Raw genomic sequence first — 57,671 nt, 5'->3', positions numbered from 1 at the left:
ACTTGGGAGAAACTGTGGAATCGAGGCAGTCCAGAGCGGTAACACAACGAGAGAAAGATCTGTTGATGTCACTGGAGATTTTATATGGGAATACTCCTGAAAGTGAAGATGTCTCAAAAGAGGAGAGGGATGACTTGTACATGGCATACATGGCTGAGCTTCACGAAAAGTACCCCGGGGATCATGAAATTACGGCGTTCTATGGTTTATCGATCTTGGGCAGTGCCCATGAAGGCCGAGACTTTTCCATTTATATGAGAGCTGCTGCCGAACTTTTTGATGTTTGGAATGAGAACCCGGAGCATCCCGGTGCCGCACATTATTTGATCCACTCTTTTGATGATCCTGTCCACGCTCCGCTTGGACTACCAATGGCCAAAGCATATTCTAAAATTGCTCCAGCGGCAGCTCATGCTCAACATATGACTTCCCATATTTTTCTTGCCCTTGGGATGTGGGATGGAGTCATTGACGCAAACATTGTGGCACGTGATGTACAAACAACTCGACAGAAGGAATTGAACGAAGAACCTACGGTCTGCGGTCATTATACATGGTGGCTTCAATACGGATATTTACAGGCTGGAGAAGTAGAAAATGCGACGAAGGTATTGAAAACATGTACTGAACGTATTAAAGCTGAGCCAAGCTCCAGTGAAAAATGGCATTTTGCCATTATGCGGGGGCACCAAATCGTGGATACCGAAAATTGGAAAAGAGCTTTGGAATGGACTTCCGATTTTGAAGCAGGCACAAGAGGAGCTGTAAATTATTTTTTCACAACTGCACTGGCAAATATTAAAACAGGAAATATACAAGCAGCACAAGAAAGTTTGGATCAACTGATGAAAACACCTGTGAGTGTTGAGCGAGATATTCAGGTGGATCAAATACAGAGTTTGTTAATGATCGAAGAAGGGAATACAAGGGAAGCTGTTGAATTACTGAATCAAGCGGTGGTGTCTGAATCTGAATTGCCGTTGGATTTTGGCCCTCCGGTCATTATAAAACCTTCCTATGAATTACTTGGAGATGTTATGATGGAAATGGGTAATTATGAGGAAGCGCTCGACGCTTACCAAAACCAACTTGAAAGAACTCCGGATAGAATGCGCTCCTTAGTAGGCAAAGAACAGGCATTGGCAATGATATCAAAGCAGTGATTAAACCTAAATGTATTCCCAAAGCAGGTTATTGGCCAAAGCGTAGCTCATTATCTTAAGAAGATGACAGATTCAGAAAAGAAAAAGCTTATCAAGATCATAGCGAAGAGGATCGAGTATACTAAAGAAGAGATCGAAGAGCTCAAAGAATTGGTAAAACCCATTCCACTGGATGCCTCCATAGGCCGTGTTTCACGGATGGATGCGATCAATAACAAAACGATCAATGAATCTTCTCTGAGAGAGAAAAAGCAAGAGCTTAAGAAATTGGAACGTGCGTTTGAAAATTCCGAATCCGAAAAATTTGGAATCTGTACAAAGTGCGGTGATGCAATTCCTTTTGGCCGTTTGGAATATATGCCCCATACCACCCGCTGTGTCAAATGTGTTGGGTGATTAGCAGTAATAAACCGGTCAGATCTAATCTAAATCGGCAAAACATAAAATACGTTTGAACATTGATGTTTAGACATTATATTCAGTGCAATTAATTTCATCTACAGAACATGCACTATGGAAACTTCTACAGCAAAGCAAAGTGAGAAAGGAGTATGGAAACAACTACGAGAAAATATCCTTGAAACCGAAGTTTGGCTCCGCACTACACTTAAAGAATTTCTGGATGAATTCAACATAACCCAGCAGCAACTTTCCATTCTAAGGATTTTGAAGGATGCGAATAACGAGCCAATGTCAACAAAACAGATACAGGCATTAATGCGCGACAAAAGTTCGGATACGTCCAGATTGGTGGATAGGTTGATCGATAAAGAGTTGGTGAGAAAACGCAAAGACCCTAATGACGGACGATTGGTTCAGGTCTTCATTAAGTATGAGGGACTTCGATTACTTGCCAGGATTGAGGACCGGCTTGAGGAACTTGACCTTAAGTTCGAATTACTATCGGAAGAAGAGGCTGCTCAGCTCATTTTTCTGTTGGAGAAAGCTCGTTCTTGAAATTTACTTTCCTTTAACCTACTATCGGTCAGTTAATTAAAAAATTAGCCAAGAAGAAAATATGAAAAATGCGATAAACTGGTTCGAGATTCCTGCGACTGATATAGAACGTGCCAAGAAGTTTTATGAGAATATATTCAGTTTTGAAATGCATGAATTGGATATTGGAGACGGGCTTAGAATGGCGTTATTTCCTGCAGAAAGTGGTACCGTAGGAGGAACGATCATTCAAAATGAAGATTGGTATAAGCCAAGTGATTCGAAAGGCCCGCTATTATATTTGAATGCCAACCCTGATCTGCAAACTGTATTAGATCGTTTGGAAGCGGCCGGAGGAACAGTCAATATTCCCAAACGGTTGATCACTGAAGAAAATGGCTATATGGCCGTGATCATAGACAGTGAGGGGAACAGAGTGGCGTTACACTCTAATGAATGAAACTGACTATCTGTAAAACTCTTTATTCTTCATCTGTACTGAAGCGGCATAATAAGCTGCTCCCACAATACTGGCATTGTTCAAAAGACTGGCGGCTTTGAATTTGGTTTTGATCTTGATATAGGGAAAGGTCTTGTCGGCTTTTTTGGAAAGCTGCCCGCCAAGAATAAAAAGGTCAGGATGAAATAATCGCTCGTACTGTTCAAAGACGAGTTGAAGACGTTTTCCCCAGGTCTTTTTTCTGATTCCTTCTTCTTTACGAACCCGGTTGGACGCACGCTCTTCAATACTGATTCCCTTTATTTCAATTTGACCAAGTTCAGTATTGGGAACCAGAATTCCGTCAATAAAAAGAGAAGATCCAATTCCGGTGCCCACTGTTAAAACGATCACGGTTCCCCTTTGCCCTTTACCGACTCCAAATTTCATTTCGGCCAGCCCAACGGCATCGGTGTCGTTGATCACACTGACATTACAGCCTGTTATTTCTGTGAAGAGATGGTCGGCGTCGGCATCTACCCAGCCTTGGTCCATGCGTGTAGTAGAAAGTACAATTCCTTTACTGGTAGCGGCGGGGAATGCACAGCCAATAGGACCATCCCAGTCAAACTTCTTAACGACCTTGTGTAATTTGGAGATCAACTTATGAGGACGCGTGTCATCTATTTTATCAGTGGTTTTTTTCTTGGATACGATCTCACCTTTTTCTGTATCCACAATGGCACCTTTAATGCCATAACTCCCAATATCGATCCCTAAAACTTCCACGTATATTTGGTTGGTTTAATTCGCCCATAAACATAGCGAAAAAATTAATAGGTACATAGCAGGGAAGCAAAATCTTGCGTCCCTGCTATGTTAACTTGGCAGTTATTTTTCAACCAAGATCCAGCCTTCTTCTTCGACCATGCGTTTGGCGTACTTCCATTTTACTTCTTTGTTCTCACCGGTATTCATATTCTGAACAGTAACGTAGTCATTACGACCGGGTTCATCGGCAACTTCCACAGGCTGTCTTTTAGAATTACCGCCCTGTGGTTTTTGCCCGCCTTGTTGTGGGGCCGGCGCTTTGAGTCCCATTCCGGTAGAATCGGCATGTTGTGTTTCCATAGAAGAAGTATCAAACCTGGACTTTTGCTTTTGAGCTTTCTCCAGTTTGGAATCTTCAGCTTGTACTTCGGGAACTGCTTTCCAGATCAAGGAGATGGCTTCCTGATTGATATCATCCAATAGCATTTTGAACATGTCAAAAGCTTCGCGCTTGTATTCAAGCAGCGGGTCTTTCTGGGCAAAAGACCTAAGCCCTATACCTTCTTTCACGGAATCTAATTCCCGCAAGTGTTCCATCCATTTTTGGTCAATAATGGATAGTATGGCACTTTTCTCAAGTGAACGAGCCACTTCACGTCCTTCATTTTCAAGTGCACTTTCAACATCTACCACAATTCTCATACGGCGTATTCCATCGGTGAATATCACCTGAACTTTATCCGGACGATTATCAGGGTTTGCTTCATTGATACGCTTCATTACCTGATAAAGCGGTTTTGCCATGCGATCTTCTTTCTTGCGATAGGCATCCAGCGCATTGTCAATAATATGGTCAGTAAGGTCACGCTCATTCATGTTGAACCAGGATTCCTTATCAAAATCGACATCCACAGCGAGATGACGAAGGAGGTTTTCGTGTAGCCCCTCATAATCTCCGGCGGCAACATGCTCTTCCACCAAAGACTCGATCAAGTCATCCAACATATCCATGATGTCTGTTCTAAGCTGGTCACCGGATAGGGCATGCTTTCTGCGGGCATAAATTACATTACGCTGGTTGTTGAGCACATCATCATATTCCAGCTGTCGTTTACGAATGCTGAAATTGTTTTGCTCAACCTTAGACTGTGCTCGTTCCAGGGATTTGGTGATCCATGGATGGGTGATGACTTCCCCTTCCTCAAAACTGAGTTTATCCATGACGTTGGCAACACGATCGGACATAAACATTGCCATCAGGTCATCTTCCAGTGACACATAAAATTGTGTTTCACCGGGGTCACCCTGACGTCCGGCACGACCTCGCAACTGAAGGTCAATACGACGAGATTCGTGGCGCTCGGTACCTAAAATGGCCAATCCGCCTTTTTCTTTCACCCCTTTTGCCAGCTTGATATCCGTACCACGACCGGCCATGTTGGTAGCTACAGTCACTGCCCCGGGTTCACCGGCTTGTTTAACAATTTCACTTTCACGGGCGTGTTGTTTCGCATTCAACACGTTATGAGGAATGCCGGCACGCTGCAACATACGGCTCATGGTCTCAGAAACATCTACACTGGTAGTACCAACCAATACGGGTTGACCTTTTTCATGGTATTCCTGGATCTTCTCGATTGCCGCATTGAATTTTTCGCGTTTGGTTTTGAATACGAGATCTTCTTTGTCATCCCTGGCAATCGGTTTATTAGTTGGAATTACAACTACATCCAATTCATAGATCTCATTGAATTCACCCTCTTCCGTTTCAGCTGTACCGGTCATACCGGCAAGCTTATGATACATTCGAAAATAATTCTGCAAGGTTATAGTGGCGTATGTCTGTGTAGAGGCCTCTACCTTCACTTCTTCTTTAGCCTCGATTGCCTGATGCAATCCGTCCGAATATCGACGGCCTGAAAGTACACGTCCGGTGTGTTCATCAACAATGTTTACTTTTCCATCCTGAACGATGTATTCTTCTTCACGTTCAAAATTTGTATATGCTTTCAACAGCTGATTTACGGTGTGAATACGATCGCCACGTTCTGCAAATTTACGGTGTAGCTCATTGAATTTACGTTCACGCTCCTGGCGGATTTCCTGCTTGGTCTCTTCAATTTTTCTCTCTTTATACTCTTCACTGAACTCGTCATTGTCTTTGATCTCTTGGATCTTTTCTTTCTCAAGTTCTTCCATCTCCTTTTCAATTACGGCAGTTTCTTCTCCGAGATCAGGAATTACAAAAAAGTCAGGGTCTTCTCCTTTCTTGGTAACGAATTCTCGTCCTTGCTCAGTCATCTCAATGGAGTTCATCTTGGGATCCACTGCGTAATACAAGTACTCATCAACAACCGGCATATTCTTGGCATTATCCTGCAGGTAGAAGGATTCGGTGCGCTGTATAAGTTTCTGAATTTTTGGGTCTTGTTGAAGTTTTCTCAGCTGTGAATTCTTTGGGAAACCTCGGACGGCACGGAAAAGTGCAAGTCCGGCTTTTTCCTCATCACCTTGATCAAGCAATTGTTTCCCTTCTTTGACAAGATTGGCAACCAATTTCTTTTGAGCAAGAACCAATGATTCTATCCGTGGCTTCATCTCAACATAGCGATCCGATTTATTTCCTTGCGGAACGGGACCTGAAATAATAAGCGGAGTACGAGCCTCATCAATAAGAATGGAATCCACCTCATCAATAATGGTGTAATGATGTTCGCGCTGAACCAGTTGTTCCTGCTCGACCACCATATTGTCTCGAAGATAATCGAAGCCAAACTCGTTGTTAGTACCGTAGGTGATATCAGCTTTATAAGCCTTTCGTCTCTGCTCGGTACTTGGCTGGTAACGGTCAACACAATCCACATTTAATCCGTGGAAATTAAAGATCGGCTCATTCCACTCGGCATCACGCATGGCCAGATAATTATTAACGGTAACCACGTGTACTCCTTTTCCTGCCAAAGCATTCAGGTATGCTGGAAAAATAGCCACAAGCGTTTTACCCTCACCCGTCTTCATCTCTGCAATGCGTCCCTGATGCAGCACAATAGCACCAATAAGCTGTACATCATATGGAATCATTTCCCAGGTGGTCTCATTACCGCCCACTTTCCAGGATTTCCCGATAAATCGACGGCAGGTATCTTTCAGAACGGCAAATGCTTCAGGCAAAATGTCATCTAAAACATCTTCAATAATATCCAGTTCTTGTTGTTCAAGCTCATCCAGGTACTCGGCCATTTCACGATGCTCGCCGGGCGAAAGATTTTCGAGATCATCCAGCTTCTCCTTGATCTCCTTAATTTCAGCCACAGTATCAGCGGTAGCATCTTGTATTTTCTGCTTAAATCCTTCGGTTTTAGCTTTCAGTTCATCGTCAGACAGCTTCTTAATAGCCTCTTCGTAGCTTTTGATCTCATCTACTATAGGCTGGATCTTCTTAATGTCCTTTTCACTTTTAGAACCAAAAACTTTAGTGATGGTCCTGCCGATCGTGTCTAATATATCTATCATAGTATAATACTGGTGCTCTGAAAATTATCTCTAAAATATGAGTATTAAGTTAACCTTATAAACAGGGCGGTTCAACTGTTAGAACGTTAATGCTTACAAATATCTTGCCATAATACATGTTGGCAGGATTAATAAGAGAAAAGTGTTGGTATTTAATCCCGGTAATGGGGCAGGTTGGGAGAATTGAGTAAGAATTCACAGAAAAAGTAGTTTAGGTAGTCGGAATTATTTCAAGGAACATTGATAAGATTATTATACTTTTAATGACGTCTGAAACTGACAGTAACAACGCAATCACATATTTTGTTTGATAAAGAGCTTTTTGAAAAGCATTTGGCTACATCCTGGCTAGGACGTAGCTTTTATTTTTTTGAGGAATTGCCATCAACTAATTCTTATGCTAAGAAAATAAAAGACATGGGATCTTTGCATGGTGCTGTGGTCTTAACGGACCATCAGACCGGAGGTCGTGGTCAATATGACCGGAAATGGCACACTTCAGCAGGTGAGAACCTGACGTTCAGTTTGATCTTTGAGCCTCAAAAAGCTGAACGCTTTAGTTTGCTGACCCTGGCGTGTGCACTTTCGATCACGGAAGTGATCAATGAAATGTGCGGCATCCCTGCAGTTCTGAAATGGCCAAATGACATTCTGCATGATGGTAAAAAACTGAGCGGCATCCTCACAGAGACCTTATTTCTGGGGAATCATCTTGAACGCGTGGTGGTGGGTATTGGATTGAATGTTTATCAGACAGAATTTGAAGGGAATCTTTCTGACCAAGCGTCTTCATTAAAACTTGAAGCCAAGGCCGATTGTCCAAGAGAAGAATTGTTGGCTAACATCCTCCAAAAAATTGAATATAGATATCGCCTTTGGAATCAGCATAATGCTAAGTTGGTAAAAGAGATAAATAAAGTAATGATCGGGTTTGGAGAATGGAAGAGCCTAAAAGTAAACGGGGAGAATCTTCAGGGGAAGTATAAATTTCTGGGTGTGAACGAAGCCGGCGAACTCTTGGCTTTAAACAAGGATCTGGATTTAAAGACTTTCGCTTACGAACAAGTAAGAGTTGTATGATCGTATTAGAAACATAAAAAAGCCCGTCTGGTTTTAATCAAACGGGCTTTTAAAAATCTAACTAAGCGTTTGTTTATGCACTTAGTTTCTCGGCTGCCTCGAAAACGTAATCTTTGATCGCTTCGAAGGCCTTTAATGTTTTTTCGATGTGAGCATCTTTATGAGCTGCAGTTGGAATCAGGCGAATCAAAACAGTGCCTTTTGGTACTACCGGGTAGGCAACACCACTCACAAATACACCGTGCTCTTCACGTAGTTTGCGCATGATATCCTGGCAAAGATCTGTGCTTCCCTTTGTTAAAACCGGAGTTACAGGACTTTCTGATGGAAGAACGGTATAACCGATTTCACGCAATCCTTCACGAAGTTTTAGTGTGTTATTCCAAAGTTGCTCACGCCATTCAGGGTGCTCACTGATCATCTTCAATCGCTTGCGGGCTGTAACAACCATAGGAAGCGGAAGTGATTTTGCAAAAACCTGACTTCTGGAGTTGGCTTTCAAAAATTCAATTACACGCGGTTCAGAAGCAATAAAAGCTCCAATAAGAGCAAATGATTTTGCAAAAGTACCAAAGTAAATATCAATGCCATCCTGAACACCAAGATGAGTTCCGGTTCCGGATCCGTCTTTACCCATGGTTCCGATTCCGTGAGCATCATCAACCAATAAACGGAAAGGAACTTCTTTTTTCAGTTCGATGATCTCCTTAAGAATACCAAGGTCGCCGGTCATTCCGAAAACACCTTCAGTTACAACAAGAATGGAAGAATTATCTTTTTTCTTCTTAGCTGCACGATACAGCTGCTTCTTGAAACTTTCGATATCATTGTGCTTGAATACGGATTTATCGGCCATGGAAAGCTGTTTTCCATCTACAATACAAGCATGGCTGAGTTCATCATAGATCAGGAAATCATTACGGTCAACTAAGGCATGAATGGTACTCATGATTCCCTGATATCCGTAATTCAGCAATTGTGCAGATTCCTTATGAACAAAAGCTGCCAGTTCTTCTTCCAGTTTCTCATGTTCGGTAGAGTTACCTGTCATCAGACGGGCACCCATTGGGGCACTTAAGCTGTATTGTGCTGTGGCAGCAGTATCTGTTTTTTTAATTTCTTCGTTACTGCCTATGCCGAGATAATCATTGATACTCCAAACGACCATGTCTTTGCCGTTGAATTTCATTTCCGGCCCTAAAGGTCCTTCTAATTTTGGGAAGGTATAGTACCCATACCCTTCAGATGTGAATGGGCCGAGCGGACTTGGGCGGCCTTCAAGCTTGTCAAATAAATCCATAAACTTGTGCTGAGATTTCGCTTAATTTTAGATTGGAAAAGGGTGAAAAAGCCCTTCGTAAAACGTGTCAAAGGTACACAAATATGCTCTCAACTCAAAAGTTCGACTGTTAATGTTTAAGGGATTAACGATTCGGTAATATTGAAACGGAATTAGTAGAAGGTCTTATTCCAGTTCAGGCTTAACTATGAATAATCCGGATTCAATATCACTTAATATAACAAGGCCGCTTTTGAAAAATGGATAGTTACTCCATGTTCCGTTAAAGTTTGCAGCATCTGTATTAGGCTGGGTATCAAAATAAGCTACCCGTTCGATGCTTGCAGCAGCTACGTCTGTAATGTCCAAAATCTGTAGCCCTGCATTGTAATTGGACTGATAAACATAATTACCCTTAATGAACAAATTGTGGTCGATGGAAGATGTTGAATGCTCATAGTATCCAAGAAACTCAGGAGCTTCCAGGTCTTGCACATCCCAGATGTACGTTTTGGTACCACGCCCCAGGTTGCGTTCATCCAACTCATCGTTCATCAAAAAATAGGATTGGTCTTCAGTCAGCCAACCCTGATGGGAGTATTGCATATCAGCTTGTCTGTTAAAGCCTATTGTGGTTGGGTTTTGCTTATCAGAGACATCTGTAATTACTATATTTCCTTCAGCAGAATTGAAGCAAACCTCTTTTCCCTGGTGCTCACTGTCAGGACCGTTATAGTTCACACATTGGGCATCATGGATATATCCCGGTGCGATACGATAGTATCCGGGGGTGTCATCGATATAACACCCCGCAAATTCCGGGTTTCGGGGGTTGGTGAGATCGATCATGTGAAGTCCTGACTCACTATTGCTGCCACACATATCAGCCTGAGTCACACCGGTAGCAAATGCAAAGCCTGACTCTTCATTGATAACAATATTGTGAGCCGAAGCCAGGCGGTCATAAAGAAAGTCATGCTGGAGATTGAGTATCTCACCTGAGTAATTTCTGAGTTTAGTTAAGTCTAACACCTGCATGCCATGTGGCTGATTATCGCTTACTATATAGGCGTGATCCTCATAAACTTTTACGTCTCTCCAGGAAGAACCTTCAGTAATCGATTTTGAGCGCTGGGTTTGCCCTAATCCCAAATTACAGGCAGGATATTGACCTTTAGCTATTGTTTTATATTTGGCAATAAGATTGGATTCGGGAAGCCTGCCAACTACTACAGGGTTAATAGGGTCAGAAATATCTACAAATGACATCCCATTTGTAAGCCCAACTAATGCGTATTCTTTTTCAGTTTCTGGATCGGTCCAGCCCCAAATATCGTTTAAGAAAACACCTGATGATTGGCCGCTTAACTGGGGTATGGAAACCTGAGCATAAAAATTCACATTTTCACATGGAAAGCCGTTTGCAAAACCATCATCACATAAAAAAGGTGCTTCCTGAAGTGTGGATCCGAGATCAACGGGTTGCCTTGAATCATCCTCGGAGTTATTCAAATTACAGGATACTGCGCCTCCTAAAAACAGGACAAAAATAATTCCAAAAATGAGTTTGTTACGCATTATAAGCATGAGGTGAAGATTGTATCAGCCAATATAGCATAAAGAACAGATTTTTAAAACTGAAAGTATACGGAAGTAATATAGATCTGACTTTCATTCCTTGTAATGACAGGAAATTGGAGTTAATTTGAGTTAAATTATTTATGAATTGATCACTAAAGGAGAGAATATATGTTCTTGATTATGAAGTATTTTGCCAAACTGCTCAAGGCGTTGGCATCAGAAGCTTCACCCGGACAAATAGCCGGAGGTATTATTTTGGGAATGATCATCGGACTTACCCCTGTGTTTTCACTGCACAACCTTTTTATTGTGATATTGATATTGGTACTGAAGGTACACATTGGTATGGCGTTACTCTCCTTTATGGTTTTCAGTGGGGTTGCTTACCTGGCTGATCCGATTTTTCACAGTTTTGGGGTTTGGTTGCTGGAACTTGAAAGCATGCAGCAAACGTGGACAAATATGTACAATAACGATTGGTGGGCACTTACAAAATTCTTCAATACCGTAGTGATCGGAAGCTTTGTGACTGCAATAATTCTATGCTTTCCGGCCTTTCCATTGGTGAAGTATGGGGTTGTTCAGTATAGAAGACACATTCATGCAAAAGTACAAAAGTGGAAGCTCGTACAGGCTTTTAAATCCACGAAATTTTATTCGATCTATCAAACTGTAAGCAGAGTAAGAGGGTAAGGCTATGAGAATTGGAGGAATTATAACGGTTTTAGTATTGATAGGAATTGGGTTTGCAGCCGCTTTCTTAATTACGGATGAATGGGTTGAGAGTAAGATCGAGTATCAAGCCAGTGTATTAAATGAAGCCAAAGTTGAACTCGATGGATTTGAATTTAGTCTTCTTAATCTGCATCTGAAATGGGATCGGCTTCAGGTTGCTAATAGAAATAACACTATGGAAAACACTTTTGAAACAGGAGAAACAGAGTTCAGTATGCAATTCTGGCCTTTGATCTTAGGTAACAAAGTGATCGTCGACAATGTACGGCTTACCGGTTTTGAACTTGAGACGGAACGTGAAACGGACGGTTATTTTGAGGTCCCTGAAGAGGAGGAAGATACAGAGCCGGGATTCCTGTACTCTGTGGTAAATCAAGTTAGTAATGAAGCTCAAAAAAATGCTGAGGTAAAATTTACAGATGTTCGTGACGATCTGAATGTTGACAGCCTGATGGCTAAGGTGAACATCCAAACACCTGAGAAAGTAGATTCTCTTAGAAACGGTATTCAGCGCACTTATACCAAATGGGACAGTACCTTCAATAATACCCCCATCGAAAAAGAAATTACGATCGCCAGAAATACGGTGGAAGCAATTAAGATAAATGAGATCAAAGACCCCAAAAAAGCTATTGAAGCTATTGAGAATGTACAAAAACTCAGAAAGCAAGTAGATTCTCTTAAGACCAAAGCTGAAAATCTGAAAAATGATTTTGAGCAGGATTATGGAAGTACCCGTTATAATATCGGCCAGATAGATAACTGGATCAGGGAAGACTATCAACGGGCATTGAATGTTGCCAAACTTCCGGATCTTGATGTTCAGAACATCGGTACGGCATTATTTGGGCAGAATTTATTAGGTGATTACGCGGCTTATTTGGAATATGTAGCATTGGCAAGAGAGTATGGAAGCCGCCTTGCTGGTGATGAAGAAGGGAAAGAGAACATCCCAAGATATGAAGGACTTGACTACGAATTTTCCGATAAATATGAATGGCCGGGTTTCTGGTTCAAGAATATAGAACTATCAGGGCGAACAAAATCGGATATAGGGATTCAAGGATCAGTTACAAATATTAGCGGTAGTCAGATTAAGACCGGAGAACCTGTGATCTTTAGCCTTTCGGGAGAAGACGAGAATCAGGTTTCCTTAAGCCTCAGTGGTGAATTCAATTATTTGGAAGAGGCACCAAGAGAAAGTTTTAATTTTAACTATGCAGGCTTTACTCTTTCTGAAGCACGACTTTCAGGTTCCGATTTGCTGCCTTATGAATTGAAATCAGGTAAAGGCGAGTTAAACCTCAATTTAAATATTGTGGACAGAAGGATTGACAGCCGCATTGATTATTTAGCTAAGGGTATCAGTTTTGATTTTGAGGCTGCAGGTGCACCAAAAAATCGTGTTGAATCACTGATCAGGAATGCGATAGCTGGTGCTGATAATATTGATGTTACGGCATTGGTTGATAATACCGAAGGCCCGCTTCGGGTTCGTGTACGCTCTAATGTAGATGATCTTTTTATGAATGCACTACGCCAGACAGTAAGCCAGGAAGTGGAAAATGCCAAGCGAAAGATCGAGGCTGAAGTTCAGAAGCAAGTGGAAGGAAGAAAAGAGCTGCTGGCTGAATTTAAGCAGGAGAAAGAGGCTGAAATCCGAGAGCGCTACAAAGAGCTTCAGGCAAAAGTAGATGAACAGGTGAAACGCATAGAAGAGAAACGCAAAGAGCTTGAAAAGAAAAAGAAAGAGCTTGAAGAAGAACTAAAGAATAAGATCAAAGACCGAATTGGGATCGATTTTCAATAACAATTAAGCTATTTCGTCAATACCATTTTGCGAGCATAGGTTTGCGTATCAATCTGTAACTGATATACGTAAATGCCACTAGAAAGTCCGCTACCTTCAAAAGTAACATTGTAGCTGCCGGCTCTTTGTAATTTACTGTCTACCAAAGAAGCCACTTCCCGCCCAAGAATATCAAACACCTTCAACCGGACGTCACTGTTTTCAGCAAGCTGATATTTGATGACAGTAGTTGGATTGAAAGGATTTGGATAATTTTGTTCAAGGGTAAAACGATCGGCTATTTCCGGATTCTCTTCATTGGAGGAAGCCAGATCAATAGACTGATTGGTATTCACTTCTCCCTTGGTATGGGATTCCACAAGTTCCCAGCTAAAATCAAGGTATGATCTTCCATTACCCATTAGAGAAAGAGAGCTTCCGGCAGGGGTGCTGCTGTTACTTTGTGTAATGCCGATATCCGTACTGTTGAGATTTTGAGCGGGGCCTTTCACTGCTGTGAATGTCCCTCCATATGATAAGAACTGAACGATCTCGCCACTAATGTCCAGGCTCATTCCATCAGGATCCCCATTCTGGATCCCATTTACTGGCAGATCAACATAATAGAAGGAAATGCCTTGTGTAGTACTTCCCCTTTTAAAATCATTACCAGAATATGAACTATAAACTGTTCCTCCATTTCCATTATACAATGACAGTGTAACAGCGTTGAGGTCCGGGAATTCAGCATCCACTCCGATCTCAATAAACTCTCCCTGATCGGTGCCTGTATTTTCATAATGAAATTCATTCACCCACACATCATCAGGGCGGTCACCGTCGTCATCCTGCAGAGTTACAGTTAAGGTTTCAGGACTTCCGATGCCCGCATTTTCAGGGCCTTGAACATTTTGAAGATCGAACACGATCGATTCTTCCGTTTCTTGTATATCGTCATCAAGAGTAGTGAGTGTGAAATATTGACGTTCAAGAGAACCTGCCGGGAAAGTTATGGTCTTGGTAGAAAAGGACTGATAGTCTTCGTTTGCTGTGGCTGATTCCCCTGAAATTACGACATCTACAAAAGTTTCGAGGTCAGGGTCAGGATTTGATATTGAAACCTGAATTTCAAGTTCTCCATGTGCTTCTCCAATGGTAAGAGCAGAAGCTGTAAACTGAACATTGGTCTGCCCTATTTGACCTTCAAAATATGCTCTTTCCACAAGGGTAGGGTCAATAACAAACGGATTTACTTTGCCATCCTGAAACTCAGCAATGGCACAAGTTCGCTCATATTCACGTTGAGAGACTACATCGAGCCCATTCCAGGAGCGGAGGAATTCTTTCTGGACTTCGAAGAAAAAGGGATCGGCTTCATCCGCCTGTGTTTTATACATGGTATAGAAATAGAACATACTTCGGGCAATGTCCCCTTCTACACTTTCACGCGGCTCCCAGCTTCCGGAATAGCTTGAATTTGGATGGCTGTTTCGCTTTTCACTGTATTGGTCAATGGAGTCAGCAACGGGTGTTGAAAACTGTGTCTGGTATCGCCACCATCCATCTGTTTGTTGATCAGGAATTTCATAGTAGGGGTGATTGCTTCGAGAGCTGTTAGCACTTTCATAGGCCGGGTAGAGGTGGTGCATATCGGAATGAGCATTGGTTCCCTCGACGGCGCCTTTGCTTTGTGGCCAGCTGTGTTCAGCATTGATGCCTACATCAACGGCCTGTAAGCGCGGGTTATCACCTGAGGGGTCAATTGCTGCTTTATATCCTGTGTAGATACCTTCTACAATTCCATTCTTGTTATCAATGGTACCATATAACTGTTCTCTTGCCGAATTATAATTTAATACAGTTACAGATTTATATTCTGCTACCAAAGTGTCGATAAGTTCTTGTCCCGATAGTTCGGGAAAGATCTCGGTGCCTTGTGCAGGACAACTTTGCGCAGAGACTGCTGCCGGGTAAAAAAGAACGAGCACAAAAAAAGTGAGCACTGTTCGTTCTAACAGTGTGGAAGAAATTGCCATGCCTTCTAAAATTCAATGATTTTTTTGAGAAGTGGTCGGCTCAATTTACGGTTGTGCCGGCGGAGGCTTCCCTATCCTTATTGCTGGGAATTAAACTATAATTACCTCCAAATATACTGCTTTTTAAATGTTAAGATGTAAGGATTTGAAAAGGTAAGATTCTGGATAAACACACTGACCAATATTGGTATTAAATAATACTTCTTTATAACAGCTTTTAATAAGTTAGAATGAATGATCGTCTGCCTTTAAAAAACACATAATGAAGAATAGAAATGTTGAACAACTAAACAAACATGCGATCAGTATATCGGTATCAGTGATTCTGTTGATCGGATGTCTTTCCTCCTGGCCAGTTTTGGGACAAAGTGATCCAAAAGTATACAGTGTCTCGGAAGCACTGGCTGATGCTGATGGCGATGGCAGCATAGACTTATTAGGCCAAAAGGTGAAAATTAGTGGCAGAGCCACAGTAGATAATTTGGTATTTAACGAACAGCGGTTGTCGGTATACATTCAGGATGAGGTAGCCGGTATTCAGGTTTTTAGCGGAACTTTGGAAGCTGATATTCAGGAGGGAGACAGTTTGATCGTGGAAGGAACTATTCAACTGTATTATGACAAACCGGAGATCATCACAGATACTGTTGTTGTAGTTGATAGCCCCGCCTTGGTACCTGCTCCCAAATCATTGAATACGGTTATTAACGATCCGGAAAAATATTTGGGTATGCTTACGAAGGGTATTGGAGTAGTCTCTCAAAAGAACGCAAGTTCGGGTTATAGAGGATTGAAGATCTCGGTAGGGGATTCGGCAGAGCAAATCATAGAAGTGTACATCTCTCAATCGCATGCTTATAAAGATGAATTTAACCTGGAATTATTAAGCATTGGGGATGAGATTGAAATAACCGGGGTAGTCGGAAAGTTTGTATTTCAAACGCGCGATATGATTATAAATCATATTATGCCCAGAACACCTGACGATATAAAAACAAAGGGATTTCCTGGTAAGTATTTTAAGTATCTGATTTGGGGAGGAGTGCTATCTCTGTTTTTCGTAGTGGGCTGGATATTTGTTTTAAGGAAAGAAGTGAGATCTCGAACCAAAGAACTATCGCAGGCACTGGAAGAAAAAGAAATTCTGATGCAGGAAATTCATCACCGTGTTAAAAATAATCTCGCAAAGATATCAGCACTTCTGGATCTGCAGATAGCTGCGGCCGATCATCCTGCTGTAGAAGAAAGCCTGGCGAATAGTAAAAGCCGTATCAATTCCATGGCACTAATACACGATAAGTTATATCAAACACAAAAGTATCGTTATGTACGGCTGGATACGTATCTGAAAGACCTGGTAACCACTATCTATGATACGTTCTTACATGAATCGGAACACGTTGAAGTAAATTTCGACTTGGAACCCGTAGAATTCTCTGTGGATAAAACGGTGGTTTGTGGACTAATGATAAATGAACTGATCGTGAATGCGTATAAGTACGCTTTTGGTGAAAACGAATTCGGAAAACTTACGATCGGGCTAAAAAAGAAAGCTGGAAGTATAATTCTCACAGTTTCAGATAATGGTCCGGGATTGCCGCAAGATTTTGAAATTCTTGTTGGTAAAGGCTTGGGTTCTGTATTGATAAAGAGCTTTGCTGAACAACTTGAGGCGGAAATGAAGGTAGATTCTTCTGAAAAAGGAACAACGTTCACATTTGTATTAAAAGAGTAAAAGGTGAATTAAATGATAACTGCTAAATGTTAAATGGAGGGTATTCAACATTTGGCATTAAGAATTTAGCATTTCCCGAATATGCTTGATCTCGTCTTCGTTCACAAGATGCCCCATACCCGGGTAGAGTTTCTTGGTGACATCTGCATTTAGCTTCATAAAAACTTCTTCAGATTCGTTTACCCGCTCTTTGGGAATATGAGGATCAACATCACTGCAACCCATAAAGATGGGGGTCTTTAGCAGGTCGCCTTCATAATCATCCGGATGAACGGCATCTCCAACACCGATCATGCCACCACTTAAAGCGATCAAGCCTCCATATTTTGCAGGGTGGCGCGCAACAAATTCAGAGGCTAAACAAGCTCCTTGCGAAAACCCGAGAAAATAGATGTTCTCTTCTGAGAACCCATTTTTCTTAAGATCCTGGACGATATCGTAGATCTTTTGGAGCCCGGATGAAAGTCCCGGCTGGTTTTGTTCGGAAGGTGCCATGAAAGAATTAGGATACCATGTGTTTCCACTGGCTTGTGGAGCTCTTAACGTGAGTTTCCTGTCAGTGTTGAATTCACCGGCAAGTTGAATGATACTTGGTGCTGTTGCTCCACGACCGTGTATCATGACCATTGCAGCATCAGCTTCGGATACCGATGCACCACTCTCAGCTATTGGTGTGGATTGATGAGGGCCGTTGAAATTAGTGTCGTCAGTTACTCGAAATAAACTCATTGGATTCGTTTTGTTACTCTTTTTCAATTTATGATAACCGGCAGGTACGTATTGCAATGCGTGCCTGCCGATTCAGGTTTGTTCAGGCTTTGGTAGCTACGCTAATTTCAGGCAGCATCTGTTCAATTCGATCTCGTTTGGACTCCAGCCATGGTGGCAGGATCAGCTTCTCACCAAGGTGCTCGAATTCCTCGTCTACGGTATACCCGGGATCATCTGAAGCCATTTCAAAAAGCACGCCTGCAGGTATTCTGTAATACACGGAGTTAAACCAGTGCCGGTCAATAATTTGGGTTGGGCCCAATCCCTTTTTACCTACTTTCTGACGGAGCTGATCCAGCTCCTCTTTATTCTCAGCCCGGTAAGCAATATGGTGAACGATGCCGCGACCGTTTTTGCCGTATTCGGATGTTTCAGCCTTCTCGATAATTACATAACGTCCTATTGGAGCATCGGTTTGATAAAGTGTCTTATTACTATTAGAGTCAGCTTCTTCAAACCCAAATAATTCACCGAGCAACATCTCTGTATGTTCTTTTTCGGTGAGTAACATTCGTGCTCCCCAGAATCCTTGAATGGTATGCTCTGCAGGGACGATATAGTTCACATTATCAACTTCAGGCTTAGCTTTGCCTTCAAACACGATATCAAGTTCCAGTCCGTCAGGATCTTCGAAACGCAAAGCTTTTCGTCCAAACACGTCGACAACCTCATAGCTGATATCATTTTCGCTGAGTCGGATCTCCCAGTAATCTTCAGAACCTTTCGGCACCTGAAGGCCCACATTCACAACTTCTCCAACACCCGCTTCACCTTTTTGGGCATTCGGCCATGGAAAGAATGTCAGGCTGGAACCGGGTTCGGCTGCTTGATTTCCATAAAACAGATGATATGTTCCGGGATCATCCTGATTTACCGACTTCTTGACCAGCCGCATTCCTAATTTTTCGGTATAAAATTCTGCATTTCGTTGGGCATCACCGGCTAAAACCGTGATGTGATGAATTCCTTTATGATGTTTCATGATCTTAGGATTTATTTGCTTTGATTATATAGCCCTAATATACGATTTATAATTTAATAGTTTAACATTAAACTAATTTGTTTCATTTATAAGGCTGATAGGCAGAAAGGAGGGATTCGAACTTTTTAAAAAAGTAAGACTTAGGAGAAAAGATTGTTCATAATGTGAAAGCCGGAATACCCCAATTTGATCGCAAACTTTGTACCTTTGTATCTAAAAATAAAGCCATTCATAAAATAGAAGCATGAACATCTACGCCATCATTATACTGGCAACCATTGCCATTGATTTTATACTTGATCTTACCTCCAATTTCCTGAACCTGAAATCTCTTTCTAAAAAACTGCCTGATGAATTCGAAGAGGTGTATGATGAAGAAACATACGCCAAATCTCAGGAATACACGAAAGTACGCACTAAGTTTGGGTTTCTGACCGGTGGTTTTGATCTGGCCGTGGTGCTTGGTTTCTGGTTTTCAGGAGGATTTAACTGGCTGGATGAAATTGTGAGAGCCTGGGGATACGGTGAATTGGTAACCGGGTTACTTTATATAGGAATTTTGATTATCGCGAAGACGATTGTCAACCTTCCGTTCAGTATTTATTCCACTTTTGTGATCGAAGAGCGGTTTGGATTCAATAAAACCACTGCAAAGACTTTTGTGCTGGATCTAGTAAAAGGTTTGGGGCTGAGTCTTCTTATCGGAACTCCTTTGTTGGCAGGAATCCTGTGGTTTTTCATGTATGCCGGAGATCTCGCCTGGCTATATGCCTGGGGGGCTGTCACAGCTTTTACACTAATTATGCAGTATGTGGCTCCAACCTGGATCATGCCATTGTTCAATAAATTCACCCCGTTGGAAGAAGGAGAGCTGCGAACTGCTATCGAGGATTATACCGAGAAAGTGGACTTTCCTCTTCAGGGATTATTTGTGATCGACGGTTCCAAGCGATCCAGTAAATCGAATGCATTCTTTACGGGCTTTGGCAAGAATAAACGAGTGGCACTTTATGATACTTTGATCGAAAATCATACCAATGATGAACTGGTGGCAGTATTGGCACATGAGATCGGTCACTACAAGAAAAAGCATATCATAAAAGGGATGGTGATGAGTATTTTGCAGACCGGGGTTATGTTCTTTTTACTTTCCATTTTTTTGAATGCGGAAGGATTGTTCGAGGCTTTTTATATGGAGAATATGTCGGTGTATGCCGGACTCATTTTCTTTGGGATGTTGTATGCCCCTATCGATATGATACTTTCGGTTTTCATGCAAATTCTATCCCGAAAACATGAATTTGAAGCGGATACTTTTGCAGCCGAAACAACAGGTGAGCCGGAAGACATGGTCTCCACACTGAAAAAACTTTCTAAAGATAACCTCTCGAATTTAACGCCACATTGGTTTTATGTATGGCTGAATTATTCACACCCGCCGGTATTGGAGAGAATTCGTTCTATCAGATGCGAAGGTTAGCCTCCACTGCTTCCCGGTGAATCCGACATTTCAAACTCGATCTCAAATATTGCACCGGAATTTGACACTCTTGACTCATATTTATAATTAGCATCAAGCTGTAAAGCAAGGGTTCTTATCAATTCCATCCCAAGAGAGTTTTCATTCTTATTATCATAGTCTTCCGGAAATCCAGGACCATTGTCTATAACCTGAAGGCGAAGGTTACCGTCCCCGCTTTCAAGATTTAGACTAATAACGCCTTCATCACCTTGTTCAAAGGCATGTTTGATAGAATTTGTAAGAACTTCATTTACGATCAAGGAACAAGGGATAGCCTGATTAATATTGAGTAAAATAGGCTCAAGATTAAATTCTGTAACGATATTTCTCCCATCGTCAAGGGTCTCTAATATAGTATTAACGAGGTTCTTAAGTCCTGTATCAAAAGCCATATTTGAAAAACTATGGGATTGATACAGCTGCTCGTGAATACCGGCCATCGATTTTATACGCAGTGTACTGTCCATTAATTTCTTACGAATCTGATCATTCGTTTCTTTGTAGGATTGCAGTTGGAGCATCCCCGATACTACGGCAAGATTATTCTTCACCCTATGATGGATCTCAGCTAAAAGGGTTTCTTTTTCACTCAAAGAGCTTTCCAGCTCGTTTTGGTGTAATAGTAATTTACTTTCCAGTTCGCGTTGTTCAATGATCGTATTCTGAAGGCCGCTAAAAAGCATTGGCATGAAAATTACAGCCATGGTACTGAGAAGGATGGAATTTCCGGAGATCAAAAACCAGGAAATTACTTGAAAGCTGTCTCTAAGAGGATAGTCGACGAATCCATTAAAGATCAGTATTGCATGAATGCAGCATAGTCCAAAGTTAATTACTACGGTGATGATGCCGGCATTTACTGGAAGTATAAGTAACGCAAAAACCGTAACTCCAAAAAGGTAGGTGAGCCCGGCTCCATGCTTCCCCATAAAGAAAATGAGTGAAATGGCAACGAGATATAGTAACGCCAGGAAAAAGTATTTCCTGAATTTTATAAGCATTCTCCTGTAAAGAGCAATAAAAAGAATAGTTACAGCAAAAATAGCGTAAGCGACCGCTAACCCTAACAGGTTCATGAAATAGGTCATGATAATAGAAGGAATCAATAATATCATGGCCAGGAGCGGCAGATATAAAATGATGGTATAAAAAAGTTTATTGCGCCAAAAGTCGAGCCCGTCTGACTGAGAAAATTCCCCAATACAATTTTTATAGACTCTCGATTTGTACAGTTTCCAGAGTTTTGTCATTTCTATCAGAAATAAATGCTTAAAGGGTGAAGAGTAATGTTCACCTAAATAAAACTACAAAGAGCGATAAGCAAACTTTAAAATTTATATAGCTTATCGGCAAGGATTGTAATTACCAAAGGATCGGTGATACTTGTAATAACAAATAAGCAAGTATAGTTCAAAATTTCCTTATTTTAGGCGAAATCAATGTGGACATATTATGAAAAGAAAAAATATAGAAACGATCGCCATACACGGAAGTATGAAAACCAGCTCCATGGAAAACGACACTATTGTTCCGGGGATAGAAGTGTCTACTATTTATGAACATCGTAATGGGGGGCATAAGGAAGGGGATGACAAGTATATTCGTCTTTCAAATCCTAATCGAGACCAGCTTGAAAATGTGATCAAGGAATTAGAAGGAGGTGACTCCTGTGCTGTTTTTTCTTCAGGAATGGCAGCTATTTCATCCGTATTTCAGACTTTGGAATCGGGTGCTCATGTATTGGTGGCTGATGATGTGTATTTTGGAACACGGAAGCTGATGTGGGAATTTGGTGACAAATGGAATCTGGAAGTAGATTTCATAGATATGACCGACCTTGATAAGGTAGACTCATCCATGAAAGAGAATACCAAACTTGTTTGGCTTGAAACACCCTCTAATCCCAGATTGTTAATTACTGATGTAAAAGCAGTAAGCAAGCTGGCTAAAGGAAAGGGAGCTCTGGTAGCTGTAGATAACACCTGGCCCACTCCATATAATATGAGACCCCTGGAAATGGGAGCAGATGTCTCAGTGCATTCCACTACTAAGTACCTCGGTGGTCATAGTGATATTTTGGGTGGAGCTGTTATTACTAAAGAAGATGGGGAGCTGTTTGAAAAGATCAGGCTTATACAACGTGTACAAGGAGCTGTTCCATCCCCAAGAGATTGTTGGTTGCTGAGCAGAAGCATTCGTTCTTTCCCATATCGTATGCGGGCTCATAACGAGAATGCACGAAAAGTGGCTAATTTTTTAAGTAAGCATCCTAAAGTTCAAGTCATCTATTATCCGGGATTGGACTCTCACCCCGGTCATGAAATTGCAAAAGAGCAAATGGATGATTTTGGCGGGATGATCTCTTTCTTAATCGAAGGCGGATCGAAAGAAGCCATTGAAATTGTTTCGAGATCAAAGATGATAAAAGCAGCCACAAGTTTGGGCGGTATCGAGAGTATCTGGGAACATCGGAAATCATCGGAAGGAGATGAATCTCCCACCCCTGATAATTTGATCCGCTTAAGTGTTGGACTTGAACATCCGGATGACATCATCGAAGATCTTGAACAAGCATTAGGCAATTAGCTTTTGGGAAGTATTGATAATAATACTTTGACCTCTTGAGTTAGTAATCAGAATAAGTAATCAATCATTTAAAACTTAGCATGCAATTTTTATCGAAAATAGGTGCGGGAATCCTACTCCTTACATTAAGTATTTCATTTACCGGCTTTGCACAGAATTCTAATAATACAGCAAAGGATAAAATTCCATTCAACTGGAAATCAATGGAGGAGGCCCGGGAGCTGGCGCAGCAAGATGGGAAAAAGGTACTCATCTATGCGAATGCAGTTTGGTGTACCTATTGCAAGAAGCAGGAAAAGGAAGTTTTTAGTCAACAAAATGTACAGGAGCTTACCAATGAGCACTTTTATACGGTATGGCTCGATATTGAATCGGAAGAAAAATTGATCTTTCGTGGAGAAGAAGTCTCCCAAAGGGATTTTGCCCGGGCGATGAGAATAACAGGAACCCCTACTTTTATCTTTCTGGATTCGGAAGGAGAGATCATTGCAGGACAACCCGGATTTATTCCTGAAGACCTATACCTGCAGATACTTCGGTTTGTAGGAACGAATGCGTATTTAGATCAGTCTTTTGAAGAGTTTGCTGAGTTGTAAAGGGAAAAGACGATCAAGCCTTTTTCCATGAGTTTATGGAACAACTTGCTTGATTAGTTCGTCTGAATGTTATCAGAATTTGATGGCTCTCAAAATTTAGTGCCGCTTATAAGTTGCTGACAAGCGTGAACCATAACGTCTTGTGATATCCCAATCCAAAACATGGTAAAAATGATCAGGTTGATCAAGTTCACTTTCAGATAACTGTTTTCTTCATACTTTCGGGGAGACGATCACATCTTTGGGCAAAATTTTAAATGCCCCTCGTTCTCTAAGCCGACGTATCATGTCAAAATCTTCCATGATGGCGTAATTCTTAAATCCGCCCAGCTCCTCAAAAACGGTCTTTTTAATAAATAAGGTTTGATCACCACCTCTGCACATTAATCGGTCGAAGCGGGTAAACCAGGCGTTGATCTTTAAAAGAGGATGGTCCGAGTTGAAAGTGAAGCGATAACAACCTGATTCCGTACCGTCTTGAATGGAGTTTACAATATCCGAAGCATAGGTTTCCGGAGGGATGGAATCGGCATGAACAAAATACAGGATCTCCCCTTTGGCTATTTGTGCTCCAAAATTCATTTGAGTTGCCCTCCCTTTCTGTGGGGAGATGAAGCAGTTGAACCCGGCTTCTTTTACTTTTAGAACCGTATCATCAGAACTTTGGCCATCTACTACTAAAATATCAGCCACAGAATCATTTGCATACTTCTTGAGATATCGCAGCAAACCTAAAATACCATCCGCTTCATTGTAGGTAGGAATAATGATACTGATATTCATACGTGATTTATTTATTCCTTAGAAAGGGTGATCGCGCCAAACCAGGCCTTAGTAGATTCTTCAGTATTATCAGAGTCGGTCATGATAGTGATCCCGGTAATTTGCCGTGGGTCTTCTCCAAATGCTTCCCGGTAGTCTTCTACAATATTTCGTTTTAGGGAAGTCCATTCTTCGGCTTCTTCATTTCCGGAGTTCACTACAATATATTGCACCCAATTTGTAAAAGGACTCTCCGTGATCGTTCCAATATCTTCCTTGCTGGCCCATACATAATTTAAGGAACGAAGGGGAATATCAAAGGAAGTGAAAGCTTTATACGCCCGATATTTCAACTTTTGTCCAAAAGGAAGTTCGCTTACCGGGTAGTCGAAAGTAACGTAGATACGGGCAACAAAGTCATCACCGCTTTTCTTAGTCAGATCTCCCGATTCAAGTACTTTCTCGATCTTCCATTCCCACTCAAGATAGCTGAATTCAAATGGATCGGCTCTTAGAGGTGTTGTCACACTTGATATAGCCTGATCACTTGTTGCTTTTATGACCGGCGTTCCATCTTTCTTTCGCGTTCATAAACAGCTTCTTTTTTCCTGCCAAAAGGTTCATGGCGAAGAATTCGGGCATTTTCATCATTAGGATCAAAATCAGCAGGATCCAGCACAAACTGATCGGTGCTGTCAGCATTCAGAAGTATCGGTTCCTGCGATAAACATGTATCCGGAATAAGCTGAAAGAACAGTAGCAATAAAAGTAGTTTTAGTAATTGCGCTGATAAATATTTCATGAGAATCCATCCTATTTCATGTTTACTACGTATATACCTTATGATTGGATGGTTGGAGATGAAAAAACTTACGAATCAGCATGTAAGATACACCGGCTTTGTCCCGTCCAACTATAAATTCGATACATTACTAACATGATATTAATAATTTTATTTGGATTGATAATACATTTTGGAGTCCCAAATTCAGATGTACAGGTGAAACAGGATTCTTTTGATAAAGTGAGCTACACTGAACTTTCTATGGAGTTGGTAAGAGCAGTTCGGGATGGGGATGAGGTTGAACCCATTACTCAAAGACTGGCTTCTGTTTCAGAGGATGAGCTATATAACGACCTGGAAACAGAAGCTGAGAAAAAAGCATTCAGGCTGAATATTTACAACGCTTATGTGCAAATTCTGCTGCTGGAAGATCCCGAGCTTTTTGAAGACCGTAACAGTTGGTTTGGGTACAATTTCTTTACCTCACCTCAAGTGGTGATTGCAGGGAAAGAGTTGAGCTTTGATGATATCGAACACGGAATTATGCGTCGTTCCAAGATCAAACTTTCTCTGGGGTACCTGGATCAATGGTTTGTGGATGATTTTGTAAAACGCTTTTGGTGGAATGAAGTTGATCCCCGGATCCACTTTGCACTCAATTGTGGAGCGGCAAGTTGTCCCTTCATCGCCGTTTTTGATCCGGATAGGGTGGATGAACAGCTTGATATCACTACTAAGAATTATCTTGAACAGACTACGGATTACTATCCGGAAGAAAATGAAGTGGAAGTAAATAAGCTCATGAGCTGGTTCAGGGCCGATTTTGGAGGACCTTCAGGTGCTATTCAAATGCTCAAGGAGTACGATATTATCCCTGAAAATGTAGATCCATCCATTTCATATAAGGAATATGACTGGACATTGGAACTTGGAAATTATCAGGATATCTGATCCTAAATTAAACTGTTAATAAACCATATCAGCCTGGAAGTTGTATGCTAAGAATAAGCATGGGCTGCATCATTTAACTGAAATGAAATAACGGGCCAGAGCAAGTTAACCATGAATCAGCTTCTTTTTGAGTAATAAGAGTGGGATCGTCAATGGACGGAATCCCATCTTTTGGCGGTCCACCGGATTTAAATTCATTAAGATGAATACTCTTTTCTGTGAAATTAGTATCCCATCCCCTAAATTGTTGTCTGGCTGTAGAGGAAGTGCTTCAAACCATAAATAGCAGTAAAGAATTAACGGAAGCATGGTGTGTTTCAAAATACAAGTTCCCATGGTATTTATTATTAAGTAAAATTTAACCTGAAACTATTTTTAAATGCTTAACTGGTTTAAAAGACGTGGTAAGAGCTCGCGGTCTTACTCAAATGAAGAATGGATCGAAAGTTTGAGCCCACCCCCCGATGAAGTTGCTATCGAGGCTCTCAGAAATCATTTGGTAATTGGATTACGAAGCTCGCTATATAAATATGTGAAGAGAGACCTTAATGATTTTGTAGAAGACATTACACAGGATTCTGTTCTCAAGATCCTGGATAAGCTTGAAACCTTCAGGGGAGAGAGTAAGTTCACAACATGGGCTATGAAGGTGGCCGTGAGGGAGGGGTATTCTGAACTGCGCAAAAAACGGTATAAAGATATTTCTCTGGAACAGTACAGTAGTTACGATCCGGATGAAAAACAAGCAGTGGAAATTGAACATGAACAGGCGGGGCCGGATCAGGTTACTCACGAGTCGATGCTCGTGCAAAAGGTCATGAAGATCATGGAAGAGGAACTTACCGATAATCAGCAAAAGGTGTTACAGCATCTTATGATCGATCAGATCCCAATGACCGTAGTTGCCGAAATGATGGACAGTAATCGGAATGCGATCTATAAGTTAGTGCATGATGCGCGACTGAAATTGAAAAATCGACTAGAGATCGAAGGAATAGATCCGGAGGAAATTTTACTGGAAATGTAAGAAGTATAAAACTTGAAGCATCTAACCAGAGATTGAATAACAATATGATGAAATTGAACACAGACGTATTGAAAATGTTGATCAGTAAATTGCCAGCAACTCACGAAGGAGAGATCGGTTGCGATGAATGTTTTGATGAATTGCATGAATTTGCTGAGATGGAATTGAAAGGAAAATCCCCGGAGCAAGCTATGCCACTGGTAAAGGAGCATCTTGATAATTGCGGTGAATGCCGGCAAGAATATCAGGCTTTACTTGAAGCTTTGAAGGCACTGAATTTCCCTAATAATTAAGAGAGTAATGAACAGCAGAAAAATTGAATTTCCGGGTAGTCAAGGTGCGAAACTATCCGCCCGAATTGATGAACCCGATAATGGAGTTACAAAAGGAGCAGTCCTTTTTGCTCACTGTTTTACCTGCAGTAAGAACTTAAAGGCACTAGGTGAGATCAGTCGGACACTTTCGGAGGAGGGGATGGGCGTTTTTCGATTTGATTTTACAGGTCTTGGTGAAAGTGAAGGCGATTTTTCAGATACCAATTTCTCATCCAATATTGAAGATCTTATAGCTGCTGCAAACTATATGGAAAAAGAATGGGAAAGCCCGCGAATGCTCATCGGTCATTCATTGGGCGGGGCTGCTGTACTTCAAGCTGCTCATAAAATTACATCTGTTGAAGCTGTCACAACCATAGCGGCACCGTGCAGTCCCGATCATGTAACCCACTTATTACTTGATAAGAAAGAAGAAATCGAAGCAAATGGTAAAGCAAGAGTGCGGCTTGCCGGTCGTGACTTTACCATAAAGAAACAGTTTCTGGATGATCTGAAAGAGCAGAATATGAATCGTATCATCGAGGGTTTGGATAAACCCCTTCTGATCTTTCACTCCCCGATTGACCAAACTGTTGGAATTGAAAATGCAGCTCACATCTATAAATTAGCCAGGCACCCCAAAAGCTTTATATCTCTGGATGATGCAGATCACCTGCTGTCTAATCTCGACGATGCCGCCTATGTAGGTTCCGTTGCCGCTGCCTGGGTGAAGAGGTACTTCTAGTCTATCAGCGAAACACCGCGCCTAACTCTGCGAAACTCTGCGTTAAACTAAAACTCTAGATCCGCTCCTTTCCCTGTACATGCCTCTTTCTTTCTCGCAGAGGTACGGGGATGTATCGCTGAGTTGCGCAGAGTTTAAGTTCGTTGAGAGATAGGAAAACTCTATATAGTCAATAAGTCTTATATGTGGAGGAATCAAGTAATACATCCTTGTTACGCTGCATCAATATGGTGTAGTATTTAAAACTAAGTTGAACAATTATTATTAAAACAAAGACTAACGATATGGACTTTACTATTTATAACGCTGAAAACGCACCGGAAAAAGCAAAACCATTTTTAAAAGGAGCAAAAGAAAAATTCGGTTTCGTGCCAAATTTATTAGGTGAATTCGCTGAAGCACCTGCCGTGCTTGAGGGCTATTTGAAACTGGATGAGATCGTGGGGCAAACAAGTTTTTCGCCAAAAGAACAACAATTGGCAATATTGGCAGTGAGTATTGAAAACCAGTGCCATTACTGCTCAGCTATTCACTCAACAATTCTCAAAAACCAGTTGGATACAGATGAAGCTGTTGTAAACGCTGTAAAAAACGGAGATCCTGTACCGGATGCGAAGTTGAATGCTTTGGTTAAATACGTTAGAACTGCTGTAGAGCAGCGAGGCCATGTTGAAGCATCTGAACTTCAGGCATTTATAGATGCCGGCTACACTAAACAAAATATGTTGGAAATAAACCTGATAATTGCACTGAAAACGATCAGTAATTACACAAATCATATTGCAGGTACACCTCTTGATGAGGCTTTCCAATCTGAAGCAGTAGAGTTTGAAATGACGTAAATATCAACTCCATGCTTTTTAATGGTAAAACCCGGTTGTAGAATCAATCGGGTTTTTTTATTACCCTGAAAATAATTCAGTTATTTAATAGAGGGGAATGAAGGTCTCCGATTTGTAAAAAGTAAGAATACTTAAAGTAAAATCGTCTTTAATGTAGTAAGTCTAGCAATGTAAATGATGTAATGTTCAAAAAGTCTTAACGGAAAGGTTATTATTTAGCTAATCAACTATGAAATCTATTTCATTTTCTCTTATTATTTTTTTCACGTTAAGTGTTGTTTCTTGCGATAAGGTAACAGACTCCGATCCCGAGACTGAATTTGAAGGGCAAGACTGTAGTGGTGGAAATTGGCTTATCCCTTGTCAGCAAGTAGTTGATGGTGGGCCGGATCAGGATGGTATACCTTCTATTGATCGTCCAGAATTTAGTTCCGTTTCAGAAACTACATTTTTAGAAGACTGGGAGCTTGTGGTGGGTGTTAAAGTTGGAGATGTTATAAAGGCCTATCCACATGTAATCCTTTATTACCATGAAATTGTTAACGATGAAGTAGGTGGAATTCCCATTGCACTGACTTTTTGTCCACTTACCGGATCAGGTATAGGGTGGGAACGTACCATTAATGGAGAGGTTACTGAATTTGGAGTGTCAGGGTTAATACATAAAAACAACCTAATTCCTTACGATCGCAACACGGGCAGCCGATGGTCACAAATGCTTAATAAAAGTGTAAATGGAGACCTTAAAGGTTTGGACATATCTACTGTGAAGGTTGTTGAAATGACTTGGGGAAGCTGGAAAGAAGCATTTCCAGATTCTGAAGTTTTAAACACAAATACAGGATTCAGTCGCAATTATGATAAGTATCTATACGGTGAAGATTATCCCACTAATAGTTCAAGGATTCTTTTCCCAATCTATCAGGAAGATGAAAGGTTGGATCGAAAGACATTAGTACATGGTATTAATATTGGATTTGTTTCTAAAGTTTATCCAATATCACTCTTTGACTCACAGTTACAAGTCATAAACGATAACTTTGAAGGGGAGAAAATACTTATTGTGGGGAGCTCCGAGATGAAAGTGGCCGTTTCTTTTTTCAGAACGCTTTCGGACGGTACAGAACTTGAGTTCGAACCCGTGAGTGAAGATTTACCTGTAATTGCGGAAGATCAGGAAGGCAATCAATGGAATATTTTTGGGGAAGCGGTGAGTGGCCCACGCAAAGGAGAGAAACTAAACCATACCGGTGGTTACAATGCTTATTGGTTTGCCTGGGCTGATTTCTTCAACTTTCCTGAGATAAACAGATTTTAGTATAAAGCATAATTATTTGATGCTAATGATATTAGAACAGGCCACAAAATATCTTTTATTGACAGTTTGGATAGTTGCTTTCTTTTCCTCTAAAGGTACAGCCCAAACCTGTAGCTGTGCAGGAGCTCCCTTGCTTGGTGCTCAAAGCAGTGCCCCTGTGTTTGGTGGAGATCTGTTGATTGGGCTATCACATGAGTATCACGATATCTCAAGATTGTATGTAAATGGAGAACTGGTGGAGAATGAAAGTACTTTTAGAACTACCCAATCGACCCTCCTGGAAGTCCATTATGGATTGTCAGCGAAGCTGTCACTTTCCGGTACATTTACTTATGTGAGAAAATATCGCCAAACAGGACTTCAGACTCAGAATCCACAATCATTGACCGTATCCGGAGTAGGAGACGGACTCTTATTACTAAAATATAAATTGTTTAACAGGCTCAAACCCCCTTCTTTGCAAGCGACCATTGGGAGTGGCTTAAAAATTCCCTTAGGTAGTTTTGATATACGAAATAATGGCTTTTTACTGAATGCAGATATGCAACCCGGTACCGGGGCTTGGGATGGTATAGTTTGGTCAGAGCTAACTTCAAGCTTTGATTCTTCATTTCCTCTGAATTTATTTTTAATAACTTCTTACCGCTTTACGGGTTCTTCAGAGAGATTTGGTACAAATGATATATATCAATTTGGGAATGAATTAATTACAACTGCAGGGGGGAGCACTTCTTTGGGAGAAAAAATAGGATACACGGCGGTACTGCAATATAGATCTACCAGTTCTGACAAGAGAAATGGAGTGCCACAGCCAAATACAGGTGGTTATTGGGTCAGCCATATAAGTAAACTTAGCTACAGCATTAATGATCGCTATTCAGCACATATTGACGGTAGAATTCCGCTTACTCAAGAGCTAAATGGTTTGCAGCCGACAACAAGTTATGCTATCTCGTTTTCATTTTTTGTCAATCTCTCAAAGAGACTTGAACGGATTTATTGATCGAGTTACAGTGTGTTTACGTTCTGCCGTATAATAATTTAGGATGAGCTTTCCTGATACTTGCTGTATATTCCTGCAGTGGAATACTTTGCAAGAATATAAAAGGAATGCTATGTCCAGAACAATCAAGGCACCAACGGGAACAACACTAAATTGCAAAAGCTGGCTGACGGAAGCTCCTTTCCGGATGATCCAGAACAACCTCGATCCGGATGTAGCCGAGAAACCGGAAGAGTTAGTGGTGTATGGCGGGATAGGCCGGGCTGCCCGGAACTGGGAAAGCTTTGATAAGATCCTGACATCTCTGAAGTCTATGAGTGATGAGGAAACTTTGCTGGTTCAATCCGGGAAGCCGGTTGGGATCTTCAAAACACACAAATATGCACCCCGTGTTCTGATCGCCAACTCTAATCTTGTTCCCAAATGGGCCAATTGGGATCACTTCAACGAACTCGACAAAAAAGGACTGATGATGTACGGTCAGATGACCGCCGGTTCGTGGATCTATATCGGAAGTCAGGGGATTGTACAGGGAACCTATGAGACGTTTGTTTCAATGGGAAAAAAGCATTTTAATGGTGATTTGTCAGGGAAATGGATTCTTACGGGCGGACTTGGAGGAATGGGCGGAGCTCAACCCCTTGCTGCAAAAATGGCCGGCGCAAGTATGCTGGCTGTAGAGTGTAGAGAATCTCGTATTGATTTCAGGATTCGAACCGGATATGTGGACAAAAAAGCTACGTCGTTGGATGAGGCACTTGAGATGATCCAAAGATCTGTTCAGGATAAAAAACCGGTTACTGTTGGCTTACATGGAAATGCAGCTGATATCTACCCAAAATTATTAGAACGGAACATCACACCCGATGCTGTTACTGATCAAACCAGTGCCCATGATCCTTTGAACGGATATTTACCATTGGGAATGAGTGTGGAAGAATGGGAAGACAAACAGAAATCGAGTCCTAAGGAAGTAGTTGAACAAGCAAAAAGATCTATTGCCGTCCAGGTTCGTGCCATGCTGGATTTCCAGAAACAGGATATTCCCGTGTTTGATTATGGGAACAACATCCGGCAGGAAGCTTTTGATGAAGGGGTGAAAGATGCCTTTAAGATCCCCGGGTTTGTACCGGAATATATTCGTCCGTTGTTTTGTAAGGGAATCGGCCCGTTTCGCTGGGTGGCACTTTCGGGAGATCCTGAGGATATTTATAAGACCGATGAGAAAGTAAAAGAACTCATTCCGGATGACCCTCACCTTCACAACTGGCTGGATATGGCCAAAGAGCAAATTCATTTCCAGGGATTGCCTTCTCGCATTTGCTGGGTGGGACTGGGACAGCGCCACAAATTAGGTCTGGCTTTCAACGAAATGGTGCGTACCGGAGAATTGAAAGCCCCGGTAGTTATCGGCCGTGATCACCTTGATTCAGGCTCAGTGGCAAGTCCTAACCGCGAAACGGAAGGAATGAAAGACGGCTCTGATGCCGTATCCGACTGGCCGATCTTGAATGCATTGCTGAATACTTCTTCAGGGGCAACCTGGGTTTCCTTTCACCATGGTGGTGGTGTGGGAATGGGCTTCTCACAACATGCAGGACTTGTGATCGTCTGTGACGGAACCGAAGATGCCGACCGAAGATTAGAGCGAGTGCTTTGGAACGACCCTGCCAGCGGAGTTATGCGTCATGCCGATGCCGGTTATGATATTGCTGTGGCTTGTGCGAAGGAGCATCAACTAAAATTGCCGTTTTTAAAATAAATTAATTGCCCCTACGTGAAAATAAGGCAACATAAATTTAATTGATCATGTCCAACCTACTCATCCAAAACATATCCCAAATAGCCACACCCAAACCGGGCGTATATCGGGGGTCGGAACTTCGGGGATTGAATATATATGAAAATGCAGCGATCTATATTTCTGAGGGGTCTATAAAAGCTGTCGGTGCACTTTCTGAAGTACTCGAAAAAGTTGAAGGTCACCCGGTAATCCTGGATGCTGAAGGAAAAGCCGCAGTACCCGGATTTGTAGATTCGCATTCCCATCTGGTGTTTGGGGGAAACCGTGCTGATGAATTTGCCATGCGTTCGGCCGGAATGAGTTACGAGGAAATAGCAGAGCAGGGCGGTGGGATCGTTTCAACGGTTGAAGCGACCCGTAATGCATCTAAAGAAGAGCTGAAGAACCTGGGGCGTATCCGACTCCAAAAAGCGCTGAGACAGGGTATCACTACCATGGAAATAAAAAGCGGTTATGGGCTGGACCTTGAAACTGAGCGTAAAATGCTGGAGGTGATCAACGAACTGAAAGAAGAACAGCCGATCGAACTTACGGCAACTTTTTTAGGAGCACACGCGGTTCCCAAGAATTCATCCAGGGAAGAGTATCTGGAGGAAGTATTGACGATGATACCGGAGATCGCTGAACTGGCTGAGTATTGTGATGTGTTTTGTGAGAAGGGATATTTTTCCGTTGAAGAAACCCGGAAAGTACTTGAAAAAGGAATGGAGTACGACCTCAAACCCAAACTTCACACCAATCAATTCAATGACATTGGTGGAGTGGAAATGGCGATCGGGTTGGGAGCTGTTTCCGTAGATCATCTGGAAGTATTGAGCGAGGAAGACATTCAGAGGCTCGCCCGTTCTGAGACTGTGGCTACGATTCTTCCCGGGGTTTCCTATTTTTTGAATATCCCCTACTCACCGGCGCGAAAATTATTGGATAAGGGAGCACTGGTTGCTTTAGCTACGGATTTCAACCCCGGCTCTTCCATGACCATATCTGTGCAGTTACTTATGAGTATGGCTTGTACAAAAATGGGGATGTCAGTGGAGGAAGCGCTGTGCTGTGCCACGCAAAACGGAGCCAAGGCTTTAGAAAAGGAAAAGCTCGGCTGTATTGCAGCGGGGTATCAGGCAGATATTTTATTATTGGATTCTGATAATTATAAAGACCTGGCGTATTTCTTTGGGGAAAATCACGTGCATACCGTCATCAAAAAGGGAGAAAAGGTATGGGAATCGAGAGGCTGAAAGATATTTTAAGACCTATTCCGGAAGAATTGACCGAGCTCCGCTCTCACGATAAGCGAGACCACTGGCTTGTGGAAGAAATTCTGTTTAACGAAAAAGAGTATTCAAAGGCCACTCACGTATTGATTGGATGTCCTCAGCATGAAGGTGTACAGCGAAATAATGGACGGATCGGTGCAGAAAAAGCTCCAAATAAGATCCGTGAGCAATTATATAAATTGCAGGTTCAGAGAGATCAACCTCTAAAGCTATTTGATGTAGGTAACGTGATCACAGATTATTTTGATTTCACTGAGGGTACAGATCTTTCCGTTACAGAAAAAGAGCAAGATGCATTAGATCACATTCATAATGCATTGACCAAAGCAGTTTCGAAGTTTTTGAGGGACGGCAAAAAAGTGATCGTGCTGGGCGGAGGAAATGATATTTCCTATTCGGACGTGCGAGCTCTTTCAGAAACGGAGCGTGATATCTCGGCCATTAATATAGATGCCCATTTGGATATGCGTATTGCCGATGAGATGACGAGCGGTACTCCGTATCGAAAAGCGATAGAAGATCATTATTTGGCACCACAACATTTTTATGAATTTGGGATCCGGCGGGAATCAAATGGGGATTTCTATTTAGGGAACGCCAGAGAATTGGGGGTGAATATTCACTACCTGACTGACCTTATTCAAATGGGAGTCGTTTCTTCCTTTAAAAAGATCCTTGATGAACTTGATGAACGACCTTTATTCCTGGGATTGGATATGGATTCCATTCAGGCATCGGATGCTCCCGGGGTAAGTGCTTCTTCTCCTACTGGACTATCGGGCAGGGAAGTGATGCAGATCATTCATCACGCCAAACAAAAAGAAAAGCTGAAGATTTTTGAGATCACAGAAGTAAATCCAAAATATGATATCGATGATCGAACAGTGAAGCTGGCGGCGCAGTTGGTGTATGGGCTTATCTTTGGGTAGCTGTAGACTGGAAAGCGGATGACACGCAAATCGCGGATTTATTGGATACGTATTTTATCAGCGATCATCCGCTCAATCAGCGTTACCCGTGTTCAATAAAAAGCGAATTCGGGAAAAATTACTCCCAGACCACCGTTGTGCCCACATCCTTACCATCCACCACGATCTTTTTCAAATTGCCGTTCTTATTCATGTTAAAGACAATGATCGGAGTTTGGTTTTCGCGACAAAGAGTAAAGGCAGTGAGATCCATGACTTCTAAACGGCGCTTTAAAACATCATCTCCGGTAATCACATCAAATTTTTGAGCATCACCATTTTTTTCAGGGTCAGAATCAAATATTCCGTCCACACGGGTGCCTTTGAGGATCACGTCCGCTTCAATTTCAATGGCGCGAAGAGAGCCTGCGGTGTCGGTGGTGAAGTAGGGATTTCCTGTTCCTGCTCCAAAAATAACCACACGCCCTTTTTCAAGGTGTCGGACAGCACGCCGGCGAATATAAGGTTCAGCTATAGCTTCCATTCGAATAGCACTCATCAGCCGTGTTTGGACACCAATTTGCTCCAGGGCATCTTGTAAAGCCATACTGTTGATCATGGTAGCAAGCATTCCCATGTAATCACCCTGAACGCGATCCATCCCCTGGGTTGCTCCTTTTACACCCCGAAAAATGTTTCCTCCGCCAATTACAACGGAAACCTGGACACCCGCTTCCTGAATGGATTGAATTTCTTTGGCATATTCGCTGAGTATATCAGCATCAATTCCGTGTCCCTGTTCACCTAATAACGCTTCTCCGCTGAGTTTGAGAAGCACTCTGTTATATTTATTTCCCACGTGATCCTGTGTTAGTAATTATAAGACAAAAAAAAGGCTGTCAATTCTGACAGCCTTAATGTAAAGAAAATTTATTAAGCGTTTTCGCCAAGTTGAAGTCGATGGAACGACTTCACCAGGGGAGCACCATTTTGCTCGAGGTAATCCTTAACGGATACGCTGTTATCTTTCACGAATTTTTGTTCGAGAAGTACACGCTCTTCGTAGAAACGGCGAAGTTTACCTTTAGCAGCTTGCTCGGCAATATGCTCAGGCTTTCCTTCATTCAATAGCTGATCTTTTGCAATTTCGAGCTCTTTCTCAACAAGAGTAGAGTCAACACCGTCACGGGTTACAGAAAGAGGCTTCATGGCAGCAACTTGCATGGCTACATCTTTACCGATTTCAGCATCGGTCAGGTCGCCGTCAAATTCTGCAAGCACACCCAATTGGTTGCCGGGGTGAATGTAAGAGATCAGAGTTCCGTCAGTAGTTATAAGTACTACATTGTTGATCTCGATCTTCTCACCGATCTTACCGACCATTTCTTCAAGGTGCTTTTCGATGGTAAGACCATCTACTTCTATTGAAAGCAGATCTTTTGTGTTCTCTGTATCATTCTCAAAAGCAGCGTTCAGGAATGATTCCGCGTCATTCTGGAATTCTTCGTTTCTGGCAACGAAATCAGTTTCGCAGTTGATCTCCATCATAACAGCTTTCTTTTTGTCATCGCTGATACGGCTAAGGATCAATCCTTGGTTAGCTTCACGGTCTGCTCTTTTTTCGGAAACTTGCTGTCCCTTTTTACGGAGATATTCAACCGCCTGGTCGAAATCACCATCTGCTTCGGCGAGGGCTTTTTTACAGTCCATCATACCCGCGCCAGTCATGTCTCTAAGTTTTTTTACGTCAGCAGCAGAAATACTCATTTTTTGAATAGTATTTAATGGTTGAAATTATTCTTCTTCGTCATTGCTGTCAGCGTCAGCTTTTGCTTCTGCTTTGTCAGCTTTTTTATCTTCTTTTTTATCGCCTTTCTTTTTGCGGCGAGAACGTAGTTTAGTTCCTTTGGCAGCGTCTTTGACGTCAACATCATCACTGTCTTTGCTTTCACCTTTGGCTTCAGCGGCAGCTTGTTCCATTACGTCTTCTTCTTGCTGTGCTTCACGTTCTGCAGCACCTTCAATAATGGCGTCTGCGATCTGGGTTGTTACCAATTGAATGGTACGGGCCGAGTCATCATTACAAGGAACGATGAAATCAGGAACGTCAGGGTCACTGTTGGTATCAACCATAGCAATGATCGGGATATGAAGCTTGATCGCTTCATTAACAGCCAGATGTTCTTTAATAATATCAACAACGAAGATAGCACCGGGCAGTCTTCCCATGTTTTTGATACCGCCAAGAGCATCATTCAATTTATCTTGCTCACGCTGAAGCATTAAACCTTCTTTCTTGGTGAGTTCTTCAAAAGTACCATCTGTTTTCATTTTTTCGATCTCATCCATACGAGAGATACTTTTGCGAACGGTACTGAAGTTGGTCAGCATACCACCCATCCAACGGTGGGTAATGTGAGGCATTCCGCAACGGAGTGCTTCAGTTTTAATGATCTCAGTAGATTGCTTCTTGGTACCTACAAAAAGGATGGTTTTACCGGCACGTGAAAGTTTTTGAACTTCATCAAGTGCTTCTTGCAGGTAATTACGAGTTTTTTTGAGGTCAATGATGTGAATCCCGTTTCGCTCCATAAAGATGAAGTCTTTCATTTTAGGATTCCATCGGCGGGTAAGGTGACCGAAGTGTGCGCCTGACTTGAGCAGGTCTTGTATAGATGCAGCTTTTGGCATTGTATTATGTATGTAAGTTTAGGTTAATCCTCTATGTGGGTCATCCCCGAGAGCGTTAATCCTGAGTCAATTAAGCCCGGGACACCAAACGCAGGGTCACCACATATGTGTGATTGAGTATTGTTTGAATAGTTATCGGTTAAAAGAGTAATGATTAATCGTAAACGAATAACCATTACAAATAACGAATAACAAAAATTATCTTTTAGAGAACTGGAATTTCTTACGAGCTTTAGGCTGACCGTATTTCTTACGTTCTACCATTCTGTCATCTCGTGTAAGAAGCCCATGTCCTTTTAGGACATCATGCATTTCTTCGTTCTCTCCGTCCAAAGCACGAGCAAGTGCGTGAGAGATGGCGCCGGCCTGACCGGTACTTCCACCACCACGAACGGTGATCTTAATGTCATACTTGCCTTCTGTTTCAGTCACAGACATAGGTAACAAAGCAATGTTACGACGTGCTTTTACGGGGAAATATTCTTCAATTGGTTTGTGGTTGACGAGAATGTCGCCTTTACCCGGTTTGATGTACAAACGGGCGGTGGCTGTTTTTCGTCGTCCTATATAATTCGCTTGCGCCATTTAATTAATTCTGTATGGATTAAAGCTCAATGATTTCTGGTTCTTGTGCAGTATGCGGATGTACCGGGCCTGCATAAACTCTCAGGTTGGTTGCAATTTTGCGTCCCAACTTGGTTTTAGGGAGCATTCCTCTTACAGCTTCGGTAACTAATGATGTAGGATCTTTCTCCATTTTCTCTTCAGCTGTGGTAAATCGCTCTCCGCCGGGATAGAAAGTGTGATGGAAATAGGTTTTATCCGTCATCTTTTTCCCGGTAAGCTTCACCTTCTCAGCGTTAATAACGATCACGTTATCGCCGGTATCCATATGCGGGGTGAAGGTCGGCTTATGCTTGCCTCTCAGTATTTTTGCAATCTCGCTACTCAGGCGGCCCAATGGCTGATCTTCAGCGTCAAAGAGCACCCATTTCTTCTCAATATCTTTGGGTTTCGCTGAGTATGTCTTAAAACTTAATGTGTCCACGATTATACTCGTTTATTTTGTCTTATTGGAAAGTCGAATAAGATAGAAGTAATTATCGTAGATATCAATATCAGATTGCATAAAAAAACAGTAATGTATAATTGGTGTTAGTAATTAGGGGTCGGTTACTCAAAAAGGGAGAATTTATAAGCTGTTTTACTAAATCACGTAAATTGATAATCACAATAGATACTTGCTAAAGACAAAGCCCAAAAAAATTGGTACCTTTGGGGATAAGGAGAAAGAAAATCTAAATCGAGATAATAATGAGCGACAAACTAAAGAAAACCAGAGTAGAATTTGAAACCGGTTCAGGCAAAGCCTTCCTATACAGCCTGGAAAAATTAAAGGAGCAGGGATATGATAATATTGCCAAGCTGCCCTTTTCCGTAAAAATATTATTGGAGGCCGTTCTTCGTGAATTTGACGGCTATGCGGTTACTGAAAAAGACATTGAAGCACTGGCAAACTATAATGCCAAAGATCCCCAGGGTGAAATTCCCTTTAAACCATCACGGGTAGTTCTTCAGGATTTTACCGGTGTACCTGCCGTTGTTGACTTGGCAGCTCTCCGTTCTGCTATGAAGCGCATGGGTGGAAAAGCCACCGACATCAACCCTCAGGTTCCGGTTGATCTGGTTATTGACCACTCTGTTCAGGTGGATATGTTCGGACAGGACGCTGCACTCATGTTCAATGTTGAAAAAGAGATGGAGCGTAATAATGAGCGCTATGAATTTCTGAAGTGGGGTAAAGAGGCATTTGATAATTTCCGTGTGGTACCTCCGGGACGTGGAATTGTACACCAGGTAAATCTCGAATATTTAGGTCGCGGTGTTTTCACCCGAAAAGAGGCCGACGGTTCCACAACCGCTTATCCCGATACCCTGGTGGGAACCGATTCTCACACTACTATGATCAACGGACTTGGAATTTTAGGCTGGGGTGTTGGTGGAATTGAGGCGGAAGCAGCCATGCTTGGACAGCCTATTTCCATGCTGGTTCCTGAAGTGACCGGAATGAAATTGACCGGAAAACTTCGTGAGGGAGTAACAGCAACAGACTTAACACTTACCGTAACCCAGATGCTTCGTCAGCATGGCGTGGTAGGTAAGTTTGTAGAATTTTATGGAGACGGACTCAGTAACATGAGTTTGCCAGATCGTGCAACCATCGCGAATATGGCTCCTGAATATGGAGCTACCATGGGCTTCTTCCCAATCGATGAAGAGGCACTGCGATACATGAGAAGAACCGGACGATCGGAAGAACTGGTGCAGTTGGTAGAGAATTATACCAAAGCTCAGGGCTTATACAGAACCGATGATACTCCTGATCCTGAATTTTCTTCTACTTTGGAATTAGATCTGAGTACCGTAGAAACTTCGCTTGCAGGACCAAAACTTCCGCACGACCGTATTGCATTAGGCAATATGAAAAAGGCTTTCGAAAACTCTCTGACATGTGATAATCCTACCATGGGATTCAATCTTGCTCAGGAAAAACTGGCTAATAAAGGTATTTATAAGAACGGTCAGGAAATTGAGATGAAACACGGTGATGTGGTAATTGCCGCAATCACTTCCTGTACCAACACTTCCAACCCAAGTGTAATGCTGGGTGCGGGTATTGTTGCCAAGAAAGCCTATGAAAAAGGACTTAAAGTTCCGGCTTATGTGAAAACATCACTGGCACCGGGTTCACGTGTCGTAACCGAGTATTTAAATGAAGCCGGTTTAACCGAGTACATGGATAAGCTTGGGTTTAACCTGGTAGGTTACGGATGCACAACGTGTATCGGTAACTCCGGTCCGCTACCTGAGGCGGTTGAGAAGGCCATTAAAGAAGGCGATCTGATCGCAGCCGGAGTTCTTTCAGGAAATCGAAACTTTGAAGGACGTATCCATCCGTATGTGAAAGCAAATTATCTGGCTTCACCTCCGTTGGTTGTTGCTTATGCACTAGCCGGAAGCGTAGATATCGATCTTGCCACCGAGCCTCTTGGAAAAGACAAGGATGGAAACGATGTATATCTGAAAGATATCTGGCCAACAACGGCAGAAATTGCAGAGCATCTTGATGCCGCCATTCGTCCGGAGCTTTTTGATAAGATGTATGGCGATATTTTTGAATCTCCAACCTGGGAAGAAATTCCGGTATCAGGAGGAGATTTATTTAACTGGAGTGAGGAATCAACTTACATTCAGGAACCTCCGTTCTTTATGGGAATGAGTGAAGATCCTGAGCCGATCAAGCCGATTAAGGGAGCACGAGCTTTGGTGAAGGTGGGTGACTCCATTACAACCGATCACATTTCTCCGGCAGGAAATATCGATGAGGATTCTCCGGCAGGTATTTACCTGAAAGATCACGGTGTAGAGAAAGCTGATTTTAACTCTTACGGTTCACGTCGCGGTAACGACCGTGTAATGACACGAGGAACATTTGCAAACGTTCGTTTCAAGAATCAATTAGCACCCGGAACGGAAGGTGGATTCACGAAGTATTTCCCGGATGATGAGATCACAACGATCTATGATGCGTCTCTGAAATACAAAGAATCCAACACACCGCTTGTTGCACTTGCCGGTAAGCAGTACGGTACGGGATCATCTCGTGACTGGGCTGCCAAGGGAACGGCACTTCTCGGAGTGGAAGCAGTGATCGCTACTTCATATGAGCGAATTCACCGTTCTAACCTGATACAGATGGGAGTACTTCCACTTCAATTTAAAGAAGGAGAAAGTGCTGATACCTTAGGTTTAGATGGTTCTGAGACATTTGACGTTCACGTGGATGATAGTGTTCAGGCTCGTGATGAGATCAAAGTGACTGCCACTAAAGAAAGCGGTGAAGTGATCGAATTTACAACCGATTGCCGAATCGACACCCCGGTAGAAGTTGATTACTACCGCAATGGTGGAATTCTGCATACGGTACTTCTTGATTACCTCAAGAACAGCAAAGCCTAAAGCAATCAGAAAATTATTCTGAAGGTAAAAGCGCAGTCATTTTGGCTGCGCTTTTTTTATATAAGTCATATTCGGGTGAAAAAAGGCGAATTTTTTATATATTTAAGCTCTAAAATTTTATTCGGGTATAATTATTAGCAAAAAACACACAAATATTATCCAATCGGATATAGGAAAGTCAGCAAAAGACAGTCTTCTCTTGCATGTCGTTGAAGGGATAAACAGAACGCTGGAACTTAAGGGAGTTCTTTATAATTGCATGGAGGCGGCCAAGGTTGTAATGAATGCGGAAGCAAGCTCATTAATGCTTTTGGATGAGATGACCGGCGACCTTAATGTGAGTATTCCTACCGGACCGGTTAAAGATAAGATCATGGGGATGGCTATCCCTAAAAGTAAAGGTATTGGCGGCTGGGTGATCTCCTATAATCAGCCTTTTATTTCCAATGATGTAACAGAAAGTGATATTTTTTGGAAAGATCTGACCGATGATTTTACTACTAAAAATATTATCTGTGTGCCTCTTCGAAATGAGCATGGAGAAGCATTTGGGGTTCTTCAGGCTATCAATAGAAAAGATGGCAAACCATTTGTGAATGAGGATGTAGCTATGTTTGAATCGTTAGCATTGCATGCTTCCAGTGCCATCGAGCGATCCAGAGAATATGAGAGTATGAAGGGTAGGCTGCACGATAGAGAAGTTCAAATTGCTGAGATCCACCATCGTTTAAAGAATAACCTTTCTACGATTTGTGCACTGTTAGAGTTTGATCTAAATGAATTATCTGACTCTAAATCACGGCGGGCAATAAGTGCAGCTAATTCCAGACTTCGGGCAGTTGCTATTGCTCATTCCCTGCTGTACGATCAAGATGAGATAGACCAGATTGTTCTTAGCAAATATCTGGGTTCAGTAATTCAGAATATTGAGAAAGTTTTTAAAGATCCTGAAAAGGAGATCTATATACAGTCTTCTATTGAGGAAACAGACCTGGATGCGAATCGGGCAATGTTGTGTGGAATGATCGTAAATGAGTTATTGACCAATGCATATAAGCATGCTTTTGAAGGGAAGAGAGGTGGAGAAATTGTGGTTACGCTCAAGGAAGCACCCAATAATGAAATTGTACTTATTGTAGCAGACAACGGTATTGGCTTTCAAGATCAGGGTGATAATTCTTCCACAAAACCAACCGGACATTTTATATTGAAAGCTCTAGCAAGAAAACTAAAGGCAGAAATAAGTTTTAAAGAAAATCCTGAAATTGGAGCAGCCTGCTTATTAAAGTTTCCGGTTTAGACCCACCAATGCTCTAAACCGCGCATTGTGAAAAGTTCTGCTATCTTGTTTTTAAGTGGCGATCTGAGTACCCCTTGAATAAACAAATTTCTCAAAGCCGGAATAGATCGTTTTCTCCCCAGTGCCATATTTATTTCTGCCCTCCTTGCTACTTTTCTAACAACCTTTTTCTGCTTTTCAGAATAAGAGTTAAATGATTTGGGCTCGATGTTATTTCCTTCTGCGCCTTGCCTGTTCTGTTTGAATATTCTTAGGATCTCCCGACAGTCAAGCCAGCCAGAATTCATACCCTGACCTCCAATGGGGCTTACCACATGAGCTGCATCACCTGCAAGAATCACCCGTCCTTTTGCAAAGGTTTCTGCCATAAAATGTTGTACACCAAAACTGCTTATCATGGTGCTCTCAATGGAATGAAGGTTATAGCCGAGCCGATCTTTTACAAGTGTAGCAATATCTTCCTGAGTAGGTTTTTTAATGTAGGAGTCCGTTTTTATAACCCACCTTCTCATTCCGCTTGGCAGCGGGAAGCATTCTATCAATCCATCTTTAGGTAAAAATACAGCAGCATCGTCGCCAAAGTCTGTCGTATCGTCAAAATCTCCCATAATGTAGGTGTCATGATATCGCTTGCCTGAATAATGAATAGATGCCTTTTGTCGAACTAAGCTATTCTTACCATCACAACCAATCAACCAGTTTGTTTTTACATTATGAAGTTTGTTCTCATCTGATCTGTAGCTGACATTCAATGAATGGTTGTTTTTGCTAAATTCCAGAAATTCGGCGCCCGTGATCAATGCTCTTTCATCAAGTTTCTGTAACTCATTCCGCAGTATTTTTTCTGTAGTGAATTGAGGGCAAGCTAAAATATAATTGTGAGGCCCCGGGCATTGCTCAAAAGAGATCTCACCAAGTTTTTTAAGACCGGTATGGGCGATGCCCTTTTTGATCTTTAGCCCGGATTCTAAAAACGGAGCTGTAATTCCCAATTCGTCAAAAAGCTCAAGGGAAACAGGGTGAATTCCCAAAGACCGGGAATCAGGAATCGGATCTCTTCGTTTCTCGAGAACCTGACAATGAATGCCTTCTTTCAGTAAAGAAATAGCAAGAAACAGACCAACAGGCCCTCCGCCAATTATAAGTACATCAATGTGGTCTTCAGGATTTTTCATGAATCAGTAATAAACGAAATGGAAACATCCTTTTTACTTTCCAATCGGCTGGAACAATGTTTGTAAGTTCTTCCCGGGTAAAACTTCTTCTTATGGATATCAATCCATCTTTGGTAATAAACGAATGCCTGAAGAATACCCTGGAAAAAACATTGAACAATGCATATCCGGTCTTACTGCGTTCAATATCACTAAAAATGATCTTTCCGGTTGACAGGCTTTTTGCTTCCTTTAGAAGAGTTAAAATCTCACCATCCTGAAGGTGATGCAGCAGATGATTGGAGATCACAAAATCAAATTTTTGCTTTTTCTGTGAAAGAACTTTCGTTGAAACATGCTTCCATGTAACCAATCCTTCCGGGTATTTTGAGGTAGCAAATTCATACGCCCGCCGGTCCGTATCAATGGCAGTAATGTTGAGCTGGATCCCATCTCTTTTAGCCCATTGTGCAAGTTTTATGGGGATATCTCCTCCTCCAAAACCAATATCAAGAAGGGAGTAAGTTCGATGCTGCTTTACAAAAGGCAGGATCTCATTCTTATAAACACGATGCCATTGAGATAGCAGTCGGTTTATGACCGGAAATTGTTTGTATGTGTTTTTAAGCAATACAGGGTTACAATCATCCCTATCCATGTGTTCCACAAGAGAAGGTGTTCTTTTTGACAGGAAAGAAGACATGTAATTTTATTTAGGATGATAGACGGAAAATAACCCGCTTTCAATAGTAAGGCCTGGACCAAAAGCCATTGATAAAATATTCTGATCAGCGGACAGGTTAGTATTTAACAGTTCCTTTAATACAAATAAAATAGTGGCACTGCTCATATTTCCGTAATTAGCGAGTGTTTTGCGGGAGGCCGAAATTTGTTCGGGTTCCAGCTCCATTGCGGTTTCGATCTTGTCTAAAATAGCACGCCCACCGGGATGGACTGCCCAAAAGTCAATGTCCTTTGCTGAAAGTTCATATTTATCATAAAGAGGCTGAATTGCAGGCTGCAGGTTATCACGAATGATGTCGGGTACGTAGGTGGATAGAATCATATCAAAACCGGAATCACCGATGGTCCAGGCCATATCCTTTTCCCCTTTTTGTACTAAAGAAGAGGCAAACTGATCGATCTTAAAACTTTGTTTCTTGGGCTCTTTAGATGAGATGAGCATACCTGCAGCTCCGTCTGCAAACACCGAGCCGGAAAGTAAATTATCAACATCATTCTTGAACTGAAAATGGAGTGTACAAAGTTCTGCACTTACCACTAACACGACGGCATCAGGATCAGATATGCAAAAAGATTGTGCCATTTTCATAGCCGGAAAGGCTGCATAACATCCCATAAAGCCCACATGATATCTTTGAGTTGAGGGATCAAGTTTTAAAGCTTTTACGATCTCATAATCTGGACCGGGAGCAAAAAAACCGGTACATGAAACCGTGATCACGTGGGTGATCTCTTCGGAAGAGATATGAGCATTGTCGGCAAGTAACTGACGGGCCGTATCCACGAACAGCTTCTTGGATTCCTTCTCATAGACCTTATTTCTTGCTGCGGTTCCGGGATCAGTTTTTGCCTTTCCATTAAAGAAAAGGGAGCCATTTTCATTGGCTGTAAAATCTTCGATCACAGAATGTCTTTTTTCGATCCCGGATTGAGAATAAATTCGATGAATAATAGCCTGGGTTTTTCGGTCGGAACCAATATGCTCCTTCATAACCTCGCGAATCTGTTGTTGATCGCTGGAAAATGGGGGTGTGGAAGTTGTAACATCGTGAATAAAAACAGGCATGACTCAGAATAACAATTTATGTGTGTTATCCAAACCCATTGTCAGTAGAGTTCATTCAGGTAGCCGTGAATCTATTCTTCTTTTTGGTGAGTTTGTTGAACCTGTAATTGTGAAGAATGGCTGCTACTGTTAATCCGCTAATAAGTCCGACCCAGAGTCCTTCGGGGCCAACCTCAAGTGTAATGCCAAGCAGGTAACCGATGGGAAAGCCAACGATCCAGTATGAAATAAAATTAACGACCATCGGTATTCTTGTGTCTTTCAATCCGCGAAGCGCGCCAAATGCACCCACTTGAAGGCCGTCTGAGATTTGAAAAACTGCAGCCAAAAAGATCAGGGATACGGCAACCATGGCTACTTCTTTATCATCGGTATAAATGCTTATAATGAAATCAGGAAAAATAAAAAGAAGTAGAGCTGTAAGGGTCATAACTCCCGCACAAATTGCGATACCTATAAATCCTCTGAAGCGGGCTTTTTCCATGGAACCCTGCCCGATAGAAAACCCGACACGCTGAGAAATAGCCATTGAAAGCCCGAATGGGATCATAAACATGGTAGCGGCAACATTAATAGCAATCTGATGTGCAGCAGCAACTTTTACACTTAGAGTTCCCATCAATAAACTAACGGCTGCAAATAACATGACCTCCATTGAAGAACTGACACCATTGGGAACTCCCACTTTTATTAGTTCACCAATATATTCCCACTCAGGGCCTTTAGTGCGTGCAAAAATATTGAACCTTTTAAATGGTTTGAATGAGGCTGTAAAGGCAATGAACACAATGGCTGCAAAGAAGCATACTATGGCAGTTGCATATCCTGTTCCAACAGCCCCAAGCTGAGGAAAGCCAAGTTTACCGTACATGAGTACATAGTTTGCCCCGATATTTATAAGCAATGCTGCTGATGCAACATACATAGCCGGTTTGGTGACCGAGAGTCCTTCACTGAAATACCTGAATCCTGCATAGACCAACAGAGGTAAAATACCCCAGGATATTGCTTTAAGGTATCCATCTGCAATGGGAATGATCTCAGGAGTCACATCGATCCATATCATTAAACCCTCCAGATTTCTGAGCAGAAAAAATGCAGGGATAGACAGCATCAGTATCAGCCAAAACATCTGCCGTGCACTCTTTCCGATCTCTACAAATTTACGAGCCCCCAAAAACTGTGAGACGATCGGATTAATGGCGATCAGTGTAGCCATACAGAATACACCGATGGGCATATACATGGCATTTCCTATTGCAACAGCAGCCAGATCTAAGGCAGAGAGATTTCCGGCCATCACCGTGTCGGTGAAGTTCAAGCCCATGCTGATCAGCTGGGTTGCAATAATGGGGCTGCCTATAGTTAATAGCTTTAGCCCTTCTTTCTTTATTTCTTGATGGGAATTTTTCATAACGGAAGGCCCAAAAGGTACGGACAAATTTGCACGAAATGCGACAAACTTTTATCTAAATAATTAAGTAAGTATGGTGTATCGAAGCTACTCTTTATGAGGAAGCTCAATAGTGAAGATGGTGCCTTCCCCTGCCTTGGATGTGAATGAGATACTGCCCTCATGCTCCCCAATAATTTTTTTTGTGATGGCCAATCCTAATCCTGTTCCACTGGATTTTGTTGAAAAATTGGGCACGAAGATCTGATCTCTGCTCTCTTCAGGAATCCCGGAGCCATTGTCTTCTACATGAATGAAAATGCTGTTCCGGTCTTTATCCAATTCAGAAGATAGGGTGATCCTTCCCTCATTATTGATAGCTTCAAGAGCATTTTTAACGAGATTAACGAATACTCTTCGAAGTTCATCTTCTGCTCCTTGTACCCAAAGTTCTTCACCGAATAATTGGGTTTTTATGGTGACAGACTCTTCGGCAGCATAAAGCTCAGCAATGGAGGTGAGCAGCCCGTTCATTTCAACCGGAGAAAATTCTTGCTCAGTTGGACGGGCAAACTTGGAAAAGTCGGAAGCGATCCTGTTTAAAGATTCGATCTGCCCGATCATATTTGCGGCAATTTTTTCGATGTTTGGCTTTAACTCGTTAAAATCTTCACCGCTTGTTTTTAATTGCCGCTCCAGATGCTGAAGATTTAATTTCATCGGAGTAAGCGGGTTTTTGATTTCGTGCGCCACTTGTTGAGCCATCTCTTTCCATGCAGCTTCTCGTTCAGCTTTAGCAAGATCATTCTGAAGATCTTTCAGTCGGTAAACCATAACATTATACGCATTGGTAAGTGAGCCGATCTCATCCTGACTTTTAACGGGTAAGGTAGTCTCAAGGTCTCCGCCGGATATTTTCTTCAAGCCCTCTCTTAATGCTTCAAGTGGAGTAGTTAACTGCGTTGAGATCAATGCCGCACCAAGAATGAAAAGCCCAAAAATGATTACATATAGACCGAGCAGGAAACTGGTTGTTGAAAGTACCTGTTCAATGAATTTAGGGGCTTCTAAAAATGTGGGAATGGAAACTACACCTGCAATTTTTGAATCTTTGTCAATCCAGGGCTGATATCCTATAAGTAGTTGCTGATCGCCCAGAACAACCTTTCGGGTAACCTGCGCATTACCTTTAAAGTAAATGGATTCATAAACACTCCATGGAATTAAACGAGGAATCAGATGTTGGCTGTATATTTGTCCGGTAGTAGATATATCAACTAATTTATTCTTATAGAGTGAAGCATCTGCATCCAGTGTTGATGTTAATTGATTCAATGGAATTTGTTCCCCGCCGGATGATTGTAACTCAAATTCAGATACAGCTTCAGTCAGATTATCAAGCTTGCTTAAGAGCTGATCCTGAACGGACTTTTGATTTTGATCTTTTATGGCATAGTAGGTAGTAGTAATTAATGCCATTAAACAAATAAGTGAGGCAAAAATAAAACGGTCAATCAGCCGGTCTCGGAATCTGCGATTATGTCCTAAAATGTGTATATCGCTTTTCCAGAAGACCGTCCCCAAAACAAACAATCCGGCTATCAAGACAGTAAAAAAGAACCTAAGTACGGAAAATAAGTGATTATCAATCCTTGGATTTTTGGTAGCGGCTCTTATGATCTGTTCATTTGAAGTAGCTATGAACAACTCACGTACCTGTTCTTGTTCATTTCCAGATACTCGAAAAACAACAGAGTCTCTCTGTATCTGTTCTTTGAGGTTTTCAGATAGCTGTACATATCCCGGGAGTTCAAGCGGGGGGCCGACTACGTTCCTTCTGGCAGAACGCCCGTCAATATATTCGGTGATACTGATGGATGCATTCCAGTTTTTAGTACTTTCGTATGCAATGACTGCGCGAAGTGGTTTCTCAAATTGTGGCCGCTCGCGATAAACTGAGCATAATATCCAGCCTATCCGAAGATTAGAATTGCCCCGTTCATAAAGCGGGATCCAGGCTCTTCGGAAAGAAGAATAATTGGAGTTCGCTTCATTAAGGGGTCTTTCCCGTACTATAGGCCGAAGATTATTTATACGGATTTGTTCTTCTTGAAACGGGATCACCAACGAGCGCATGTTAAAAGCCCGGGTCCATGCAGGGGAGTCGAGATTCGATGAATATTCACCTATGATCTCTCCTTCATTATTTACCAACTGTGTGGATATTGAAAAACGCTCCCATTCTTCAGATATCAATCTTTGTGTTTGCTGGGTAAAAAGGTTTGCGACAAAAGCGGGTCGCTCTGTAAGGTCTTGAGCTGAAATAACCGAAACAGATTGCTCCAAACTTGTAAGGAGGTCTCTTACTATCCGCTCAGCTTCCGTTGCCTCCTCATCAATAAATAGCTGAGCCGCCTGATTCATTTGGTCATTAAGCCGATCTGAATATCCTTGATAAACGGCTACATATGATATGCAGACTGCAATGAAGCTGTAAAGCAGAAATAATCGAAGTCTGGAACCTTCAGAAATAACTTTAGGCCTGCGAAAGGCTAGTAAAATTGAAACCAAAATTAGGATAAAAAAGAAGATGGCTCCTAATAAGATCCACCCAGAATAGGCGGGGTATAATTTAAAGCCAATGACCATGAGCAGACCTGAAATGAAACCCAATGACATGACCCCTAAAGGAATGAAATATAATTTCTGGCTTAGATCCAGTAAAAATCTTCCAAGTAAAGTTAGCAGTGTTATTGCAGAAATGGTAAAAACACCTGATGCAACATAGAACAGGAGTGTAAGCCAACCAGGAAAAATCTCCAGGTCTAATACTGGAATAGACGACTGTAAAAATAATGAGTAGGTTTCTGTAAGAAAAAAGAAAATCAGGAACGAACTTAAAAGACCAAAAAAGAAATTTATTACAGGGAGGATGATTATTGAAGTTTCCTCTAAGTTGAGCTTAGCGGAGCTGAGGGGTTTTAAGCAAACAAGGGTGATCAGGAAAATAAAAACTGCATGAATACAGTATCTGATAAGGAGGGTTAAAGCAAAAGTATCGTCGCCTCCAATTGTACTGAAAAGTTCAATCCACCCTACTCCGTATTCAATGTTTGAGAAAAAAAGCCATGCAGAGATAAGAGCAAAAAGTTTAAGAAATAGTGAATTCCAGGTACTCAATTCACGGGAAAAAGAGATCAAAAAAAGAGCGATCAATGAGATGAGTAAAGCATAAAAGATCGCACGATAGATAAAGAATTGATTCTGTTTTGAATTTTGATAGGTCGCAAAATCTTCCTCAAGTGTATATAGAACTCCCACAGAGTCAACACTATGGGTTGAGAGAGTACTGCTGAACTGTGGGTTCTGTGGAGGGGGCTCAAAAAAACTAAACCGAACCGGATAACTGTAGCCTATTTGAAAAAGGTTAGAAGGGGATAGTTCTGAGGCATTTCCTATAGGTAAAATATTTTCTTGCTGTATCTTTTTACGAGTAAGTAAAACGTACGAGGAGGCAGAGTCGCTGTCTTCGATAACCAATGAGGCCCGATAACTTAAGAACGTAACGTTATTTTCACGGTCAATGGTTAAAAAAGGCCCCGACTCAATTTTGTCTGAATTAAGAGGTAAATTTCTGGCTCCGAAATCAGTCCAAAGAATAAGTTCTTGATCTTTGAATAATGACATCCCCCAAAAATCATGATTCTTAGTTGCTACTTCCGTGAGAAACTCTAAGTCTGCACCTTCCTCTAGTTGTTGTTTAGCAGACTCATAAAATTTATTGCTTTGGAATAAAAAATCTGCTTCAAACTTAGAATATTGCTGTAGTGCACTGTTAATTGATTCATTAGCCAAAACAGCTTTTTGGGATTCATCGGGTCCACTATGTTCCGCCCATATCTCAAACAATCCATACCCCAAAGCTAAAAGAGTGAGCAAGAGCGTAAGTAACCAGGTCTTATTTTGTATGGGAGATTTCAAGATAGCGCTACTCATAAATTAAAAACGAATATGAGCGTTATTTAACGGCTAATCAAGTTTGGTATTTCAGGATCTGGCTTGCCTTCCAATACTGAAGAGATCGCTTTGGCTGCCAACATCCCGATGGCCTCTCTTGTTCTATGAGTAGCGCTGGCTATATGAGGAAGTAAAAGCGTATTAGGGGCAGTGAGTAATTTAGGGTGAACGTCAGGTTCCTCTTCAAAAACATCCAATGCGGCTCCGGCTATGATATTATTATGAAGAGCGTTAGCTAAAGCTTCTTCATCAATTACAGCCCCCCTTGAGATATTGACTAAAAGGGCGTGTTCAGGCATTAGCTTTAATAACGCCTCATCTACAAGGTGATGTGTTTCCTTGGTAAGCGGGCAATTTAAGCTAAGTACATCACTTTTTGCGGCGAGCTCTTTGTGGTCAGGGATATAAGTAGCGTCCAGTTTTTGCTGGATTTCCGGCGCTATGAGAGAGCGATTGTGATAAATGATCTTCATTCCAAAAGCACGGGCGCGATGAGCAAAGGCCTGCCCAATCCTTCCCATGCCTATGATCCCCAAAGTTCTTCCCCGAAGCTCCATACCTAAAAAACCAAGTGGTTCCCATCCATTAAATTTTCCATCTCTGAGATACTGTTCTGCCTCTTTTAATTTTCTGGAAAGGGAAAGTAATAATCCCATGGCATAATCTCCGCAGGCTTCAGTGAGAACATCGGGAGTATTGGCGACTTTAATATTATACTTTTGAGCAGCCTTTATATCAATATTATCATATCCAACGGCAAAATTTGCAACGATTTTAAGCTTTTTACCCTGCCTTAAAACATTCTCCGAAACAGGTGTGGAAAGCATGCAAAGCAGCGCATCATAACTTGAAATATCATTGATCAGAGTCTCTGCAGACTGATAGGTACCCTTTTCTCCAACGGTTACTTCTCCAATTTTCTGTAAATAGGAAATAGCTTTTTCGGGAATAGGCTCGGTGATGAGAATATGTGGTTTAGAAGAGCTCAACGTAACTTTTAATCTTCGTCATTATCTTTAATGTAGGTCACTTTTGCGTCATTCCACATACGTTCGATTCCGTAGAAATCTCTTTTTTCTTTGCTCATTACGTGAACCACGATATTTACAAAATCAAGAATAACCCATGACCGGCCTTGTAACCCTTCTTTTTTCCAAGCCCTTTCACCTATTTTTTCTCGCATGTCATCTTCAACAGCGTCTGCCAAAGCTTTAATTTGAACATCTGAGGTACCGTGGCAAACAACAAAAAAGTCGGTGAGAGTAGTGAGTTCTGAGACATCGAGTACGGTGATGTCTTTACCCTTCCGGCTTAGTAAAGCCTCTGTAATGGTTTCAACCATTTCCTGGGAATCAGGACTATCATCGGTGTATGAGTTTTGGAATTGTTGTTTAGTCGGTTCCTTAATATCTGTCATAAAATTTAATCTGTATTTAGTTTTTCATAATCGTGGCCAATGATCACACTTACATCAAGATAAAAGTCGGGTGAAGATTCTTGGATAACATTGTCTTCAGAAACTCCCAGGGCACTGGCAACCCGGTAGGCATTATCTATAACCCCACTTCTTGAAATGATAACGGTTTCCTGTAGGTCAAAGGTTTCAAAATTACCTGTTTCAACAACATCAAACCCGTTTGAGCGAAGAAGTCCGGTATATGCATTTGCTATACCTGAAACACCACAACCGTTCAACACCTCAATTTGTATGATCTCACTTATTAGCTCTGATTGTAATTCAGCTCTCTCGTTAAATATTCTCGGATAGATAATGCGTGTAAAAAGAGCAGCCAGTAAAAGTAATAAAAGGACACTCAGAAAACCGATGGCTGTGTTTAAATAAAGTTCTTTACTGTCGGTAGGTTTTGAATTATTAATTTCTGGCATCAACTATGAGTTAGCACTAGTACCAAGGGTTGTATCTATCATAGCGGTCGAACATTCCATAACCGCGATTGAAGAATCCATAACTGCGAGGCATTTGCTGGTATTGAAATCTTATGTGTGCGTTATCGGTGATCTGATAATTCAGTTCTGCATTTCTGATGATGACTTCACCATTAAGATTGTTGTCAGAATTAACAAAGTCAGAACCGCCAAATGGAGAGTGAAGAAATGAAACATCAACACGACCAGTTAAGTCTTCCGAAAAAGCGATGTTTAAGGTGTTCGTGTAAGAATTCACATTTTGATAGCTTCCTCCAACAGCTCCGAAATTCATAGCATATGAATGACTCATGGTCACATTGTTCTGGAAAAAATTATTAAGCCATGTTTGCACAGTAGGGGCTTGGTTATTTATGATCGGCCCTGAAAATTCATACGATTTAGAAAGGTTTTCTCGCAATTGTGCCGACAACTGAGTGCTCAATAATACAGAGAAGATGAAAGTAGTAAGTAATAATTTTTTCATGGTGCTCAAATAATTTGTAATTCAACGCAAGAGCATACCTTTAAGTATAACGAATTGGGCTTTAATAATAAACAACAGAGAAAGGAGTGTTTGATTGAAAACCCTTAAAAAAAAGTATATCTTTATCAACTTTTCAACAGTACCGCAAAACCTATAGCTAGCTAAATGAAGCTTACCGATTTTAAATTCGAAACTGACGACTTTAATATACCAGAAGAACCGCTGAAAAAAAGAGATTCAGCAAAACTAATGGTTCTTAACCGCGCCGAAAAAACAATTGAACATACAACCTTTTCAGAGATTCATAAATACATCAATAAAGATGATATTATGATCTACAACAATACTAAGGTTTTCCCGGCTAGGTTAAATGGTAAAAAGGAAAAGACCGAGGCAGATATTGAAGTATTCTTACTTAGGGAATTGATGCCTGAAAATAAGTTGTGGGATGTTTTGGTTGAGCCTGCCCGAAAAATCAGGATCGGCAACAAGTTGTATTTTGGAGAAGAAGATGAAGAACTGATGGCTGAGGTTGTAGATAATACGACATCTCGTGGAAGAACCATCCGTTTTTTATATGAAGGGCCGAATCAAGATCTTTATGATCGCCTTGATGAGTTAGGGAAAATGCCTTTGCCTCCATACGTAGAACGGGAGCCTGTTGAAGAAGATAAGGAACGGTATCAAACTATATTTGCAACAGAGCGTGGTGCTGTTGCCGCTCCTGCAGCAGGAATGCATTTTACTCCGGAGTTAGTTAAAAAGCTCGAGAAAAAAGGGGTTGAATTCTTGCCAACCACTCTTCATATTGGTTGGGGTATCTTCAGAAATGTTGAGGTTGAAGACCTTACCAAGCATCGAATGGATTCAGATAATTACTTCTTATCAAAAGATACTTCCGATAAGATCAATTTGACCCTAAAGAAAAAGAAAAACAGAGTTATCGCAATCGGATCAAGTTCGGTTCGCACCATTGAAACCAGTGTAATGGCCAGCGGGATGTCTAAGCCGGGAACCGGGTGGACAGATAAATTTATTTACCCTCCGTACAACTTCAAGATCACTGAAGGTCTTATTATTAACTTCCATCAACCAGAATCAACTCGATTGATGTTAGCTGCTGCTTTTGCCGGCTATGATTTTTTGATGGAAGCATATGAAGAAGCTAAAAAAGAAAATTACCGAATGTTTACTTTCGGTGATGCAATGCTGATCCTTTAAATTATGTCTAAACTGTCGGTCATAATACCGGCGGCAGGGTCGGGTGTGAGAATGGGATCGGATATTCCAAAGCCTTTTTTGAAGGTTGGAGGCCGAACGATCCTTGAACATACTATTTCCAGGTTTTTGGAAGTCCCTGAGTTGACAGAGATAATTATAGCGACTTCTAAAGATCATATTTCGGATATTCATTCTATGTTTGAACGGATATCCGGTGATGTCATTTTGAAAGTTGTGGAAGGTGGAAGCAAGCGTCAGTTCTCCATATATAATGCCCTTAAAGAAATTTCAGATGAAGCAACTCTTGTGGGGGTTCATGACGCTGTTCGTCCTTTTATAAGGCCAAAGTTGATTATAAAGTGTTGCAATATTGCAGAAGAATATGGAGGGGCAGTTTTAGGTGTTCCTGCTAAAGACACTATTAAGCAAGTAGACGATAAAAACGTTATTAAAGAAACTCCTGACCGTTCATTTTTATGGCAAGCCCAAACCCCACAGGTTTTTCAGAAGAAATTGTTAAGAAAAGCTTACGAATCTGCATTGGAGTCTGATTTCATTGGTACAGATGACGCTTCTTTGGTTGAACGGATCGGCGGTAAGGTTCAGATGGTAGAGGGGGATCGGGAGAATCTTAAGATCACCTATCCGGTTGACCTTAAAATTGCGGAGTTAATTTTAGGAACAGGTCAATGAAAGCAATTCGAATTGGATATGGATATGATGTTCATCAATTTCATAAAGATCGAAAATTGATTCTAGGAGGAGTGGAAATCCCTCATAGCAAAGGCTTATTGGGCCACTCTGATGCAGACGTATTGCTTCATGCGATTACGGATGCTTTATTAGGGGCAGTTGCCCTGGGAGACATTGGAACTCTCTTCCCGGATACCGATGAATCCTACAAGGATGCTGATAGCCGGATTTTACTAAAGGAAAGCTATGACCAGGTAAAACAAAAGGGATATGAGCTGGTTAACCTCGATGCAACCGTAATCGCGGAGCAACCTAAACTCAGGCCTTATATAGATACCATTCGCAAAAGTATAGCTAAACAACTCACTTGCCCTATTGATGATATTTCAGTGAAGGCAACAACTTCTGAAAAAATGGGATTTGCCGGAAGAGAAGAAGGAGTTATTGCTCAAGCCGTAGTTCTTCTAAGCAAAGTGGAGTAATGGCAGATCAGATCGTTCAAAATATTATCGAATGGATCAGCGTGGTTCCACCTTCTGGGATTTACCTTATCTTTTTGGGAGTAGCTTATTTTGAAAATTTAATCCCCCCAATGCCGGGTGATGTGTTGGTTGCATTTGGAGGATACTTGGCGGCAGAAGGGGTGATCGCGTTATTCCCAATTTGGAGTTTAACCATTATCGCTTCTGTTTTAGGGTTTATGACCATGTATTGGTTGGGGCATAAATGGGGGGAGCAAATTGAGAGTAATAGGGAAAGTCATTTCATACTTCGTTTTATCCCTTATAAATATTTCAAAAGAGGAAAGAAGTGGATGAGTAGATGGGGGCAGGGAGTCGTCGTCGCCAATAGGTTTCTGGCAGGAACGAGGTCGGTGATCTCGCTCACAGCGGGTATGTCTCATTTGAAAATCACACCCACAATTTTGAGTTCCGCCATCAGTTCAATTTTATGGAATAGTCTTTTAATAGGTATGGGCTGGGTCATACGTGACAATTGGCCAATTATCGGGCAGTACCTCTCAAACTATGGAAAAGTAATTATCGGGCTTATTGTACTGTTCATTGCCGGTAAAGCGTATTTTTCTTACATGGGGAAGAATTCGCGAGGCAATGAACAAAAAGAGTGAAAGTTTTTAACAAAAGTATATTGACAATCAAAGCAATCATACTTAATTTTGAAGTCTTTCGCGAAAAGCCAGTGTAGCTCAGTTGGTAGAGCAACGGTTTTGTAAACCGTCGGTCATCGGTTCGAATCCGGTCACTGGCTCAGCGAGATTTGATTTATTGATCTGGGGAGATACCAAAGCGGCCAACTGGGGCAGACTGTAAATCTGTTGTCGTAAGACTTCGCAGGTTCGAATCCTGCTCTCCCCACGCGTAAGCGAGCGTAGCTCAATTGGTAGAGCGTCACCCTTCCAAGGTGAATGTTGCCGGTTCGATTCCGGTCGCTCGCTCAGATACGCCGATATAGCTCAGAGGTAGAGCACTTCCATGGTAAGGAAGGGGTCGTCGGTTCAAATCCGACTATCGGCTCAGGTCAAAAATTTTTGATAATTATTTTAACGCAATACTAAACAAAACAGCTTAATCATGGCAAAAGAGACCTTTCAACGGAATAAGCCACACGTGAACGTGGGCACGATTGGACACGTAGATCACGGGAAGACGACCTTGACTGCGGCAATAACAACCGTAATGGCGAAGACCTACG

General features: G+C 41.7%; 53 protein-coding genes and 4 tRNA genes (1 of these 57 running past the window's edge). 32 read left to right on the top strand and 25 right to left on the bottom strand.

The genetic code is table 11. The annotated features are described in order from the left end of the window. The 4 genes from ACFSVN_RS00285 to ACFSVN_RS00270 form a co-directional block, all read left to right on the top strand. Nucleotides 1-1,163 carry the 3' portion of a tetratricopeptide repeat protein gene (locus ACFSVN_RS00285; RefSeq protein ID WP_390296865.1) on the top strand. 313 nt of this gene lie to the left of the window's left edge, so only the last 1,163 of its 1,476 coding nucleotides appear in the window; the start codon falls outside the window, past its left edge; it ends in the stop codon at nt 1,161-1,163. Nucleotides 1,164-1,226: 63 nt separating this feature from the next. Beyond that, nucleotides 1,227-1,559 carry a TraR/DksA family transcriptional regulator gene (locus tag ACFSVN_RS00280; protein ID WP_390296862.1) on the top strand — a complete coding sequence of 111 codons (333 nt, stop codon included), beginning with the start codon at nt 1,227-1,229 and terminating at the stop codon, nt 1,557-1,559. 117 nt (nt 1,560-1,676) lie between these two features. Continuing rightward, entirely contained in the window at nt 1,677-2,120 is a 444-nt protein-coding gene (locus tag ACFSVN_RS00275; RefSeq protein WP_390296859.1) for a MarR family winged helix-turn-helix transcriptional regulator, read from the top strand. Between the two features lie 61 nt (nt 2,121-2,181). After that, the gene (locus tag ACFSVN_RS00270) at nt 2,182-2,559 is read left to right on the top strand and encodes a VOC family protein (protein WP_390296856.1); all 378 of its coding nucleotides are present in this window, start codon (nt 2,182-2,184) and stop codon (nt 2,557-2,559) included. Nucleotides 2,560-2,565: 6 nt separating this feature from the next. On the opposite strand, the gene ppgK is transcribed toward ACFSVN_RS00270, so the two are convergent. Together ppgK and secA are read right to left on the bottom strand one after the other, a co-directional pair. Then, complete coding sequence (gene ppgK / locus ACFSVN_RS00265; protein WP_390296853.1) at nt 2,566-3,327, bottom strand: polyphosphate--glucose phosphotransferase; 762 nt, start codon at nt 3,325-3,327, stop codon at nt 2,566-2,568. Nucleotides 3,328-3,429: 102 nt separating this feature from the next. Further along, nucleotides 3,430-6,801: a preprotein translocase subunit SecA gene (gene secA, locus ACFSVN_RS00260; protein ID WP_390297301.1), complete on the bottom strand. Its 3,372-nt coding sequence runs from the start codon at nt 6,799-6,801 to the stop codon at nt 3,430-3,432. Between the two features lie 354 nt (nt 6,802-7,155). Between secA and ACFSVN_RS00255 the strand changes: the two genes are divergently transcribed. Further along, on the top strand, nt 7,156-7,902 hold the full coding sequence (locus ACFSVN_RS00255; RefSeq protein ID WP_390296850.1) for a biotin--[acetyl-CoA-carboxylase] ligase: 747 nt from the start codon (nt 7,156-7,158) through the stop codon (nt 7,900-7,902). A gap of 73 nt (nt 7,903-7,975) precedes the next feature. On the opposite strand, the gene ACFSVN_RS00250 is transcribed toward ACFSVN_RS00255, so the two are convergent. Next, nucleotides 7,976-9,202, bottom strand: coding sequence for an aminotransferase class I/II-fold pyridoxal phosphate-dependent enzyme (locus ACFSVN_RS00250; protein WP_390296847.1), 1,227 nt, complete (start codon nt 9,200-9,202; stop codon nt 7,976-7,978). 165 nt (nt 9,203-9,367) lie between these two features. Next, a complete protein-coding gene (locus tag ACFSVN_RS00245; RefSeq protein ID WP_390296844.1) occupies nt 9,368-10,759 on the bottom strand; it encodes a choice-of-anchor B family protein in 1,392 nt (463 codons plus the stop codon). 171 nt (nt 10,760-10,930) lie between these two features. On the opposite strand from ACFSVN_RS00245, the gene ACFSVN_RS00240 reads away from it, so the two are divergent. Both ACFSVN_RS00240 and ACFSVN_RS00235 read left to right on the top strand, forming a co-directional pair. Then, a complete protein-coding gene (locus ACFSVN_RS00240) occupies nt 10,931-11,455 on the top strand; it encodes a TIGR03546 family protein (protein WP_390296840.1) in 525 nt (174 codons plus the stop codon). 4 nt (nt 11,456-11,459) lie between these two features. After that, a complete protein-coding gene (locus ACFSVN_RS00235; RefSeq protein ID WP_390296837.1) occupies nt 11,460-13,307 on the top strand; it encodes a TIGR03545 family protein in 1,848 nt (615 codons plus the stop codon). A gap of 8 nt (nt 13,308-13,315) precedes the next feature. Here the strand turns inward: ACFSVN_RS00235 and ACFSVN_RS00230 are convergent, their stop codons facing one another. Continuing rightward, nucleotides 13,316-15,322: an endonuclease gene (locus tag ACFSVN_RS00230; protein WP_390296834.1), complete on the bottom strand. Its 2,007-nt coding sequence runs from the start codon at nt 15,320-15,322 to the stop codon at nt 13,316-13,318. Between the two features lie 262 nt (nt 15,323-15,584). Here ACFSVN_RS00230 and ACFSVN_RS00225 point away from each other — a divergent pair, with 262 nt between their 5' ends. Next, nucleotides 15,585-17,057: a histidine kinase dimerization/phosphoacceptor domain -containing protein gene (locus ACFSVN_RS00225; RefSeq protein ID WP_390296831.1), complete on the top strand. Its 1,473-nt coding sequence runs from the start codon at nt 15,585-15,587 to the stop codon at nt 17,055-17,057. Nucleotides 17,058-17,114: 57 nt separating this feature from the next. Here the strand turns inward: ACFSVN_RS00225 and ACFSVN_RS00220 are convergent, their stop codons facing one another. Beyond that, the gene (locus tag ACFSVN_RS00220; RefSeq protein ID WP_390296828.1) at nt 17,115-17,786 is read right to left on the bottom strand and encodes an alpha/beta hydrolase; all 672 of its coding nucleotides are present in this window, start codon (nt 17,784-17,786) and stop codon (nt 17,115-17,117) included. A gap of 82 nt (nt 17,787-17,868) precedes the next feature. Next, nucleotides 17,869-18,810: a VOC family protein gene (locus tag ACFSVN_RS00215; protein WP_390296825.1), complete on the bottom strand. Its 942-nt coding sequence runs from the start codon at nt 18,808-18,810 to the stop codon at nt 17,869-17,871. A gap of 244 nt (nt 18,811-19,054) precedes the next feature. Between ACFSVN_RS00215 and ACFSVN_RS00210 the strand changes: the two genes are divergently transcribed. Next, a complete protein-coding gene (locus tag ACFSVN_RS00210) occupies nt 19,055-20,290 on the top strand; it encodes a M48 family metallopeptidase (RefSeq protein WP_390296822.1) in 1,236 nt (411 codons plus the stop codon). On the opposite strand, the gene ACFSVN_RS00205 is transcribed toward ACFSVN_RS00210, so the two are convergent. Further along, nucleotides 20,287-21,582, bottom strand: coding sequence for a sensor histidine kinase (locus tag ACFSVN_RS00205; protein WP_390296818.1), 1,296 nt, complete (start codon nt 21,580-21,582; stop codon nt 20,287-20,289). The two genes, ACFSVN_RS00210 and ACFSVN_RS00205, sit on opposite strands and share 4 nt — an antisense overlap. A 202-nt stretch (nt 21,583-21,784) precedes the next feature. On the opposite strand from ACFSVN_RS00205, the gene ACFSVN_RS00200 reads away from it, so the two are divergent. Both ACFSVN_RS00200 and ACFSVN_RS00195 read left to right on the top strand, forming a co-directional pair. Further along, entirely contained in the window at nt 21,785-22,918 is a 1,134-nt protein-coding gene (locus tag ACFSVN_RS00200) for a trans-sulfuration enzyme family protein (protein WP_390296815.1), read from the top strand. 80 nt (nt 22,919-22,998) lie between these two features. After that, complete coding sequence (locus tag ACFSVN_RS00195; protein WP_390296812.1) at nt 22,999-23,514, top strand: thioredoxin family protein; 516 nt, start codon at nt 22,999-23,001, stop codon at nt 23,512-23,514. Between the two features lie 213 nt (nt 23,515-23,727). On the opposite strand, the gene ACFSVN_RS00190 is transcribed toward ACFSVN_RS00195, so the two are convergent. Genes ACFSVN_RS00190 through ACFSVN_RS00180 form a run of 3 tightly spaced genes read right to left on the bottom strand, consistent with a single transcriptional unit; the run spans nt 23,728 to nt 25,078 of the window. Beyond that, the gene (locus ACFSVN_RS00190) at nt 23,728-24,297 is read right to left on the bottom strand and encodes a TIGR04283 family arsenosugar biosynthesis glycosyltransferase (RefSeq protein ID WP_390296809.1); all 570 of its coding nucleotides are present in this window, start codon (nt 24,295-24,297) and stop codon (nt 23,728-23,730) included. Between the two features lie 11 nt (nt 24,298-24,308). Beyond that, on the bottom strand, nt 24,309-24,803 hold the full coding sequence (locus tag ACFSVN_RS00185) for a DUF3047 domain-containing protein (RefSeq protein WP_390296805.1): 495 nt from the start codon (nt 24,801-24,803) through the stop codon (nt 24,309-24,311). 29 nt (nt 24,804-24,832) lie between these two features. Beyond that, nucleotides 24,833-25,078 carry a hypothetical protein gene (locus ACFSVN_RS00180; RefSeq protein WP_390296802.1) on the bottom strand — a complete coding sequence of 82 codons (246 nt, stop codon included), beginning with the start codon at nt 25,076-25,078 and terminating at the stop codon, nt 24,833-24,835. A gap of 135 nt (nt 25,079-25,213) precedes the next feature. On the opposite strand from ACFSVN_RS00180, the gene ACFSVN_RS00175 reads away from it, so the two are divergent. The 10 genes from ACFSVN_RS00175 to ACFSVN_RS00130 all read left to right on the top strand — a co-directional run bounded on the left by ACFSVN_RS00175 (nt 25,214) and on the right by ACFSVN_RS00130 (nt 35,267). After that, entirely contained in the window at nt 25,214-26,011 is a 798-nt protein-coding gene (locus ACFSVN_RS00175; RefSeq protein ID WP_390296799.1) for a DUF547 domain-containing protein, read from the top strand. A gap of 379 nt (nt 26,012-26,390) precedes the next feature. Further along, nucleotides 26,391-27,038, top strand: a complete 648-nt coding sequence (locus tag ACFSVN_RS00170) for an RNA polymerase sigma factor (protein WP_390296796.1) — start codon at nt 26,391-26,393, stop codon at nt 27,036-27,038. A gap of 44 nt (nt 27,039-27,082) precedes the next feature. Beyond that, a complete protein-coding gene (locus ACFSVN_RS00165; protein WP_390296793.1) occupies nt 27,083-27,331 on the top strand; it encodes an anti-sigma factor family protein in 249 nt (82 codons plus the stop codon). Nucleotides 27,332-27,338: 7 nt separating this feature from the next. Continuing rightward, complete coding sequence (locus tag ACFSVN_RS00160; protein ID WP_390296790.1) at nt 27,339-28,097, top strand: alpha/beta hydrolase family protein; 759 nt, start codon at nt 27,339-27,341, stop codon at nt 28,095-28,097. A gap of 284 nt (nt 28,098-28,381) precedes the next feature. After that, entirely contained in the window at nt 28,382-28,939 is a 558-nt protein-coding gene (locus ACFSVN_RS00155; protein ID WP_390296787.1) for a carboxymuconolactone decarboxylase family protein, read from the top strand. A gap of 229 nt (nt 28,940-29,168) precedes the next feature. After that, a complete protein-coding gene (locus ACFSVN_RS00150) occupies nt 29,169-30,257 on the top strand; it encodes a DUF3179 domain-containing protein (RefSeq protein ID WP_390296784.1) in 1,089 nt (362 codons plus the stop codon). 19 nt (nt 30,258-30,276) lie between these two features. Beyond that, complete coding sequence (locus ACFSVN_RS00145) at nt 30,277-31,260, top strand: transporter (RefSeq protein ID WP_390296781.1); 984 nt, start codon at nt 30,277-30,279, stop codon at nt 31,258-31,260. A 112-nt stretch (nt 31,261-31,372) separates the two neighbouring features. Beyond that, the gene (hutU, locus tag ACFSVN_RS00140; RefSeq protein WP_390296779.1) at nt 31,373-33,022 is read left to right on the top strand and encodes a urocanate hydratase; all 1,650 of its coding nucleotides are present in this window, start codon (nt 31,373-31,375) and stop codon (nt 33,020-33,022) included. Between the two features lie 47 nt (nt 33,023-33,069). Then, nucleotides 33,070-34,299, top strand: a complete 1,230-nt coding sequence (gene hutI, locus ACFSVN_RS00135) for an imidazolonepropionase (RefSeq protein WP_390296776.1) — start codon at nt 33,070-33,072, stop codon at nt 34,297-34,299. Next, the gene (locus tag ACFSVN_RS00130) at nt 34,281-35,267 is read left to right on the top strand and encodes a formimidoylglutamase (protein WP_390296773.1); all 987 of its coding nucleotides are present in this window, start codon (nt 34,281-34,283) and stop codon (nt 35,265-35,267) included. Before hutI ends, ACFSVN_RS00130 begins: the two co-directional genes overlap by 19 nt. 118 nt (nt 35,268-35,385) lie before the next feature. Here ACFSVN_RS00130 and pyrH read toward each other — a convergent pair whose 3' ends face one another. The 5 genes from pyrH to rplM all read right to left on the bottom strand — a co-directional run bounded on the left by pyrH (nt 35,386) and on the right by rplM (nt 38,985). Next, nucleotides 35,386-36,105 (bottom strand): UMP kinase, encoded by a 720-nt coding sequence (pyrH, locus tag ACFSVN_RS00125; RefSeq protein ID WP_390296770.1) that lies wholly within the window; start codon nt 36,103-36,105, stop codon nt 35,386-35,388. Nucleotides 36,106-36,179: 74 nt separating this feature from the next. Then, complete coding sequence (gene tsf, locus ACFSVN_RS00120) at nt 36,180-37,013, bottom strand: translation elongation factor Ts (RefSeq protein ID WP_390296767.1); 834 nt, start codon at nt 37,011-37,013, stop codon at nt 36,180-36,182. A 27-nt stretch (nt 37,014-37,040) separates the two neighbouring features. Continuing rightward, nucleotides 37,041-37,937 (bottom strand): 30S ribosomal protein S2, encoded by an 897-nt coding sequence (rpsB, locus tag ACFSVN_RS00115; RefSeq protein WP_390296763.1) that lies wholly within the window; start codon nt 37,935-37,937, stop codon nt 37,041-37,043. Between the two features lie 198 nt (nt 37,938-38,135). Continuing rightward, nucleotides 38,136-38,522, bottom strand: a complete 387-nt coding sequence (gene rpsI, locus ACFSVN_RS00110; protein ID WP_390296760.1) for a 30S ribosomal protein S9 — start codon at nt 38,520-38,522, stop codon at nt 38,136-38,138. Nucleotides 38,523-38,541: 19 nt separating this feature from the next. Beyond that, nucleotides 38,542-38,985: a 50S ribosomal protein L13 gene (rplM, locus tag ACFSVN_RS00105; protein WP_390296757.1), complete on the bottom strand. Its 444-nt coding sequence runs from the start codon at nt 38,983-38,985 to the stop codon at nt 38,542-38,544. A gap of 266 nt (nt 38,986-39,251) precedes the next feature. Here rplM and acnA point away from each other — a divergent pair, with 266 nt between their 5' ends. Then, on the top strand, nt 39,252-41,957 hold the full coding sequence (acnA, locus tag ACFSVN_RS00100) for an aconitate hydratase AcnA (RefSeq protein ID WP_390296754.1): 2,706 nt from the start codon (nt 39,252-39,254) through the stop codon (nt 41,955-41,957). A 199-nt stretch (nt 41,958-42,156) separates the two neighbouring features. Further along, a complete protein-coding gene (locus tag ACFSVN_RS00095; RefSeq protein ID WP_390296751.1) occupies nt 42,157-43,257 on the top strand; it encodes a histidine kinase dimerization/phosphoacceptor domain -containing protein in 1,101 nt (366 codons plus the stop codon). Here ACFSVN_RS00095 and ACFSVN_RS00090 read toward each other — a convergent pair. From ACFSVN_RS00090 to ACFSVN_RS00050, 9 genes are all read right to left on the bottom strand, one after another. Further along, entirely contained in the window at nt 43,254-44,432 is a 1,179-nt protein-coding gene (locus ACFSVN_RS00090) for an FAD-dependent oxidoreductase (RefSeq protein WP_390296748.1), read from the bottom strand. The genes ACFSVN_RS00095 and ACFSVN_RS00090 overlap by 4 nt on opposite strands. Further along, entirely contained in the window at nt 44,419-45,114 is a 696-nt protein-coding gene (locus ACFSVN_RS00085) for a methyltransferase domain-containing protein (protein ID WP_390296745.1), read from the bottom strand. The genes ACFSVN_RS00090 and ACFSVN_RS00085 overlap by 14 nt, the downstream gene beginning before the upstream one ends. A gap of 6 nt (nt 45,115-45,120) precedes the next feature. Further along, nucleotides 45,121-46,221 carry a type III polyketide synthase gene (locus ACFSVN_RS00080; RefSeq protein ID WP_390296742.1) on the bottom strand — a complete coding sequence of 367 codons (1,101 nt, stop codon included), beginning with the start codon at nt 46,219-46,221 and terminating at the stop codon, nt 45,121-45,123. A 55-nt stretch (nt 46,222-46,276) separates the two neighbouring features. After that, a complete protein-coding gene (locus tag ACFSVN_RS00075; RefSeq protein WP_390296739.1) occupies nt 46,277-47,635 on the bottom strand; it encodes an MATE family efflux transporter in 1,359 nt (452 codons plus the stop codon). 87 nt (nt 47,636-47,722) lie between these two features. Continuing rightward, complete coding sequence (locus tag ACFSVN_RS00070) at nt 47,723-51,610, bottom strand: sensor histidine kinase (protein ID WP_390296736.1); 3,888 nt, start codon at nt 51,608-51,610, stop codon at nt 47,723-47,725. Nucleotides 51,611-51,636: 26 nt separating this feature from the next. Then, nucleotides 51,637-52,620 carry a 2-hydroxyacid dehydrogenase gene (locus ACFSVN_RS00065; protein WP_390296733.1) on the bottom strand — a complete coding sequence of 328 codons (984 nt, stop codon included), beginning with the start codon at nt 52,618-52,620 and terminating at the stop codon, nt 51,637-51,639. A gap of 8 nt (nt 52,621-52,628) precedes the next feature. Then, nucleotides 52,629-53,048 carry a ribosome silencing factor gene (rsfS, locus tag ACFSVN_RS00060; protein WP_390296730.1) on the bottom strand — a complete coding sequence of 140 codons (420 nt, stop codon included), beginning with the start codon at nt 53,046-53,048 and terminating at the stop codon, nt 52,629-52,631. 5 nt (nt 53,049-53,053) lie between these two features. Further along, nucleotides 53,054-53,518 carry a LytR C-terminal domain-containing protein gene (locus tag ACFSVN_RS00055; protein WP_390296727.1) on the bottom strand — a complete coding sequence of 155 codons (465 nt, stop codon included), beginning with the start codon at nt 53,516-53,518 and terminating at the stop codon, nt 53,054-53,056. Nucleotides 53,519-53,534: 16 nt separating this feature from the next. Beyond that, nucleotides 53,535-54,044 carry a hypothetical protein gene (locus ACFSVN_RS00050; protein WP_390296724.1) on the bottom strand — a complete coding sequence of 170 codons (510 nt, stop codon included), beginning with the start codon at nt 54,042-54,044 and terminating at the stop codon, nt 53,535-53,537. 165 nt (nt 54,045-54,209) lie between these two features. Here ACFSVN_RS00050 and queA point away from each other — a divergent pair, with 165 nt between their 5' ends. The 9 genes from queA to ACFSVN_RS00005 all read left to right on the top strand — a co-directional run. Then, nucleotides 54,210-55,265, top strand: a complete 1,056-nt coding sequence (queA, locus tag ACFSVN_RS00045) for a tRNA preQ1(34) S-adenosylmethionine ribosyltransferase-isomerase QueA (RefSeq protein WP_390296721.1) — start codon at nt 54,210-54,212, stop codon at nt 55,263-55,265. A gap of 3 nt (nt 55,266-55,268) precedes the next feature. Further along, entirely contained in the window at nt 55,269-55,958 is a 690-nt protein-coding gene (gene ispD, locus ACFSVN_RS00040; protein WP_390296718.1) for a 2-C-methyl-D-erythritol 4-phosphate cytidylyltransferase, read from the top strand. Then, nucleotides 55,955-56,440, top strand: a complete 486-nt coding sequence (gene ispF, locus ACFSVN_RS00035; RefSeq protein ID WP_390296715.1) for a 2-C-methyl-D-erythritol 2,4-cyclodiphosphate synthase — start codon at nt 55,955-55,957, stop codon at nt 56,438-56,440. Before ispD ends, ispF begins: the two co-directional genes overlap by 4 nt. After that, entirely contained in the window at nt 56,440-57,087 is a 648-nt protein-coding gene (locus tag ACFSVN_RS00030; protein WP_390296712.1) for a DedA family protein, read from the top strand. Before ispF ends, ACFSVN_RS00030 begins: the two co-directional genes overlap by 1 nt. A gap of 67 nt (nt 57,088-57,154) precedes the next feature. Next, nucleotides 57,155-57,227: transfer RNA gene (locus tag ACFSVN_RS00025), tRNA-Thr, on the top strand. A 24-nt stretch (nt 57,228-57,251) separates the two neighbouring features. Further along, nucleotides 57,252-57,334, top strand: a tRNA-Tyr gene (locus ACFSVN_RS00020). A 7-nt stretch (nt 57,335-57,341) separates the two neighbouring features. Further along, nucleotides 57,342-57,414: transfer RNA gene (locus ACFSVN_RS00015), tRNA-Gly, on the top strand. A 7-nt stretch (nt 57,415-57,421) separates the two neighbouring features. Beyond that, nucleotides 57,422-57,493, top strand: a tRNA-Thr gene (locus ACFSVN_RS00010). A 57-nt stretch (nt 57,494-57,550) separates the two neighbouring features. Further along, nucleotides 57,551-57,671, top strand: a 121-nt coding sequence (locus ACFSVN_RS00005; protein WP_390297298.1) for a GTP-binding protein, incomplete at its 3' end; no start/stop codon positions are given.

It is taken from the genome of Gracilimonas halophila (assembly GCF_042684365.1).
GTDB classification, from domain to species: domain Bacteria; phylum Bacteroidota; class Rhodothermia; order Balneolales; family Balneolaceae; genus Gracilimonas; species Gracilimonas halophila.
This window is presented reverse-complemented; position numbering and strand designations above follow the sequence as displayed.

Excerpts from the sequence above, each read along its gene's own strand:
- ACFSVN_RS00280 (WP_390296862.1), top strand. The coding sequence starts at position 1,227 with ATGACAGATTCAGAAAAGAAAAAGCTTATCAAGATCATAGCGAAGAGG.
- ACFSVN_RS00275 (WP_390296859.1), top strand. The coding sequence starts at position 1,677 with ATGGAAACTTCTACAGCAAAGCAAAGTGAGAAAGGAGTATGGAAACAA.
- ACFSVN_RS00270 (WP_390296856.1), top strand. The coding sequence starts at position 2,182 with ATGAAAAATGCGATAAACTGGTTCGAGATTCCTGCGACTGATATAGAA.
- ACFSVN_RS00250 (WP_390296847.1), bottom strand. The coding sequence starts at position 9,202 with ATGGATTTATTTGACAAGCTTGAAGGCCGCCCAAGTCCGCTCGGCCCA.
- ACFSVN_RS00245 (WP_390296844.1), bottom strand. The coding sequence starts at position 10,759 with ATGCGTAACAAACTCATTTTTGGAATTATTTTTGTCCTGTTTTTAGGA.
- ACFSVN_RS00240 (WP_390296840.1), top strand. The coding sequence starts at position 10,931 with ATGTTCTTGATTATGAAGTATTTTGCCAAACTGCTCAAGGCGTTGGCA.
- ACFSVN_RS00235 (WP_390296837.1), top strand. The coding sequence starts at position 11,460 with ATGAGAATTGGAGGAATTATAACGGTTTTAGTATTGATAGGAATTGGG.
- ACFSVN_RS00230 (WP_390296834.1), bottom strand. The coding sequence starts at position 15,322 with ATGGCAATTTCTTCCACACTGTTAGAACGAACAGTGCTCACTTTTTTT.
- ACFSVN_RS00225 (WP_390296831.1), top strand. The coding sequence starts at position 15,585 with ATGAAGAATAGAAATGTTGAACAACTAAACAAACATGCGATCAGTATA.
- ACFSVN_RS00220 (WP_390296828.1), bottom strand. The coding sequence starts at position 17,786 with ATGAGTTTATTTCGAGTAACTGACGACACTAATTTCAACGGCCCTCAT.
- ACFSVN_RS00215 (WP_390296825.1), bottom strand. The coding sequence starts at position 18,810 with ATGAAACATCATAAAGGAATTCATCACATCACGGTTTTAGCCGGTGAT.
- ACFSVN_RS00210 (WP_390296822.1), top strand. The coding sequence starts at position 19,055 with ATGAACATCTACGCCATCATTATACTGGCAACCATTGCCATTGATTTT.
- ACFSVN_RS00205 (WP_390296818.1), bottom strand. The coding sequence starts at position 21,582 with ATGACAAAACTCTGGAAACTGTACAAATCGAGAGTCTATAAAAATTGT.
- ACFSVN_RS00200 (WP_390296815.1), top strand. The coding sequence starts at position 21,785 with ATGAAAAGAAAAAATATAGAAACGATCGCCATACACGGAAGTATGAAA.
- ACFSVN_RS00195 (WP_390296812.1), top strand. The coding sequence starts at position 22,999 with ATGCAATTTTTATCGAAAATAGGTGCGGGAATCCTACTCCTTACATTA.
- ACFSVN_RS00190 (WP_390296809.1), bottom strand. The coding sequence starts at position 24,297 with ATGAATATCAGTATCATTATTCCTACCTACAATGAAGCGGATGGTATT.
- ACFSVN_RS00180 (WP_390296802.1), bottom strand. The coding sequence starts at position 25,078 with ATGAAATATTTATCAGCGCAATTACTAAAACTACTTTTATTGCTACTG.
- ACFSVN_RS00175 (WP_390296799.1), top strand. The coding sequence starts at position 25,214 with ATGATATTAATAATTTTATTTGGATTGATAATACATTTTGGAGTCCCA.
- ACFSVN_RS00170 (WP_390296796.1), top strand. The coding sequence starts at position 26,391 with ATGCTTAACTGGTTTAAAAGACGTGGTAAGAGCTCGCGGTCTTACTCA.
- ACFSVN_RS00165 (WP_390296793.1), top strand. The coding sequence starts at position 27,083 with ATGATGAAATTGAACACAGACGTATTGAAAATGTTGATCAGTAAATTG.
- ACFSVN_RS00160 (WP_390296790.1), top strand. The coding sequence starts at position 27,339 with ATGAACAGCAGAAAAATTGAATTTCCGGGTAGTCAAGGTGCGAAACTA.
- ACFSVN_RS00155 (WP_390296787.1), top strand. The coding sequence starts at position 28,382 with ATGGACTTTACTATTTATAACGCTGAAAACGCACCGGAAAAAGCAAAA.
- ACFSVN_RS00150 (WP_390296784.1), top strand. The coding sequence starts at position 29,169 with ATGAAATCTATTTCATTTTCTCTTATTATTTTTTTCACGTTAAGTGTT.
- ACFSVN_RS00145 (WP_390296781.1), top strand. The coding sequence starts at position 30,277 with ATGCTAATGATATTAGAACAGGCCACAAAATATCTTTTATTGACAGTT.
- hutU (WP_390296779.1), top strand. The coding sequence starts at position 31,373 with ATGTCCAGAACAATCAAGGCACCAACGGGAACAACACTAAATTGCAAA.
- hutI (WP_390296776.1), top strand. The coding sequence starts at position 33,070 with ATGTCCAACCTACTCATCCAAAACATATCCCAAATAGCCACACCCAAA.
- ACFSVN_RS00130 (WP_390296773.1), top strand. The coding sequence starts at position 34,281 with ATGGGAATCGAGAGGCTGAAAGATATTTTAAGACCTATTCCGGAAGAA.
- tsf (WP_390296767.1), bottom strand. The coding sequence starts at position 37,013 with ATGAGTATTTCTGCTGCTGACGTAAAAAAACTTAGAGACATGACTGGC.
- rpsB (WP_390296763.1), bottom strand. The coding sequence starts at position 37,937 with ATGCCAAAAGCTGCATCTATACAAGACCTGCTCAAGTCAGGCGCACAC.
- rpsI (WP_390296760.1), bottom strand. The coding sequence starts at position 38,522 with ATGGCGCAAGCGAATTATATAGGACGACGAAAAACAGCCACCGCCCGT.
- acnA (WP_390296754.1), top strand. The coding sequence starts at position 39,252 with ATGAGCGACAAACTAAAGAAAACCAGAGTAGAATTTGAAACCGGTTCA.
- ACFSVN_RS00090 (WP_390296748.1), bottom strand. The coding sequence starts at position 44,432 with ATGAAAAATCCTGAAGACCACATTGATGTACTTATAATTGGCGGAGGG.
- ACFSVN_RS00085 (WP_390296745.1), bottom strand. The coding sequence starts at position 45,114 with ATGTCTTCTTTCCTGTCAAAAAGAACACCTTCTCTTGTGGAACACATG.
- ACFSVN_RS00080 (WP_390296742.1), bottom strand. The coding sequence starts at position 46,221 with ATGCCTGTTTTTATTCACGATGTTACAACTTCCACACCCCCATTTTCC.
- ACFSVN_RS00075 (WP_390296739.1), bottom strand. The coding sequence starts at position 47,635 with ATGAAAAATTCCCATCAAGAAATAAAGAAAGAAGGGCTAAAGCTATTA.
- ACFSVN_RS00070 (WP_390296736.1), bottom strand. The coding sequence starts at position 51,610 with ATGAGTAGCGCTATCTTGAAATCTCCCATACAAAATAAGACCTGGTTA.
- rsfS (WP_390296730.1), bottom strand. The coding sequence starts at position 53,048 with ATGACAGATATTAAGGAACCGACTAAACAACAATTCCAAAACTCATAC.
- ACFSVN_RS00055 (WP_390296727.1), bottom strand. The coding sequence starts at position 53,518 with ATGCCAGAAATTAATAATTCAAAACCTACCGACAGTAAAGAACTTTAT.
- ACFSVN_RS00050 (WP_390296724.1), bottom strand. The coding sequence starts at position 54,044 with ATGAAAAAATTATTACTTACTACTTTCATCTTCTCTGTATTATTGAGC.
- queA (WP_390296721.1), top strand. The coding sequence starts at position 54,210 with ATGAAGCTTACCGATTTTAAATTCGAAACTGACGACTTTAATATACCA.
- ispD (WP_390296718.1), top strand. The coding sequence starts at position 55,269 with ATGTCTAAACTGTCGGTCATAATACCGGCGGCAGGGTCGGGTGTGAGA.
- ispF (WP_390296715.1), top strand. The coding sequence starts at position 55,955 with ATGAAAGCAATTCGAATTGGATATGGATATGATGTTCATCAATTTCAT.
- ACFSVN_RS00030 (WP_390296712.1), top strand. The coding sequence starts at position 56,440 with ATGGCAGATCAGATCGTTCAAAATATTATCGAATGGATCAGCGTGGTT.